General features: G+C 63.1%; 51 protein-coding genes (2 of these 51 cut by a window edge). 22 read left to right on the top strand and 29 right to left on the bottom strand.

Annotated elements, in window-relative coordinates; genetic code table 11:
- Positions 1–1,815, bottom strand: partial view of an LPS-assembly protein LptD gene (locus tag GTP69_RS09120; RefSeq protein WP_229260864.1) — the 5' portion only. Its footprint begins 432 nt before the window's first position; the window shows 1,815 of its 2,247 coding nt (coding positions 1–1,815); it begins with the start codon at positions 1,813–1,815; its stop codon lies beyond the left edge, outside the window.
- Between the two features lie 108 nt (positions 1,816–1,923).
- Here GTP69_RS09120 and GTP69_RS09125 point away from each other — a divergent pair, with 108 nt between their 5' ends.
- Genes GTP69_RS09125 through GTP69_RS09140 form a run of 4 tightly spaced genes read left to right on the top strand, consistent with a single transcriptional unit; the run spans position 1,924 to position 6,170 of the window.
- Positions 1,924–2,967: an aminoglycoside phosphotransferase family protein gene (locus GTP69_RS09125; protein ID WP_161054580.1), complete on the top strand. Its 1,044-nt coding sequence runs from the start codon at positions 1,924–1,926 to the stop codon at positions 2,965–2,967.
- A 10-nt stretch (positions 2,968–2,977) separates the two neighbouring features.
- Positions 2,978–3,712: an N-acetylmuramate alpha-1-phosphate uridylyltransferase MurU gene (gene murU / locus GTP69_RS09130; RefSeq protein ID WP_161054581.1), complete on the top strand. Its 735-nt coding sequence runs from the start codon at positions 2,978–2,980 to the stop codon at positions 3,710–3,712.
- Positions 3,712–5,034 carry a Xaa-Pro aminopeptidase gene (gene pepP, locus GTP69_RS09135; RefSeq protein ID WP_161054582.1) on the top strand — a complete coding sequence of 441 codons (1,323 nt, stop codon included), beginning with the start codon at positions 3,712–3,714 and terminating at the stop codon, positions 5,032–5,034. Before murU ends, pepP begins: the two co-directional genes overlap by 1 nt.
- The gene (locus GTP69_RS09140) at positions 5,031–6,170 is read left to right on the top strand and encodes an FAD-dependent monooxygenase (protein ID WP_161054583.1); all 1,140 of its coding nucleotides are present in this window, start codon (positions 5,031–5,033) and stop codon (positions 6,168–6,170) included. The genes pepP and GTP69_RS09140 overlap by 4 nt, the downstream gene beginning before the upstream one ends.
- Here the strand turns inward: GTP69_RS09140 and GTP69_RS09145 are convergent, their stop codons facing one another.
- The 3 genes from GTP69_RS09145 to GTP69_RS09155 are packed head-to-tail and all read right to left on the bottom strand — an operon-like array spanning position 6,171 to position 9,087.
- The gene (locus GTP69_RS09145) at positions 6,171–7,649 is read right to left on the bottom strand and encodes an NAD(P)(+) transhydrogenase (Re/Si-specific) subunit beta (protein ID WP_161054584.1); all 1,479 of its coding nucleotides are present in this window, start codon (positions 7,647–7,649) and stop codon (positions 6,171–6,173) included.
- Entirely contained in the window at positions 7,646–7,960 is a 315-nt protein-coding gene (locus GTP69_RS09150; RefSeq protein WP_161054585.1) for an NAD(P) transhydrogenase subunit alpha part 2, read from the bottom strand. The genes GTP69_RS09145 and GTP69_RS09150 overlap by 4 nt, the downstream gene beginning before the upstream one ends.
- A gap of 14 nt (positions 7,961–7,974) precedes the next feature.
- Complete coding sequence (locus GTP69_RS09155; protein WP_161054586.1) at positions 7,975–9,087, bottom strand: Re/Si-specific NAD(P)(+) transhydrogenase subunit alpha; 1,113 nt, start codon at positions 9,085–9,087, stop codon at positions 7,975–7,977.
- A 221-nt stretch (positions 9,088–9,308) separates the two neighbouring features.
- On the opposite strand from GTP69_RS09155, the gene GTP69_RS09160 reads away from it, so the two are divergent.
- Positions 9,309–9,806, top strand: a complete 498-nt coding sequence (locus tag GTP69_RS09160; protein WP_161054587.1) for an NUDIX hydrolase — start codon at positions 9,309–9,311, stop codon at positions 9,804–9,806.
- A 3-nt stretch (positions 9,807–9,809) separates the two neighbouring features.
- The gene (gene mnmA, locus GTP69_RS09165) at positions 9,810–10,898 is read left to right on the top strand and encodes a tRNA 2-thiouridine(34) synthase MnmA (RefSeq protein ID WP_161054588.1); all 1,089 of its coding nucleotides are present in this window, start codon (positions 9,810–9,812) and stop codon (positions 10,896–10,898) included.
- Positions 10,899–10,903: 5 nt separating this feature from the next.
- Here the strand turns inward: mnmA and GTP69_RS09170 are convergent, their stop codons facing one another.
- Positions 10,904–11,344 carry a response regulator gene (locus GTP69_RS09170; protein WP_161054589.1) on the bottom strand — a complete coding sequence of 147 codons (441 nt, stop codon included), beginning with the start codon at positions 11,342–11,344 and terminating at the stop codon, positions 10,904–10,906.
- 13 nt (positions 11,345–11,357) lie between these two features.
- Complete coding sequence (locus GTP69_RS09175) at positions 11,358–12,134, bottom strand: 5'-3' exonuclease (RefSeq protein ID WP_161054590.1); 777 nt, start codon at positions 12,132–12,134, stop codon at positions 11,358–11,360.
- A gap of 150 nt (positions 12,135–12,284) precedes the next feature.
- Here GTP69_RS09175 and GTP69_RS09180 point away from each other — a divergent pair, with 150 nt between their 5' ends.
- The gene (locus GTP69_RS09180) at positions 12,285–12,497 is read left to right on the top strand and encodes a hypothetical protein (RefSeq protein ID WP_161054591.1); all 213 of its coding nucleotides are present in this window, start codon (positions 12,285–12,287) and stop codon (positions 12,495–12,497) included.
- Positions 12,466–12,714, top strand: a complete 249-nt coding sequence (locus tag GTP69_RS31820) for a PIN domain-containing protein (protein WP_371867867.1) — start codon at positions 12,466–12,468, stop codon at positions 12,712–12,714. The genes GTP69_RS09180 and GTP69_RS31820 overlap by 32 nt, the downstream gene beginning before the upstream one ends.
- 5 nt (positions 12,715–12,719) lie before the next feature.
- On the opposite strand, the gene GTP69_RS09185 is transcribed toward GTP69_RS31820, so the two are convergent.
- Complete coding sequence (locus GTP69_RS09185; RefSeq protein ID WP_161054592.1) at positions 12,720–13,391, bottom strand: glutathione S-transferase; 672 nt, start codon at positions 13,389–13,391, stop codon at positions 12,720–12,722.
- 157 nt (positions 13,392–13,548) lie between these two features.
- Between GTP69_RS09185 and GTP69_RS09190 the strand changes: the two genes are divergently transcribed.
- On the top strand, positions 13,549–15,156 hold the full coding sequence (locus GTP69_RS09190; protein WP_371867873.1) for an FMN-binding glutamate synthase family protein: 1,608 nt from the start codon (positions 13,549–13,551) through the stop codon (positions 15,154–15,156).
- A 42-nt stretch (positions 15,157–15,198) separates the two neighbouring features.
- Here the strand turns inward: GTP69_RS09190 and GTP69_RS09195 are convergent, their stop codons facing one another.
- The 3 genes from GTP69_RS09195 to GTP69_RS09205 are packed head-to-tail and all read right to left on the bottom strand — an operon-like array spanning position 15,199 to position 17,666.
- Complete coding sequence (locus GTP69_RS09195; protein ID WP_161054594.1) at positions 15,199–15,489, bottom strand: DUF6587 family protein; 291 nt, start codon at positions 15,487–15,489, stop codon at positions 15,199–15,201.
- A gap of 1 nt (position 15,490) precedes the next feature.
- Positions 15,491–17,395 carry a ferrous iron transporter B gene (gene feoB, locus GTP69_RS09200; RefSeq protein ID WP_161054595.1) on the bottom strand — a complete coding sequence of 635 codons (1,905 nt, stop codon included), beginning with the start codon at positions 17,393–17,395 and terminating at the stop codon, positions 15,491–15,493.
- Between the two features lie 4 nt (positions 17,396–17,399).
- Positions 17,400–17,666 carry a FeoA family protein gene (locus GTP69_RS09205; RefSeq protein WP_161054596.1) on the bottom strand — a complete coding sequence of 89 codons (267 nt, stop codon included), beginning with the start codon at positions 17,664–17,666 and terminating at the stop codon, positions 17,400–17,402.
- Positions 17,667–17,926: 260 nt separating this feature from the next.
- Here GTP69_RS09205 and GTP69_RS09210 point away from each other — a divergent pair, with 260 nt between their 5' ends.
- Together GTP69_RS09210 and GTP69_RS09215 are read left to right on the top strand one after the other, a co-directional pair.
- Positions 17,927–18,151 carry a (2Fe-2S)-binding protein gene (locus GTP69_RS09210; RefSeq protein WP_161054597.1) on the top strand — a complete coding sequence of 75 codons (225 nt, stop codon included), beginning with the start codon at positions 17,927–17,929 and terminating at the stop codon, positions 18,149–18,151.
- 2 nt (positions 18,152–18,153) lie between these two features.
- Complete coding sequence (locus GTP69_RS09215) at positions 18,154–18,864, top strand: energy transducer TonB (protein WP_161054598.1); 711 nt, start codon at positions 18,154–18,156, stop codon at positions 18,862–18,864.
- Between the two features lie 3 nt (positions 18,865–18,867).
- On the opposite strand, the gene GTP69_RS09220 is transcribed toward GTP69_RS09215, so the two are convergent.
- Positions 18,868–19,404: a pyridoxamine 5'-phosphate oxidase family protein gene (locus GTP69_RS09220; protein WP_161054599.1), complete on the bottom strand. Its 537-nt coding sequence runs from the start codon at positions 19,402–19,404 to the stop codon at positions 18,868–18,870.
- Positions 19,405–19,633: 229 nt separating this feature from the next.
- Here GTP69_RS09220 and bfr point away from each other — a divergent pair, with 229 nt between their 5' ends.
- The gene (gene bfr, locus GTP69_RS09225; protein WP_110845527.1) at positions 19,634–20,110 is read left to right on the top strand and encodes a bacterioferritin; all 477 of its coding nucleotides are present in this window, start codon (positions 19,634–19,636) and stop codon (positions 20,108–20,110) included.
- On the opposite strand, the gene GTP69_RS09230 is transcribed toward bfr, so the two are convergent.
- From GTP69_RS09230 to GTP69_RS09255, 6 genes are all read right to left on the bottom strand, one after another.
- Entirely contained in the window at positions 20,111–21,442 is a 1,332-nt protein-coding gene (locus GTP69_RS09230) for an MFS transporter (protein ID WP_161054600.1), read from the bottom strand.
- On the bottom strand, positions 21,439–22,395 hold the full coding sequence (locus GTP69_RS09235) for a PfkB family carbohydrate kinase (protein WP_161054601.1): 957 nt from the start codon (positions 22,393–22,395) through the stop codon (positions 21,439–21,441). Before GTP69_RS09235 ends, GTP69_RS09230 begins: the two co-directional genes overlap by 4 nt.
- Entirely contained in the window at positions 22,392–24,233 is a 1,842-nt protein-coding gene (locus GTP69_RS09240; RefSeq protein WP_229260865.1) for an alpha-amylase family glycosyl hydrolase, read from the bottom strand. Before GTP69_RS09240 ends, GTP69_RS09235 begins: the two co-directional genes overlap by 4 nt.
- Positions 24,234–24,249: 16 nt before the next feature.
- Positions 24,250–26,550, bottom strand: a complete 2,301-nt coding sequence (locus GTP69_RS09245) for a TonB-dependent receptor (RefSeq protein ID WP_161054603.1) — start codon at positions 26,548–26,550, stop codon at positions 24,250–24,252.
- A gap of 129 nt (positions 26,551–26,679) precedes the next feature.
- Positions 26,680–27,714: a LacI family DNA-binding transcriptional regulator gene (locus GTP69_RS09250; RefSeq protein WP_161054604.1), complete on the bottom strand. Its 1,035-nt coding sequence runs from the start codon at positions 27,712–27,714 to the stop codon at positions 26,680–26,682.
- Between the two features lie 3 nt (positions 27,715–27,717).
- A complete protein-coding gene (locus GTP69_RS09255) occupies positions 27,718–28,326 on the bottom strand; it encodes a glutathione S-transferase N-terminal domain-containing protein (protein ID WP_161054605.1) in 609 nt (202 codons plus the stop codon).
- Between the two features lie 105 nt (positions 28,327–28,431).
- Here GTP69_RS09255 and purB point away from each other — a divergent pair, with 105 nt between their 5' ends.
- The 6 genes from purB (at position 28,432) to GTP69_RS09285 (ending at position 34,545) form a co-directional block, all read left to right on the top strand.
- Entirely contained in the window at positions 28,432–29,808 is a 1,377-nt protein-coding gene (purB, locus tag GTP69_RS09260; RefSeq protein WP_161054606.1) for an adenylosuccinate lyase, read from the top strand.
- A gap of 135 nt (positions 29,809–29,943) precedes the next feature.
- Positions 29,944–30,471, top strand: coding sequence for a cytochrome b (locus tag GTP69_RS09265; RefSeq protein WP_161054607.1), 528 nt, complete (start codon positions 29,944–29,946; stop codon positions 30,469–30,471).
- 25 nt (positions 30,472–30,496) lie between these two features.
- Positions 30,497–31,051, top strand: a complete 555-nt coding sequence (locus GTP69_RS09270; protein WP_161054608.1) for a YceI family protein — start codon at positions 30,497–30,499, stop codon at positions 31,049–31,051.
- A 24-nt stretch (positions 31,052–31,075) separates the two neighbouring features.
- Entirely contained in the window at positions 31,076–31,642 is a 567-nt protein-coding gene (locus tag GTP69_RS09275; RefSeq protein ID WP_161054609.1) for a YceI family protein, read from the top strand.
- A 71-nt stretch (positions 31,643–31,713) separates the two neighbouring features.
- A complete protein-coding gene (locus tag GTP69_RS09280) occupies positions 31,714–33,867 on the top strand; it encodes a S46 family peptidase (protein ID WP_161054610.1) in 2,154 nt (717 codons plus the stop codon).
- 108 nt (positions 33,868–33,975) lie between these two features.
- Positions 33,976–34,545 carry an NADPH-dependent FMN reductase gene (locus GTP69_RS09285; RefSeq protein WP_161054611.1) on the top strand — a complete coding sequence of 190 codons (570 nt, stop codon included), beginning with the start codon at positions 33,976–33,978 and terminating at the stop codon, positions 34,543–34,545.
- Here GTP69_RS09285 and GTP69_RS09290 read toward each other — a convergent pair whose 3' ends face one another.
- The gene (locus GTP69_RS09290) at positions 34,546–35,283 is read right to left on the bottom strand and encodes a hypothetical protein (RefSeq protein ID WP_161054612.1); all 738 of its coding nucleotides are present in this window, start codon (positions 35,281–35,283) and stop codon (positions 34,546–34,548) included. It lies immediately after the preceding gene.
- A gap of 184 nt (positions 35,284–35,467) precedes the next feature.
- On the opposite strand from GTP69_RS09290, the gene GTP69_RS09295 reads away from it, so the two are divergent.
- From GTP69_RS09295 to GTP69_RS09305, 3 genes are all read left to right on the top strand, one after another.
- Positions 35,468–37,156 (top strand): M14 family zinc carboxypeptidase, encoded by a 1,689-nt coding sequence (locus tag GTP69_RS09295; protein WP_161054613.1) that lies wholly within the window; start codon positions 35,468–35,470, stop codon positions 37,154–37,156.
- A gap of 78 nt (positions 37,157–37,234) precedes the next feature.
- Positions 37,235–39,379 (top strand): FUSC family protein, encoded by a 2,145-nt coding sequence (locus GTP69_RS09300; RefSeq protein WP_161054614.1) that lies wholly within the window; start codon positions 37,235–37,237, stop codon positions 39,377–39,379.
- A gap of 21 nt (positions 39,380–39,400) precedes the next feature.
- Entirely contained in the window at positions 39,401–40,312 is a 912-nt protein-coding gene (locus tag GTP69_RS09305) for an EamA family transporter (protein WP_161054615.1), read from the top strand.
- Here the strand turns inward: GTP69_RS09305 and GTP69_RS09310 are convergent, their stop codons facing one another.
- Complete coding sequence (locus tag GTP69_RS09310) at positions 40,313–41,605, bottom strand: GGDEF domain-containing protein (RefSeq protein ID WP_161054616.1); 1,293 nt, start codon at positions 41,603–41,605, stop codon at positions 40,313–40,315. It lies immediately after the preceding gene.
- Positions 41,606–41,830: 225 nt separating this feature from the next.
- Between GTP69_RS09310 and GTP69_RS09315 the strand changes: the two genes are divergently transcribed.
- On the top strand, positions 41,831–42,052 hold the full coding sequence (locus tag GTP69_RS09315) for a hypothetical protein (RefSeq protein WP_110845543.1): 222 nt from the start codon (positions 41,831–41,833) through the stop codon (positions 42,050–42,052).
- Positions 42,053–42,248: 196 nt separating this feature from the next.
- On the opposite strand, the gene GTP69_RS09320 is transcribed toward GTP69_RS09315, so the two are convergent.
- The 10 genes from GTP69_RS09320 to GTP69_RS09365 form a co-directional block, all read right to left on the bottom strand.
- Positions 42,249–43,712: an APC family permease gene (locus GTP69_RS09320; protein WP_161054617.1), complete on the bottom strand. Its 1,464-nt coding sequence runs from the start codon at positions 43,710–43,712 to the stop codon at positions 42,249–42,251.
- A 344-nt stretch (positions 43,713–44,056) separates the two neighbouring features.
- Complete coding sequence (locus tag GTP69_RS09325) at positions 44,057–44,563, bottom strand: DUF1993 domain-containing protein (RefSeq protein WP_161054618.1); 507 nt, start codon at positions 44,561–44,563, stop codon at positions 44,057–44,059.
- A 59-nt stretch (positions 44,564–44,622) separates the two neighbouring features.
- Positions 44,623–45,180, bottom strand: coding sequence for an EF-hand domain-containing protein (locus GTP69_RS09330; RefSeq protein WP_161054619.1), 558 nt, complete (start codon positions 45,178–45,180; stop codon positions 44,623–44,625).
- 88 nt (positions 45,181–45,268) lie between these two features.
- Positions 45,269–46,291 carry a succinylglutamate desuccinylase gene (locus GTP69_RS09335; RefSeq protein ID WP_161054620.1) on the bottom strand — a complete coding sequence of 341 codons (1,023 nt, stop codon included), beginning with the start codon at positions 46,289–46,291 and terminating at the stop codon, positions 45,269–45,271.
- 4 nt (positions 46,292–46,295) lie between these two features.
- Positions 46,296–51,014, bottom strand: coding sequence for an NAD-glutamate dehydrogenase domain-containing protein (locus tag GTP69_RS09340; protein ID WP_161054621.1), 4,719 nt, complete (start codon positions 51,012–51,014; stop codon positions 46,296–46,298).
- A gap of 77 nt (positions 51,015–51,091) precedes the next feature.
- Positions 51,092–52,429: an N-succinylarginine dihydrolase gene (astB, locus tag GTP69_RS09345; RefSeq protein ID WP_161054622.1), complete on the bottom strand. Its 1,338-nt coding sequence runs from the start codon at positions 52,427–52,429 to the stop codon at positions 51,092–51,094.
- 12 nt (positions 52,430–52,441) lie between these two features.
- On the bottom strand, positions 52,442–53,923 hold the full coding sequence (astD, locus tag GTP69_RS09350) for a succinylglutamate-semialdehyde dehydrogenase (protein ID WP_202424350.1): 1,482 nt from the start codon (positions 53,921–53,923) through the stop codon (positions 52,442–52,444).
- A complete protein-coding gene (astA, locus tag GTP69_RS09355) occupies positions 53,916–54,971 on the bottom strand; it encodes an arginine N-succinyltransferase (RefSeq protein ID WP_161054623.1) in 1,056 nt (351 codons plus the stop codon). The genes astD and astA overlap by 8 nt, the downstream gene beginning before the upstream one ends.
- Positions 54,972–54,985: 14 nt before the next feature.
- Positions 54,986–56,023, bottom strand: coding sequence for an arginine N-succinyltransferase (locus GTP69_RS09360; RefSeq protein ID WP_161054624.1), 1,038 nt, complete (start codon positions 56,021–56,023; stop codon positions 54,986–54,988).
- 119 nt (positions 56,024–56,142) lie between these two features.
- Positions 56,143–56,768: the 3' portion of an acetylornithine/succinyldiaminopimelate transaminase gene (locus tag GTP69_RS09365; RefSeq protein WP_161054625.1), read on the bottom strand. It continues 616 nt past the right edge of the window; 626 of the gene's 1,242 nt are visible here — the last part of the coding sequence; the start codon falls outside the window, past its right edge — the gene reads right to left on this strand; its stop codon occupies positions 56,143–56,145.

Below are 56,768 nucleotides of genomic sequence, written 5' to 3' on the forward strand. Positions count from 1 at the left end.
GGCCCAGGTGTCCGAGATGCGGCCGGTGGCGGCCAGCAGGATATCGGAACGGCTGTCGCCCACCGGCGTCGAGGCATCGAGCTGCACGCGCTGGTCGCGGAAGTAGAAACGCTGGCCGAACGCCAGGCGCAGCGCCTCGGCGCCGTTGGCGTCGAGGAAGCGCGAGGTCAGCGCGGCGGTCAGCTGGTTGGCGTCGCCGATCCGGTCCGAACCGACGAAGCGGTTTTCGCTGAAGATCTGGCTGAAGTTAAAGGTGGCCGCATCGGTGTCGAAGGTCGGGAACTTGCTCTGGTCGCGGTACGGCGTGTTGACGTAGAACAGGCGCGGCTCCAGCGTCTGCGTCATGCTCTTGCCGCCCCACTTGATGTCGCGCTCGAACACCAGGCCGGAGTCCAGCGAGAAGGTCGGCACCGCGCGCGACAGGTTCTCGGCGCCGGCCCCCTGGTAGGAATCGAGCTGGTAGGTGGCGGCGTTGAGCATCACCTTCGGCGTGATGAAATAGCTCGGTCCGATGATCGGGTAGCTCAGCTGCGGAATCGCCACCAGCCGGGTGCCGTTGATCAGCGTCGGATGGTAGAAGCGGGTCAGCTCGGCATTGAAGGCCCAGTCGAAGCCGCCAAACACATCGTACTGGGCGGCGCTGAAGTTGATCGCCGGCAGGCGGTCATACGGGCGCGACACGAACAGCGACGGGTCGACCACCGATTCCGGATCTTGCAGCACCTGGTACTTCTGCACGCGCGCGGTCACGGTCCAGAAATCGCCGTGGTAGTCGGTACGCAGTTCGCGCAGCAGCTGACGGTCGGTCGAGCTCGATACGTTTTTCGAAAAGTCATTCGGATAGTTATCGTCCGACGCCGCGTTCAGGTTCCAGCTGAAGTCCCACTGCTTGGTCAGGTCCTGGCTATGGCTGGAGCGCACCATCCAGCGGTCGGCCTTGTCCGTCGGGTTGGCCTGCGCATACTCGCGGTCATGCGGCATGAACTCGAGATACGTTTCGCCGCGGTAGAAGCCGCCGTCGGTCTCGCCCAGGTAGCGGCCCAGCGCGCCGAACTGGATGCCGCGGTTGGCGATGACTTTCGGGTACAGCGTCAGGTCGCGGTTAGGCGCGATGTTGACGTAGTACGGCACCACCAGCTCGGCGCCGTTCTTGGAGCCGAAGCCGGGGGTCGGCGACAGCCAGCCGGAGCGGCGCGCGCCCGACAGCGAGAACGACATCGCCGGCGTGCCCAGGATCGGCACGTCCTTGAAATAAATCAGCGTCTTGCCGGCGGTGCCGACGTCGCGGCCGGAATCGAGGTTCAGCGTGTCCGACTTCAGGTACCAGTCCGGGTCGAAGCCCTGGCAGGTGCTGTAGGTGCCGTTGATCACCACCGCCTCGTCTTCGTTGATGAAGTTGAGACGTTCAGCCTTGCCCTGCGCATGGTTGGCTTCCAGCTTGTAGGTCGGGTTGAGCATATAGCCCTTGCCGGTGTCCATGTTCAGCTTCAGCTCGTCGCCGGTGAAATAATCGCCAAATCGCCAGATCTTGACGTTGCTGTTGGCCTCGACCTCGTTCTCGACTTGCCGGTAGCAGGCGGTATCGGCCGTGACCTTGGTCTTGTCCTTGATGATCTCGGCATCGCGTTCCAGGTTGATTTCCCGCTCTGGACGGCCGCTGATGTCCTCGGCCTTGACGATGGTGACGGCGTTCTTGTCTTCCACGCGCGGCGCACGCTGCTTCGGCGGCGCGCTCTGGGCATAGGCGACCGAAGGCAGCGCCGATACAGTGAAGATAGCGGACAAGGCATACGCCAAGCGCTGCAATTTGGGCATGCGTGTCATGAAAAGAAGGGACCAAGCACCATGAAAGGCGATTTTTTAATTTGAATCCCTTATTATATGGGAATCTTCACCTGACGCCGGTTTCCTCGGCATGCTTCAATGTCTTTATTACAGAATTTAACTTCCGATACACGTCTGGAACTGCTGGTAACGTGGCTGCGCGGCCTGAATGTGGTCGATGTCGACAGTATTCGTCCCGCTTCGGCCGACGCCAGCTTCCGCCGTTACTTCCGTGTCAACGTCTTGTCTGAACAACAAGCGGCGCTGGGCCTGACCCTGATCGTCATGGACGCCCCGCCCGAACGCGAAAACGTGCTGGGCTTCGTCAAAGTTGACGAAATGCTCACGCATGCCGGCGTCAGCGTGCCGCGCATCGTCGCCACCGACTACGAAGCCGGCTTCATGCTGCTGTCCGACCTGGGCAACACCACCTATCTGTCGGCGCTGACCCACGACAACGCCTCGACCATGTACGCCGAGGCGCTGGAAGCGCTGGTCAAGTTCCAGATCACCAGCCGTCCCGACGTGCTGCCGGAATACGACCGCGCCTTCCTGCAACGCGAAATGAGCCTGTTCCCCGAGTGGTACATCGGCCACCACCTGAAAGCCACACTGACCGACAAGCAGGCCGCCGAGCTGCAAGCCGTGTTCGACGCCATCCTGGCCAACGTCACCGCCCAGGCGCAAGTGTTCGTGCACCGCGACTTCCACTCGCGCAACCTGATGGTGGTGGACGCCAATAATCCCGGCGTGCTGGACTTCCAGGACGCGCTGTACGGCCCGATGACCTACGACCTGGCCTCGCTGCTGCGCGACGCCTACGTGCAGTGGGACGAAGAACTGGTGCTGGACTGGGCGATCCGCTACTGGCAGCACGCCCGCTCGCTGGGCCTGCCGGTCAACCAGGACATCGACGCCTTCTACAAGGACTTCGAGTACATGGGCCTGCAACGCCACCTGAAGATCCTCGGCCTGTTCTGCCGCCTCAACTACCGCGACGGCAAGGCGCAATACCTGGACGACCTGCCGACCGTGATGGACTACGTGCGCAAGACGGCCGGCCGCTACAAGGATCTGCGTCCGCTGGTCAGGCTGCTCGACCTGCTGGAAGACAGCCAGCCGCAAGTCGGCTACACCTTCTGAGGCGGCGCGCATGAAAGCGATGATCTTCGCCGCCGGACGCGGCGAACGCATGCGTCCACTGACCGACAGTACCCCCAAGCCGCTGCTGAAAGTGCGCGGGCGGCCGCTGATCGTCTGGCACATCCTCAACCTGGTCAAGGCCGGCATCACCGAAATCGTCATCAACCACGCCCACCTGGGCGAGCAGATTGAACAGACCCTCGGCGACGGCAGCCAGTTCGGCGCCAAACTGCTGTACTCGCGCGAAGAGAAAGCGCTGGAAACCGCCGGCGGCATCGCCAAGGCGCGCGCGTTGCTGGGCGAGGAGCCGTTCGTCGCCATCTCGGGCGACATCTACGTGCCCTACTTCGACTTCGAGCAGGTCAAGGACGTCTTGCACGACAAGGATATGTGGGGCAATCCGTACCCGGCCGACAAGCGCGACATCTGCTGGCTGTACATGGTGCCCAATCCAGATTGGCATCCGGACGGCGACTTCGGCATGACCATGTACTCGCTGACCAACGACGGCACGCCGAAGTGGACCTTCGGGAACATCGGCGTCTACCGCATGGAAATGTTCGACCGCATCGCCGCCGGCGAGCACGCCAAGCTTGGCCCGCTGCTGCGCGAATACGCCGACAAGAAGCAAGTCGGCGGCGAAGTGTACGAAGGCGAATGGCATAACGTCGGCACCGTGCAGCAACTCGATTTGCTGAACGCGCCGCGCGCCGCGCTGGCAGCCGCCGGCAAGGGCGTGCAGTGATGCACGACGTCGGCCGCTATAGTGAACGGCGCGCGCGCCTGCTGGCGCAACTGCCGGCCGGCGCAGTGGCTGTGCTGCACACCGCACCTGAAGTCACGCGCAACGCCGACAGCGAATACCTGTATCGCCACGACAGCTACTTCTATTACCTGACCGGCTTCACCGAGCCGGAAGCGGCCGTGGTGCTGGTGGCAGCGCACGGCGACGCGCCGGCACGCGCCATCCTGTTCTGCCGCGAGAAAAACCTCGAACGCGAAATCTGGGAAGGCTTCCGCTACGGCCCGGAAGCCGCGCGCGCGGCCTTCGGCTTTGACGAAGCCCACACCATCGACTCGCTGGACGAGCGCATGGCCGGACTGCTGTCGAATACGCCGGCGCTGTACTACGCGCTTGGCGGCACGCTCGATGCGCGCGTGGCCGGCTGGCTGTCCGCAGTACGCGCCAAGGCCCGCACCGGGGTCACCGCGCCGGCCGTCGCCGCCGACCTGCTGCCACTGCTGGACGACATGCGCCTGCTGAAGGACGCACACGAGCAGACCATCATGCAGCGCGCCGCCGACATTTCGGCGCAAGCACATATCCGCGCCATGCGCGCCGCCCGCGCCGGCGTCCACGAATACGAACTGGAAGCGGAACTGCTGTACGAATTTCGCCGCAATGGCGCACAAGCGCCAGCCTACAACTCCATCGTGGCGGCCGGCGCCAACGCCTGCGTGCTGCACTACAGCGCCAACAACGCGCAGTCGCGCGACGGCGACCTGGTGCTGATCGACGCCGGCTGCGAACTGGATGGCTATGCCTCCGACATCACCCGCACCTTCCCCGTCAACGGCCGTTTCAGCGCGCCGCAAAAGCGCCTGTATGAACTGGTGCTGGCCGCGCAAAGCGCCGCGCTGAAGGCCATCGGTCCCGGCCTGCCCTACGCCGGCGCGCACGAAGCGGCGGTGCAGGTGCTGGCGCAAGGCATGCTGGATCTGGGCCTGTTGAGCGGCACGCTGGACGACGTCATCGCCGGCAAGCGCTACACGCAGTTCTACATGCACGGCACCGGCCACTGGCTGGGCATGGACGTGCACGACGTCGGCCAGTACCGCGACGTCACGCAGGCCGACAAGCCATCGCGCACGCTGCAAGCGGGCATGGTGGTGACGGTGGAACCGGGCATCTACGTGCGGCCGGCCGCCGGCGTGCCGGAAGAATACTGGAACATCGGCATCCGCATCGAAGACGACGTGCTGGTGACCGCCGACGGCTACACCATCCTGAGCGCCGCCGCGCCCAAGACCGTGGACGAGATAGAACAACTGATGCAGCAACCATGACAGACATCACCTACGACATCGCCATCTGCGGCGCGGGGCCGGCCGGCATGGCGCTGGCGGCGCTGCTGGTCAAGCGCGGCGTCGCCGCCCACCGCATCGCCCTGATCGACGCCAAGACGCTGGCGCAAGCCAGCACCGACCCGCGCTCCCTGGCGCTGTCCTGGGGCAGCCGGCAGATACTGGAAGAAATCAGCGCCTGGCCGACCGCCGCCACCGCCATTGAACAAATCCACGTCTCGCGCCGCGGCCAATTCGGCCGCAGCCTGATCGACCGCAAGGACTATGACCTGCCGGCGCTAGGCTACGTCACCCGCTACGGCGACATCGTCACCGCGCTGGGCGCCGAGTGCGAACGCGCCGGCATCATCTCGCTGCGTCCCGCACGCGTGCTGACACTGGATGAAGAAGGCGACGCCGTCACCCTGATCCTGGACGCCAACGGCGCGCCGCAAACCCTGCGCGCCGCCATCGTGGTGCAAGCCGAAGGTGGCCTGTTCAACGAACAGCTGGTGCGCGCGGTCAACCGCGACTACCAGCAAACCGCCATCATCGCGCAAGTGCGCAGCAGCACCCCGCCGCCGCACCGCGCCTACGAACGTTTTACGGAACAAGGCCCGCTGGCGCTGCTCCCGCAGAATGACGAATACTCGCTGGTGTGGTGCGTGCGCCCGGAGAATGCCGACGCGCTCATGGCGTTGAACGAAAAGGACTTCCTGTCCGCGCTGGGCCAGGCTTTCGGCGACCGGGTTGGCAGCTTCACCCACGCCACGCCGCGCCTCGGCTTCCCGCTGGGATTGAACGCCGCAGCGCACAGCACCGCGCGCACCGTCACCATCGGCAACGCCGCGCAGACGTTGCATCCGGTAGCAGGCCAGGGCCTGAACCTCGGCCTGCGCGACGTCACCGTGCTGGCGCGCCTGCTGGCACAAGGCGCCACGCCGGAGAAGCTGTCGCAATACACCGAACTGCGACAGCGCGACCGCAGCACCACCGTGCGCCTGACCGATACCATGGCCCGCGTCTTCGCCAACGAATCGCCGCTGCAAGGACTGCTCGGCCTCTCGCTGGCCGCCATCGACATGGTCGGCCCCGCGCGAGGCCTGCTGGCCGAACTGATGATGTACGGCCGCCGCTAACTACTCCACCGCCTTCACCATATCTTCGATGACCTTCTTGGCGTCGCCGAAGACCATCATGGTGTTGGGCTGGTAGAACAGCTCATTGTCCAGACCCGCATAGCCGGACGCCATCGAGCGCTTGTTGACGATGATGCTCTTAGCCTTGTACGCCTCCAGAATCGGCATGCCGGCAATCGGCGATTTCGGATCCTTGGCCGCCGGGTTGACCACGTCGTTGGCGCCCAGGATCAGCACCACGTCGGTCTGCCCGAACTCACCATTGATATCCTCCATCTCGAACACCTGATCGTACGGCACTTCGGCTTCCGCCAGCAGCACGTTCATATGCCCCGGCATGCGCCCGGCCACCGGGTGAATCGCATACTTCACGTTCACGCCGTTGTGGGTCAGCTTGGCCACCAGCTCCTTCAGTGCATGCTGTGCGCGCGCCACGGCCAGGCCGTAGCCCGGCACAATGATCACGCTCTCCGCATTCGCCAGAATGAACGCCGCATCATCCGCAGAACCCGACTTGACCGGGCGCTGCTCCTGCGCACCACCACCGCCTGCCTCCGCCGGCGCACCGCCAAAGCCGCCCAGAATCACATTGAAGAACGAACGGTTCATGGCCTTGCACATGATGTACGACAGAATGGCGCCCGACGATCCCACCAGCGAACCGGCGATGATCAGCATCGCGTTATTCAGCGAGAAGCCGATGCCCGCCGCAGCCCAGCCGGAATAGGAGTTCAGCATCGACACCACCACCGGCATATCGGCGCCGCCGATCGGGATGATGATCAACACACCCAGGGCAAACGCAATCGCCGTCATGATCAGGAACGGCACCCAGGCCGGCGCGCTGCCGCTATCGACTACGAACACCAACCCCAGGCCAACCATCAGCAGCGCCAGGATCAGATTCAGCCAATGCTGGCCCGCAAAGCTGACCGGCGCGCCCTGGAACAGGCGGAATTTGTATTTGCCCGACAGCTTGCCGAAGGCGATCACCGAACCGGAGAACGTAATCGCGCCGACAAAGGTGCCGATAAACAGCTCGATGCGATTGCCGAACGGCAGCGGCTCGCCTGCCGGCACAATGCCAAACGCATGCGGCTCCGACACCGCCGCCACCGCAATGCACACCGCCGCCAGACCAATCAGCGAGTGCATCGCCGCCACCAGCTCCGGCATCTTGGTCATCTCGACTTTCTTGGCCAGCACCGCGCCGATGCCGCCGCCGACGATCACGCCCAGCGCCACCAGCCCGAGGCCCATGCCGCTGCCGTGGCCCGCCGCCGCAGCGGCTGCAGCTTCCGATTGCAGCTTGAGGATCAGCGCAATCGTCGTCACAAACGCAATCGCCATACCGGACATGCCGAACGCATTGCCGGTGCGCGCCGTGGCCGGCGACGACAAACCTTTCAGCGCCTGGATAAAGCACACCGATGCGATCAGGTACAGCATCGTCACCAGATTCATGGAGATGAAATTCATGCTTTATCTCCTGGCTTGGCTTTCGGTTCCTTCTTCTTGAACATCTCCAGCATGCGCTGCGTGACCAAAAATCCGCCGAACACATTGACGGCGGCCAGCGCCACCGCCACCGTGCCGGCGATCTGCCCGACCAGTCCTTCGGTGAGCGAGGCCGCCAGCATGGCGCCAACGATGATGATGGCCGATACCGCATTGGTGACCGCCATCAGCGGCGTATGCAGCGCAGGCGTCACGGTCCAGACCACGTGGTAACCGACGTAAATGGCCAGGACAAAAATAATCAGATTAATAATGGTGTGGCTGACTTCCATGGTGTCTCCCCGGTTTATTTGCGCAGCAATTCGCCGCCGCTGCTCAGCAGCGTGGCCTTGATGATCTCGTCTTCACGGTCGATCACCAACTTGTCTTCCTTGTCGATAATCAGCTTAAGGAAGTCCAGCACATTGCGCGCGTACAGCGCCGAGGCATCAGCCGCCACCAGCGTCGCCAGATCCGGCTCGCCGACGATATGCACGCCGTGCTTGACCACCGTTTTGTTCAGCTCCGACAGCGGGCAGTTGCCGCCTTGCGACACCGCCAGGTCGACGATCACGGAACCCGGTTTCATCGCCCTCACCGTTTCTTCGGAAATCAGCACCGGCGCCGGGCGGCCCGGTATCAGCGCGGTGGTGATGATGATGTCGGCCAGCTTGGCGCGTTCGTGCACCAGTTCGGACTGGCGGCGCATCCAGTCGGCCGGCATCGGCCGCGCGTAGCCGCCCACACCCTGGGCGATTTGCTTTTCTTCGTCGGTCAGATACGGCACGTCGATGAACTTGGCGCCCAGGGACTCCACCTGCTCCTTGACCGGCGGCCGCACGTCGGATGCTTCGATCACGGCGCCGAGACGCTTGGCGGTGGCAATCGCCTGCAAGCCGGCCACGCCGACGCCCATGATCAGCACCCGCGCCGCCTTCACCGTGCCGGCCGCCGTCATCAGCATCGGCATGAAGCGCTGGTACAGATTGGCTGCCACCATCACCGCCTTGTAGCCGGCGATGTTGGCCTGCGACGACAGCACGTCCATCGACTGCGCGCGCGTGATGCGCGGCACGGCTTCCAGCGCAAACGCCTGCAGCCCGGCCGCCGCCATGGCGGCGTTGTTGTCTGCATCAAAGGGATTGAGCATGCCGATCACCACCGTGCCCGGCTTGATCTGCGCCCGTTCCTCGGCATTCGGGGCACGCACCTTGAGGATCACCTCGGCCGACCAGACCTCGCTGGCAGGCACGATTTGTGCACCAGCTGCAACATAGGCGTCATCGGTGACGGAGGCGGCCAAGCCGGCGCCGGCCTGCACCAGGATCTGGTGCTTCGCGGCAAGTTTTTTAACGGTCTCCGGGGTGGCTGCTACCCGGGTCTCCCCCGGCCGTGTTTCGGCCGGTATGCTTATTCTCATGGTGCCTCCATTCGATTAATAAACTGACTACAATCTAACATGGAACTTTGGGCGGAGTGCCCCTCATTTGGGCACAATCATAAGGAACAAGTCGTTCCTTATACATAATGGTTTCGTCAATTCAAGTATAACTATTTGTCATTAATTACCCTCTAAATTTGTTCCAGCGCAAACCAAAAGCCCGGAACACGCTAAAATGTCGGCTCTTTCAAGGATGACTCATGCCGCGTATCTGGAAACCCTCTGTTACTGTTGCCGCAATTGTCGAAAAAGATGGCAAGTTCTTGCTGATCGAAGAAGAGACCAGCGATGGCATCCGCATCAACCAGCCTGCCGGTCATCTCGACCCGTATGAGTCGCTACAGCAGGCCGTGGTCCGCGAAACGCTGGAGGAAACCGCCTACGACTTCACGCCGACCGCGCTGGTGGGTATGTATATGTCGCGCTACACCTCCAACCGCACCGGCGAAGAAGTGACGTATCTGCGCTTCACCTTCTGCGGCTATCCGGGCGAGAAGCATGACCGTCCGCTGGACGAAGGCATCCTGCGCACCATGTGGCTGACGCGCGACGAACTGGCCGCCTGCGCCGACCGTCACCGCAGCCCGACGGTGCTGCAATGCGTCGACGAATATCTGGAGGGCCGCCGCGCTCCCCTGGAACTGGTACAAACACATGCTTCCGTCTACAAGGAAGCGATTAGCACTGCGAATGGATAAGTAATGAGCAAGAAACGGGTCGTTATCGGCATGTCGGGCGGGGTGGATTCCTCGGTCTCGGCGTGGCTGCTGAAGGAACAGGGTTACGACGTGGTCGGCCTGTTCATGAAGAACTGGGAAGACGATGACGACTCCGAATACTGCTCGACGCGCCAGGACTGGATCGACGCCGCCTCGGTGGCCGATGTGGTGGGCGTGGATATCGAAGCGGTCAACTTCGCCAGCGAATACAAGGACCGCGTGTTCGCCGACTTCCTGCGCGAATACCAGGCCGGCCGCACGCCGAATCCGGATGTGCTGTGCAACGCCGAAATCAAATTCAAGGCCTTCCTCGACCACGCGATGACGCTGGGCGCGGACCTGATCGCCACCGGCCACTATGCGCGCGTGCGCCACGACGGCGGCAAGAGCGAGCTGCTGAAGGCAATCGATCACACCAAGGACCAGAGCTACTTCCTGCACCGTTTAAACCAGGCGCAGTTGTCGAAGACGCTGTTCCCGCTGGGCGAAATCCCGAAAACCGAAGTGCGCAAGATCGCCGAGAAACTCAAACTGCCGAATGCGGCCAAGAAGGATTCGACCGGCATCTGCTTCATCGGCGAGCGGCCGTTCCGCGAGTTTTTGAACCGCTACCTGTCGTACAAACCGGGCCCGATGATGACGCCGGAAGGCAAGGTGGTGGGCGAGCACGTGGGCCTGTCGTTCTACACGCTGGGCCAGCGCAAGGGCATCGGCGTCGGCGGCATGAAGGAGTACAAGAATCCGGACGGCAGCAGCGACGCCTGGTATGTGGCGAAGAAGGATATCGTCAACAACGTGCTGTACATCGTGCAGGGCCATGACCATCCGTGGCTGCTGTCGCCGGCGTTGCGCGCCGACCAGGCCAGCTGGGTGGCCGGCGAAGCGCCGGAGGCGCGCGCGCTGTCGGCCAAGACCCGTTATCGCCAGGCCGATGTGGCGTGCGAAATCGCGCCGGAAGGCGCATCGGATTTCGCGTTGAAATTTATGGAAGCCCAGTGGGCCGTCACGCCCGGCCAGTCGGCCGTGCTGTATGACGGCGACGTCTGCCTGGGCGGCGGCATCATCGCCTGAACGGCTTAAGAAGCTGCCGGCTCTGCGCCCTCTGCCGGCGGGGCGTCGCCGGCAGCTTTTTCCATCGCCGCGCGCTGGCGCTTGACCATCGCAATCACCACATTCCGTATCGTATTCAGCACCGTATCGGCCTTGAACGGCTTGACGATAAAGCCGCTCACGCCCATCGCGTGCGCCGCCTGAATGGTGGCCGCATCCAGCTCGCTGGACACCATGAAGATCAAGGTCTTCGGCCAATTGCTGCGGATTTCGCGGATCGCCTCATCCTCTTTTTCAATCTGCTCGCGGGCCACGCACACAATGTGCGGGTGGTGCTTAATCAGTTGCACCATGGCGCTGGCGCAGGTGTGGGTCGCGCCGACCACGTCGTAGCCGCCGTCCAGCAGCACCGTGTTGAGCAGGCCGCGCGCCACGGCGCTAGGGTCGATAATGACTGCTTTTAACATCTTGCAAACCTTGTTATAAGTGGGACCAGGCCAGCATGTTCCACGTAACGCCAACCCGCACGTCCGTTTTCAACGCCACCAGTTGTCGAGAAAGATACAGCATTTCACGTTCTTTTCGTAGCGTTTCCCCCAAGGAATCTTTAAGAATCCCCGCACCGGCCATGATGGCGTCCAGAGTGCCGTATGTACGCAACAGTTTGGCGGCGGTTTTGACGCCCACCTTGGACACGCCGGGGATCGAATCGGTGACATCGCCCATCAGCGCCAGCAGGTCCGGCAGCTGTTCGGCGGGAACGCCCCACTTCTTCTCGACCCAGGCGTGGTCGTGCCATTCGCTCTTGAAATGGTCCCACACGCGGGCGCCGTGGGCGATCAGGCCGTGCAGGTCTTTGTCGGTGGAGGCGATGGTGGCTTCGCCGCGGCCCTCGGCCAGCCAGCGCAGCACCACGGTGCCGATCACATCGTCGGCCTCGACTTCGGGCACCGACACCACATGCATGCCGATGCCGCGCAGCTTGTCGTAGAAGGCCGGCAGCGCCTCGCGCAGCGGCGACGGCATCGGCGCGCGGCCTTCGCGGTAGCCGGCGTACAAATCGTGGCGCCAGGTGTTGCCGCCGAAATCGAAGGCCGGCAGCAAATGAGTGGGTTCGTGGTCGTTGACCAGCGTGCGCAGCGAGGACAGCGCGTGGCGCAGCGCGATGTCGGCCTTTTCGGGGCTATCAGGTTCGGGACTGGCTTCGTAGACGCGGCGCACAATATTGAGGCCGTCGATGGCAAGGAGTCTACCCATGTTCAACTTCATCCGGGCTTTGATCAAGCCGCCATTCTACCCGACTGGGCTGATGCGGCGGCATGAGCGGGCTCAAAGGCTTGGCGGACACCGGTTGCGCCGCGTAGCGGGAAGCGTAATATCAGTAGATCCTTCACCAAGGAGACTGCCATGTGGCCAACCATTTCTCTTGAAGAATTCCTGAAAAATCCACTGGCCGCAATCCGCGAAATTGCTGCCTCTGAAAAAGTATTTATCCTCACCGAAAACGGTGAGCCGATACTCGATATTCGGCCATACCGGACCGGCCCAGACGAAAGGCTAAGAGGCAGCGTACGCTACTACGGGGATATTGTCGCCCCAGTCGAAGACCCATTCCGATGAGATTCGAGCATGGCTAGCTGCGGTTGAAGCCATCAACCGGGTATGCTTTATCCCGGTTGATAGCAACATTGCCGTCACCTCGATTTATCTACCGGGTAGCCTGAATAACGATCCCGCAGACAGGATCATTGTAGCTACCGCCATGCTGCTCCATGCCCCCATCGTCACCACAGATGCACGGATCCGGGCCTACCCGCACGTGCAAACGATCTGGTAAGAAGCTTACTTCAGCAGTTCGTACGGGCCGCCGCGTTCGAGGGCGCGCTGGAAGGCGGGGCGGCTGTGGATGTTTTTCAGGAAGGCCGTCAGCTTGGGACGTGAACCGTCCAGGCCGCCGCGCGCGGAGGCGGCTTCCAGCGGGAAGCTCATCTGGATGTCGGCGGCCGTGAAGTCGTTGCCGGCGAACCAGGGCGCCTTGCCCAGCTCGGCTTCGAGATAATCCAGGTGGGTGGCGATCTGCGGCAGGATGTAGCTGCCCTTGACCTTCTGCGCAATGCCGCGCGCGATCGGCTTGACGAAGAACGGCGCCGGGCTGGTCTCGACCCGGTCGAAGATCAGCTTCATCAGCAGCGGCGCCATCGCCGAGCCTTCCGCATAGTGCAGGAAGTAAGTCCAGCGGCGGCGTTCCTCGGTGCCGGCCGGCGGGATCAGGCGGCCATTACCGTAGGTGTCGATCAGGTATTCGGCGATCGCGCCGGACTCGGCCACCACAATGCCGTTATCGCTGATCACCGGCGACTTGCCCAGCGGGTGGATCTTCTTCAGCTCCGGCGGCGCCAGCATGGTCTTGGGATCGCGCTGGTAGCGCACGATCTCGTACTCCAGGCCCAGTTCCTCCAGCAACCACAACACCCGCTGCGAGCGCGAATTATTCAAGTGATGAACGACGATCATGTGACTTATCCCGAGAAAAAAGAACGGCCGTGCGCCGTAACGCCGCTAGCTTAGCATTAACCGCGCCGACGCGTGCCTCCCCTGATCGGGATGGATTCCGGCAAGAAACAGCAGTACACTCGACAGTTCAACAGCCGCCGCCGGAGTATTCATGAATTTGCTGTCACCACGCTATCTCGTCTTCAATGCCTCGATCGTTACACTGCTGGCTTCGCTGGCATTAAAGGCGCCGTGGGAAATTACCGCCGTCGCAGCCGCCCTGACCATCGTCGGCATCAGCGACCTGCTGCAAACCAAGCGCGCCCTGCGCCGCAACTATCCGATCCTGGCGCACTTCCGCTTCTTCTTCGAATCGATCCGCCCCGAAATCCGCCAATACTTCCTGGAAGACGACACGGTGGCCGAGCCGTTCTCGCGCAACCAGCGCAGCATCGTCTACCAGCGCGCCAAGCAGGACAGCGACAAGCGCCCGTTCGGCACCCAGCTCGACGTCTACGCCCCCGGCTACGAATGGATCAACCACTCGATCGCGCCGGCGCCGGAGCAAGACCCCAACTTCCGCATCGAGATCGGCAACCACCCGGACTGCCCGCGCGCCCAGCCCTACTCGGCCAGCGTGTTCAACATCTCGGCCATGAGCTTTGGCGCGCTGTCGGCCAACGCCATCCTGGCGCTGAATGGCGGCGCCAAACAGGGCGGCTTCATGCACGACACCGGCGAAGGCAGCATCAGCCCCTACCACCGCCAGAACGGCGGCGACCTGGTGTGGGAAATCGGTTCCGGCTATTTCGGCTGCCGCGATGAAAACGGCGCCTTCTCGGAAGAGCGCTTCGTCGCCAACGCCACCGCGCCGCAGGTCAAGATGATCGAGCTGAAGATGTCGCAAGGCGCCAAGCCGGGCCACGGCGGCGTGCTGCCGGGCGCCAAGGTCACCATCGAGATTGCCCAGACGCGCGGCGTGCCGGTCGGCCGCGACTGCATCTCGCCGTCGCGCCACTCGGCCTTCAGCACGCCGATTGAAATGCTGGAATTCATCGACCGCCTGCGCACCCTGTCGGGCGGCAAGCCGACCGGCTTCAAGCTGGCGATTGGCCACCCGTGGGAATTCTTCGGCATCGTCAAGGCCATGCTGGCCACCGGCATCGTGCCGGACTTTATCGTGGTCGATGGCGGCGAAGGCGGCACCGGCGCCGCGCCGCTGGAATTTACCGACCACGTCGGCACGCCGCTGCAGGAAGGCCTGCTGCTGGTGCATAACACGCTGGTCGGCGCCAACCTGCGCGACAAGATCAAGATCGGCGCCTCGGGCAAGATCATCACCGCCTTCGACATCGCCCGCACCTTGGCGCTGGGCGCGGACTGGTGCAACTCGGCGCGCGGCTTCATGTTCTCGCTGGGCTGCATCCAGTCGCAAAGCTGCCATACCGACCGCTGCCCGACCGGCGTGGCGACGCAGGACCCTAGCCGTCAGCGCGCGCTGGTGGTGCCGGACAAGATCCAGCGCGTAGCCAATTTCCACGAAAACACCATGGAAGCGCTGGCGCAGCTGATCGCCGCCGCCGGCCTGACGCACCCGTCGCAACTGCGTCCGCGCCACCTGGTACGGCGGCTGTCGCACAACCAGGTCAAGCTGGCCTCGGCGCTGCTGCCCTACCTGGAAAAAGGCGAACTGCTGGACCCGAGCCAGCTGTCGCGCCTGCCGCCGGTGTTCGGCCAGTACTGGCCGATGGCGCAAGCCGAGTCGTTCGATCCCTACTGCGGCTGAGTGTGATGCGGGCGGCTTTGCGCCGCCGCAGGTGGGACGGGCTTAGCGCTGCACGTGCAGCTTGATCACGCGCTGTTGCGGTGCGCCGTTGGTGGTGTTGGTCTTGGTCGGCGTGGTGTCGCACGAGCCGCAACTGGAGCAGCCGCCGTCGCCGTCATCGCCGCAACCGCCGCCGCCCTGCGTCTTGAAGAACTTGGCCAGCCTGGTCTCGTTGAAACCGCGCTTGCCCAGCGTGTAGACAATCCGCCGGCGCCACGCCACCGGCAGATACTTGGTGCTGAAGTGCAGCAGCGCTGCCGCCACGATCAACGCCACAATCATCTCTTGCCACATATTAGCCTCCCAGGAGCGCCAGCGAAATCCGGTAAGTCAGGAACGATGCGATGTAGGCCAGCGCGAACATATAGCCGGCCATCAGCAGCGCGTAACGGGTGCTGCCGGTCTCGCGGCGCACCACCGACAGCGTCGACAGGCACTGCGGCGCAAACACATACCACGCCAGCAGCGACAAGGCGGTCGGCAAGGTCCACGACGCCGCGATGATCGGCTCCAGCGATTGCGCCAGCGCCTCGCCGCTTTGCGACAGCGCGTACACCGTGCCCAGCGCGCCAACCGCCACTTCACGCGCGGCCAGGCCCGGCACCAGCGCGATGCAGATCTGCCAGTTGAAGCCGATCGGCGCAAAAATGTATTCCAGGCCGCGGCCCAGCAGGCCGGCCAGGCTATAGTAGATCGGCGGATGCGTTGCGCCTTCCGGAGCGCCCGGGAAGGAGCTCAGGAACCACAGCAGCACCATCAGCGTCAGGATCACCGTACCGACGCGGGTCAGGAAGATCTTGGCGCGTTCCCACAGGCCCAGCGCCAGATTCTGCAAGTGCGGCCAGTGGTAGGCCGGCAGTTCCAGCATCAGCGGCTGCTGCTGGTTGGCGCCTAACGTGCGCTTGAAGAAGTAAGCCACCGCCATTGCCGAGAAGATGCCGGCGAAGTAAAGCACGAACAGCACCAGCCCTTGCAGGCTGAGGAAACCATACACTTCGCGCTCGGGAATGAAGGCGGCGATGATCAGCGCATACACCGGCAGCCGCGCCGAGCAGGTCATCAGCGGCGCGATCATGATGGTGACCAGGCGGTCGCGCGGATTCTGAATCGTCCGCGCCGCCATCACGCCCGGAATCGCACAGGCAAAGCTGGACAGCAGCGGAATGAAGGCGCGGCCCGACAGGCCCACGCCGCCCATCAGGCGATCCAGCAGGAAGGCCGCGCGCGGCAGGTAGCCGCAGTCTTCCAGCACAAGAATAAAGAAGAACAGGATCAGAATCTGCGGCAGGAACACCAGCACACTGCCGGCGCCACTTAATATGCCGTCCACCAGCAGGCCGCGCAGCACGCCGTCCGGCATCGCCTCGCGCACCATGGCGCCCAGCTGGTCGACGCTGTCCTTGATCAGGTCCATCACCGGCGTGGCCCAGGTGAACACCGCCTGGAACACCAGGAACATCAGCACCGCCAGGATGATCGGGCCGAGTACCGGATGCAGCACCACGTTGTCCAGCTTCTCGGACAGCGCATCGTCGGTGGCGGCCGGCGCCTTGACGGTCAGGTCGAGGATGCGGCGCACTTCGCGCTGCGTGTCTTCCACGCTGACGGCGTCGATGGCCGACAGCGGCTGCGGCGTGCCGACCGCCAGTGGCAGCATCTGGTCCAGCGCGCGCAGCAGCGACTTCTCGCCGCCGGCCTGAACCGCCACGGTTTCCACCACCGGCATGCCCAGCTCCTGCGCCAGGCGGTCGGCGTCGATGACGATGCCGCGCTTCTTGGCCACGTCCACCATATTCAGCGCCAGGATCATCGGCAGGCCGAGTCGTTTGATTTCCAGCACCAGGCGCAGGTTCAGGCGCAGGTTGGTGGCGTTGACCACGCACACCACCACGTCCGGCGCGGCGTCGCCCTTGCGCAGGCCGGCCACCACGTCACGGGTGATTTCCTCGTCCGGCGTGTGGGCGCTCAGGCTGTACGCGCCCGGCAGGTCCAGCACGCGGAAGGCGTTGCCGGCGGTGGTGGTGAACGCGCCTTCCTTGCGTTCGATGGTCACGCCGGCGTAGTTGGCCACTTTCTGGCGCGCGCCGGTCAGACGGTTGAACAAGGCGGTCTTGCCGCAATTCGGATTGCCCAGCAAGGCCACCATCGGCGTGCGCGCCGTAGTCGGCGCCTGCGACACCTGCTTATCTACTGCACCCATATATTTATTCCGGTTGAATCGAGACCAGCGCGGCTTCAAAGCGGCGCAATGCAAATGTGGAGTTGCCGACTTTGATCGCCAGCGGCTCGCCGCCCGGCATGCCACGCTTGAGCATGCGGATTTTTTCGCCGGGCACAAAGCCCAGCTCCATCAGGCGGCGCGACAAGGCGGCGCCGCCGTCGGCATCCGCGCCGGGAGAAACATGCACCACGGTGGCGGTGGCGCCGACCGTCAGGGCATCGAGGGTAGTCAGGGAAACAGCGTGCGTCATGGCAAAGTCCAGTCGAGAGGCCGCTGGCAAAGTTGGCTGCGGCGCTCCGGCAAGGCCGCAACGTTGCGTTCCTGCCGGAATTAGATACTAGCATTATAAACGGTAATGCGAATGACTTCTATTTAGCTTGCATACTGTTGAAAAATCGGGCAGTATACGATTAATGATAATGATTCGCATTAAGTTGCTAGCAATCATGTCAGAAAAGTCTTAATCAAGCCTTATTCAAGTCTTATATAGCCAAGCCAGAAGGTGCATCAATGATTGTTTGTGTCTGCAACAACATCTCCGATCGCGAAATCCGTCAAGCCATGGAATTGGGAATCACCTCTATGGATGAACTGCGCGATGCGCTGGGCGTAGCCACCTGCTGCGGCCAATGCTTCTCCTGCGCGGAAGAAATCCTCACCGAACAACTGGCCGCGCAAGCCGCTGCCGCCAACCTCCAGGAAACTGTGCTGAAACGCCCAGTCTTCACTAGCTAATCATGAATACAATGACCTACAGCCGGACGGCGTCGCCGCTGTCCGCGGATGTCGATGGGCGCGCGCAGGAATTCAAGCGCCGCACCCGCAAGCTCACCCCGCTCGCCGCGATTGTGCTGGGTCATGTAGTCGTGTTTTATCTGGCTTATTCCGGCATGCTGCGTTCCGTGACGCATGCGATCATGCCGCAGGTGGTGACGGTGACGTTCGTGGCCTCGCCAGAGCCGCTGAAAGCGCAGCCGCAGCCGAAGGAAGTGCCGCTGGTGCAGCCGAAACAAACCTTCGTGCCGCCGCTGCCGCTGGTGAATATCGTGCAAACCGAGCCGACCATCACGCTGCCGCCGCCGCAACCGCGTCCGACCGAACCGACCACGGCGCATGCCTCGCCAACCACCGCTCAAGTCGCGCCGCCGGCGCCGCCAGCACCATCGACGCCGAAGACCGTGTCGGGCGTGGAATACGTGCGCGCGCCGTCGCCGGTGTACCCGAGCATGTCACGCCGCATGGGCGAGACCGGTACCGTGATGCTGCGCGTGCTGATTGGGGAAAAAGGGAATGCGGAACAGGTGACGGTGCAGAAATCGTCCGGTTCCAGCAATCTGGACGAAGCCGGCCGCCAGGCCGTGCTGCGCGCCCTGTACAAGCCGTTCATCGAGGATGGCAAGGCCATCCCCGTGTACGTGCTGGTGCCGATTAACTTCCAGCTGGGTTAAGTCTTACAGGTCCAGCCGGCCCTCGATGGAGTCATCAAGGGTTTTGCCGATCACGGCGCCGATCAGCATCTTGACGCTGGCCACCGCCTTGCCGTGCTTGGTATCCCAGTAGTAGCCGTAGGTAGGCGCAAACTTGATCAGCGTCACACGCGGATCGTCCTCACCGCCGGTGAACCAGGTCTTCATCGTAAAACTCCACAGCTCCTTGATTTTCACCGGGTCGCGCGACACCGTGGCGATGCCCTCCAGGTGCATGAACTCGGAGTGGGCCGAGCCCTGGAAATACAGCGTGGCCGATGGATCGGCCGCCAGTTCCTGGTTCTTCAGGCTGTCGCTGGCCGAGATAAACCACAGATTCCCCAGCTCATCTACCTGCAGCGCCGTCATCGGCCGTGCGTCGCCGGGACCGCCATCGGCATCGCTGGTGCAGAAGAAGCAGCCGGGCGTGCTGTCGACGAAGTCGCGGATCTTGTGGACGGCGTCTTCGCCGACCAGGTCTTGATGATTATTTTCGGGTTGATTGGCGTTGATGGAATCCATGGCTTAGCTCCTGAAGGTTGAGCTTCCATGGTAGCGGCGACGGCGCGCCGGCACCGTGAGATGCCGCACACTGTCCCTACTACGAATGCTAATAGTTTTCATTTGCGCCAGTGCTCTCAATCACCGAACTTAGTGGGTATTTCGCCGAAATTATCAGACATTCGCCCCACATAAATCGAAAATTCGTGGCACAATGGCGCCATTCGCAATCATCACAGAAAGACATCCCATGAAGGGCGACCAAGAAGTTATCCGCTTGCTCAACGCACAGCTGACCAACGAACTCACCGCGATCAACCAGTACTTCCTGCACGCCAAGATGTACAAGCACTGGGGCCTGGAAAAGATCGGCAAGAAAGAGTACGAAGAATCGATCGGCGAGATGAAGCATGCCGATAAACTGATCGACCGCATCCTGATGCTGGATGGCCTGCCGAACCTGCAAGCCATGCACAAAGTGATGGTCGGCGAGAACACCGAAGAGATGCTGAACTGCGACCTGAAGCTGGAAAAAGGCGCACAGATCACCGTCAAGGAAGGCATCGCCGCCGCCGAGAAAGCCGCCGACTACGTGTCGCGCGACCTGCTGCTGATGATCCTGGAAGACACCGAAGAACACATCGACTGGCTGGAAACCCAGCTGGACCTGATCGGCAAAGTGGGCATCCAGAACTACCTGCAAAGCCAGATGAGCGTCGACGAGTAATTACGTCGCCGGTTCAGCCAGAGGCCGCAAGCTTGCTTGCGGCTTTTTTGTTTTCACGGCCAGTACCGCCACCGCGCCGCACAGCATCAGCACGCCGGCCAGGCGGATCACGTTTTCAGGATTGCCGCCCAACAGGCTGCGGTAATACAGCGGCAGCGTGAAGATCTGGATAATCATCGGTATCACGATGAACATATTGAAGATGCCCATGTAGACCCCGGTGCGCTCCGGCGGAATGCAGCCCGCCAGCATCACATACGGATTGCCCATGATGCTGGCCCACGCCAGGCCGATGCCCACCATCGGCACGAACAGCAGCGCCGGCGTATGGATCTGCGGGATGCTGAACATGGCCACACCGGCCAGCGCCAGGCAGATGCTGTGCGTGATCTTCGGCCCGTAGCGGCGCGTGAACGGCACCAGCGCCAGCGCGCCGATGAACGCGATGAAGTTGTAGAACGCTCCCACCTGCCCTGCCAGCAGGCCGGCGTCGCGGAAGCCCTGCGAAGCCTGGTCGGTGGTGCCATACAGTGTGGTCGACAGCGACAGCATGATGTACTGCCAATAGCAGAACATGGCGTACCACTGGAACAGCTTGACCCACGCCAGCTGGCGCATGGTCGGCGGCATTTCGCGCACCGCGCTGGCGATGTCGCCCAGCGTATGCCGCCAGCCCGCCGGCTTGGCGCGCAGGGCTTGCAGCTCATCTTCGCTGAGCGGATTTTCCTTGGTGGTCTTCAAGGTCCACAGCACCGACGTAATCGAAAACACCGCGCCGATCATGAAGGCGACGATGACGATCTGCGGAATATGGCTGCTGTTGACCGCATCCTTGTTCATACCCAGCCACACCAGCAGCGACGGCGTCAGGTACGCCAGCGTTTGCCCCAGGCCGGTGAAGGCGCTCTGCGTCAGGAAGCCGATCGAGTGCTGCTCCGGTTGCAGCTTGTCGCTGACGAAGGCGCGGTACGGCTCCATGGTGACGTTGTTGGCGGCATCGAGTATCCACAGCAGGCTGGCCGCCATCCACAGCGTGGGACTGAACGGCATCGCCAGCAGGCCAAGGCTGCACAGGATGGCGCCGATCAGGAAGTACGGCGTGCGCCGCCCCCAGCGCGTAACGGTGCGGTCGCTCATGGCGCCGATCAGCGGCTGCACCAGCAGGCCGGTCATCGGCCCCGCCAGCCACAGATACGGCAGGCTGGCTTCATCGGCGCCGAGGTATTTGTAGATGGGACTCATGCTGCTCTGCTGCAGACCGAAACTGAACTGGATGCCGAAGAATCCAATGTTCATATTGACGATCTGCCAGAACGACAGCCGCGCTTTCATGACGCGGCTCCAGGCCGGATCGCGCCGCGCTGCCAGCTGGCGATCCACGGCGCGTAGAAGCCGATATCGGCCGGCACCGCGCCGGACACGCCGCAAATGGCGCCGGCAAACGCATTCGCGCGCGCCAGCGTCAGCGCCATCGGCCAGCCTTGCGCCTGGCCGAACAGGAACACGGCGGAGAAAGCGTCGCCGGCGCCGACCGTGTCGATGATGCGCGGTGGCGGATGGCATTCATCGTTGGCGGCGACCGCGCCATCGGCGCTGAAGTACAGCGCGCCGCGTTCGCCCAGCGTGACGATCAGACCTTGCAGGCCGAAGGTGCGCATCAGCGTCAGGCAGGCGTCGCGCAGTTCCGGACTGTCGGCCGCGCCGGTGCCGGGCTGCGTGTGGGTGTACCAGCGGAACAGATCCTTCAGCTCATCCTCGTTGACCTTGACGATGTCGGCCAGCTTCAGCGACTCGTGCGCAATCCGTTCGGTGACCTGGCCTTCGCGCACATTGAGATCCAGATAGCGTTGCGCCGAAGTCGCCTCCAGCATGGCGCGCAAGGCGGCGCGCGACTGTTCGTGGCGCTGCGCCATGGTGCCGAAGTAAATCACGTCCGGCTGGGCGACAGCCAGCGCCGCCAGTGCCGGCGCGGTGTCCACATAATCGTATGCTTGATCCGGCAGGATGATGAAGCGGTGGCCGTCCGCATTGCGCTCGACCACCACGCGCCCGGTGGCGCCGCGCTCATCGACCTGCAACGCCGCTTCGCTCATACCGAAGCGCGCAAATTCGTCGCAAATCAGCGCGCCGTTGTTGTCGGCGCCAATCCGTGTGACCATCAGCGTGGCGACGCCAAACGCCGCCAGATTGCGCGCCACATTGAATGGCGCGCCACCCACCACCTGCTCGGTGACGAAATCGTCCACCAGCGCTTCGCCGAAGACGGCAACGGTTTGTTTGCTCATGCTGTCGCTCCACGTTCCAGCCAGTGCATTGCGTACGGCGCCAGCGTCAGCGCGCCTTCCAGTATGCTCCCGTCCAGACAGTCGGTCCAGCGGCCTGGCAGCGCATAGGTCTGCGGCTGGCTGGAGAAATTCATCAGGGTCAGAAAACCTTCGCCGCGCGCCAGCGCCAGCATGCCGTCCGGCGCATCGTCCAGCAGCGTGCGCGGTGCGCTGGCGGCCAGTTCGTCATGCTGGCGGCGCACCCGCACCAGGCGGATCAACGACTGGTACATCTGGCCGGCGCTGGCGCCGGTGTAGTCCCGGCCTTTCCAGCGCGCGCGGTCGAATTGCGGGCGTTGCAGCCAGCGGCTGTCCATCGCGTGCTGCGGACGATCCAGATAGCTGTAGTCGTTTTCCATCGCCAGCTCGTCGCCCATGTACAGCACCGGCAGCGCGCCGAAGCTCAGCGCCAGTCCATGCAGCAGTTGCAGGCGGCGCATCGCCAGTTCGCGCGACTCTTCGTTGTCGGCGGTCTGCAGGCCCGCCAGCGAAGCGGCCATGCCGTTGCTGCCGTGCGCCGCGTTCGGATCGGTACTCTGGAACGCCGCACCGGAGGCGTAGCTGCCTTCAGCGCCGGCGAAGAAGCGCGCCGCGCGCGCCAGCCGCGCATTCGGTTCCTGGCCGTCGGCCGCCGCTTCGGCGCGCAGCACGTTCCAGCCGATATCGTCGTGGCAGCGCACGTAACTGAGCCATGTGGCGGCCGGCGGCAGTGCCGGCGTATTGCGGATCACTTCGCGCAGCATGCCGGTGCCCTGCTCCGACAAAGCCAGCCAGCCGGCTGCCATCAGGCTGCTGTGGTAGGCGATGTGGCATTCGCGCGCGTCGGCGCTGCCCAGGTAGGCCGGCAGTTCGCGCGTCGGCACGATCGCTTCCGCCTTCAGCAGCACGCCCGGCGCCACGATATCGACGATCGCGCGCAGCGCTTGCAGGATCTGGTGCGCCTCCGGCTGGTTCATGCTGTTGGTGCCTTCGCGCTTCCACAGGAAGGCGGTGGAATCGAGGCGGAATACTTCGATGCCGCGATTGGCAAGGCGCAGCAGCGTGGCCGCCATCGCCGCGAACACCGCCGGGTTGGCGTAGTTCAGATCCCACTGGTAAGGATAGAAGGTACTCCACACCCAGCCGCCCATCTCGTCCACCGGGACGAAATTGCCCGGCGCGACTTGCGGGAACACCTGGCCCAGCGTGCGCTCGTAACGGTCCGGCATCTCGCGGTCCGGATAGGCCAGGAACATGGCGCGCGCCTGTTGATCGCCGGCTTTGGCGGCAACCGCCCACGCATGGTCGTCCGCCACGTGATTCAGGATGAAGTCCGAACACAGGCTGATGCCGGCCTCGCGCAATTGCGTGGTCAGCGCCAGCAGGTCGGCATTGGTGCCGAGCGCCGGTTCCACCTCATCGAAATTGGATACCGCAAAACCGCCGTCGTTCTCCCCCTGACGCGCGCGCAGGAACGGCAGCAGATGCAGATAGCTGGCGCCCATCTCCTGCAGGTACGGGATGCGCTCCGCCACGCCTTTCAAGTCGCCGCCGAAGTTCTGCACATAGGCGCAGTAACCCAGCATGCGTTGGCTGAGGAACCACTCCGGCTGCGCCGCGCGCTGCTCATCCAGCGCGCGCAGCGCCGACGGACGCGCCGCATACAGCTCGCCCAGCGATGCCATCAAATCGCCCAGCCATGCGTCGAAGTGCGGCTGCTCGCCATATAGCCCGGCCAGCAGCCGGCGCAGCACCGGCTCGCAGGAGGCCAGGCGCGGCAAGGCTTGCAGGCGCAGTTGATCGGGCAAGACCGCGAGCATGCGGGACGACTGTACGTTAGAAGGCATAAGACAGGGAGACTTTCGCGGCGCGGCCGGAGATCGAACGGGCGGCATGGCCGTCGCTCTCTACTTCGGTGTAGCCGATCTTGTTGAACAAATTATTCACGCTCAGCGACAGCGTGGCTTTCTCCGTCACGCTGTAGTTGACGAAGGCGTTGACCACTTCATACGCCGGCAGGATGATGGTATGCGCATCGTCGCCCCACGACTTGCCGGTGCCGATCAAGCTGGCGCCGACGACGGCTTTGTCGAAGGTGTAGGTCGGCGCGATCTGGTAGATGTACTTGGCCTGGCGGCGCGGCGTGTTGCCGATGTTGGCCACGTCCGCCGCAGCGGTGCCGGTGATCTTGGCGTCGGTATAGGTCATGCCGCCGGTGATGCGGAAGCCGCCCAGGTTGTAAGCGCCTTCCAGTTCCACACCCTTGGCGTCGTACTTGTTGGAAGTGCTGCGCTGCGTGGTGGCTTCATAATTGCTCTCATCGGTCTTGGCCTGGAACAGCGTGACGAAGGTGCTGACGCCTCCACTCCGCCATTTCACGCCACCCTCGACCTGCTTGACGGTGTTGATGTTGATCGGCGCGCTGCCATCCAGCGGCGTGCCAAACAGGATGCGGTCGGCATTGAAGGCCACGCCGTCGCTGACGCGCGCAAACAGCGCCAGGCTTTTGGTGATGGCGTAGTTGCCGCCCACCGAATACGAGTTGTGGTTGATCTTGTAGTCGACCAGCTGCTCGGTGGCAGGATCGTAGCGCAGCGCGCCGCCATTGGCCGCGCTGGCGGTGGCGATGTTGGCGGTGCCGGTGGCGCGCTGACGATCCTGGCGCACGCTGGCGTCCAGGTTCAGCGGGCCGGCTTCATAGCCCACGTTCAGATACGGCGACGTCAGTTTGTATTCCATGTCGACCGCGCGCGAGCAGCAGGCGCCGAAGGCCGGTCCCACCAGGCCGGGCGTGGTGCTGGCGGTTTGCAGCAGCGCCGGTTTGTCGCCGGTTTCCTGCATCAGATATTCGTTGAAGTTCCAGGTCAGCGCCAGCTTTTGCGTCGACAGGTACAGGCCGGCGGTGGTGGTCAGCTTGGAACCGTCGGCCAGCTTGAAGGTCTTGGCCAGCTTGGTGTCGTTCAGCGTATTGCCGGCGTCGTCGATCGAGGTGTTGAACACCACGGCGGAGAAGGCGCGGCCATTGTAGGCCTGGCCTTTTTGCGGGCCGGTGGCGAACACGTAATTGCCCAGCGTGCCGCTGTTGCCGGCGAAGATGCCGCTGAAGCGGCCGCTGTTGCTGGCGGCGCGGAATTTGTCGCTCAGGTTCCAGCCATCGCCCAGATCGAACGAACCTTCCAGGCCCAGCGTATCGCTCTTGACGTGCAGGCCGTCGTTGACGTTGGTCGAGACCGGCGTGTTGTTCTTGCCCAGCGTGACATCGCGTACCCAGTACGGCGAGTAGAAGCTGACCGTGCGCGGATCGATGCCGGGAATTTCCTGGATCTGGTGATTGACCACGTTCACCGGCACCGGCAGCGCGGTCGGCGCCTTGTCGTCCAGGTGCTTGAACGACAGACGGATAAAGCCATTGTCCAGTTCATGCGTGATATTGCCGCGAATCTGGCCGCCGTCCTCGGTGCTCATGCCGGTGTTGCGCACGCCTTCGCCGGTGCGGTAGCTGCCGCCGATGAAGAAGCGGGTCTTGTCGGAGATCGGCGCGCCGTAGTCGAAGTCGTAGCGGGTTTCGTCGTAGCCCAGGCCGCGGCTGATGCCGATATGGCCGCCCTTCTCTTCGCCGGTCTTGGTGATGAAGTTGACGATGCCGCCCGGCGCATTGGTGGCCAGCGTGGAGGCCGAGCCGCCGCGCACCACTTCCAGGTGGTCCAGCGTGCCGTCGATGCGCACGAAGCTGTCCGGCGTGGCGAAATTGAAGTCGCCGAATTGCAGCACCGGCAGGCCGTCTTCCTGGATCTGCACATAGCGCGCGCCGCCGGCCGAAATCGGCACGCCGCGCACGGTGATGTTGGCGTTGCCCTCGCCGCCCGACGATTCCGAGCGCACGCCCGGCACCGAGCGCAGCACCTCGGCGGCGCTGAGCGGCGCGGCGTTCTTGATGGCGTCGCCTTCGAGGGTGGAGATGGAGACGCTGGTCTTCATCTTGGACGAAGCGCCGCTGGTGCCGGTGACCACCACCCGCTCCATGTTCAGGCCGTCGGCCGGCGGCGGGGTCTCTTGCGCGGTGGCGCCGTTCATGTGCAGCAGGGCAGTTGCGACAGCGGCAGCGATGCCGCCCAGTTTGAGGGTGCGGTGTTCCATGTGTCGTCTCCAGTATTTTTTAGCCTGCTACTTTATTGAGCAGGTGAACGCATTATGCAATCGATTGCATAAACTTGCAAAATAATTTTTTGTAACGGGTTTTAGTCCCATTGCAATCGGTTGCACAAATCAGACAGTGCTGGCGCGGACGATCAGTTGGGTAGGCAGTTGCAATGAAGGCGCGGGACGGCCTTCGGTGAGTTCCAGCAGCGACGCGACCAGCGCGCGGCCGGCCTCCTGGATCGGCTGCTGGACGGTGGTCAGCGGCGGGTGGAAGTAGCTGGACAGCGGAATATCGTCATAGCCGACCACCGCCACCCGGCCCGGCACGTCCAGCCCGTGCTGGCGGAAGGCGTTGATGGCGCTCATGGCCATCAGGTCGCTGCCGGCGAACACGGCGTCGAACGCCACGCCACGCCCCAGCAATTCTTCAGCCGCCAGGCGGCCGCCGTCCGGCACAAACGACGCCGGCACCAGCAAGGCCGGATCGGCAGCGAGGCCGGCCGCCGCCAGCGCCTGGCACAAGCCGGCGTAGCGCTGGCCGATTTCCGGCAGGTTGATGTCGCCGAAGAAAGCGATCCGCTGGCGGCCCTGCGCCAGCAAATGGGCGCCGGCCAGCTGGCCGCCGGCCAGGTTGTCGCCGCCGACGGTGCAATACAGCTGCTGCGGCAGTTGCGCGCCCCACACCACGATCGGCACATGGCGCGCGGCCAGCTGGTTCAATTGGTCATGGTGGCGCCACTGGCCGATCAGCACGATGCCGATCACGCGGCCGGTATCGAAAGGCGCGGCGGCCGCGTCCAGTTCGCTGGCATCGACGCGCGACACCAGCATGTCGAAGCCCTGTTCGGTCAGCGCATCGGCCAGGCTGCCCAGCATCGCCAGGAAAAACGGATCGGACAGATGCTGGCGCGTGGCCGGGTCGTACGGCACCACCACGCCGACGGTGCGGTTCTGCTTCATGCGCAGGTTCTGCGCGCCGATGTTGATGTTGTATTTGAGCGAACGCGCCAGCTCCATGACGCGGGTGCGCGTCTCTTCGCTGATCAGCTTGCTGCCGGCCAGCGCGCGCGACACGGTCGAGGTGGACACGCCGGCCAGCCGCGCAATGTCGGCCATCTGCAGGCGCCGGCTGTCTGCCTCTGGCGGCGTGGTCTTGGGCATGGCTTACGCCGGCAGCGTGTCCTTGAACGACTGGCGTTCGGACAGCTTATCGTACAGCTTGGCCAGGTTGGCGTAGTCGTCGCGCCAGGTGATTTCCGGGAAGCGGAACGACAGCCAGCCCAGCGTGCAACCGACCGCCACATCGGCCAGCGAGTAATGGATGCCGTTGCAATAGGCCTGCTCACCCAGCTTGTCGGACAGCGTCTTCAGGCCCAGTTCGACCTTGCGCATCTGGCGCGCCATCCACTCTTCGCTTTGCTTCTCCGGCGGCCGCATGGTGCGCTCCAGGCGCACGCTGACGGCGGCGTCCAGCATGCCATCGGCCAGCGCTTCCCAGCACTTGACGTCGGCGCGGTCGCGGCCGTTCGGCGGCAGCAGCTTGCAGACCGGCGTCAGCGTATCGAGATACTCGACCATCACGCGCGAATCGATCATCACCGTGCCATCTTCCATGATCAGGCTCGGCACTTTGCCCAGCGGATTAAACTGGTTGATGATGGTGTCGGCCGCCCACACATTCTCCAGTTCAAACTGGCAATCGAGCTTTTTTTCCGCGAGCACGACACGAACCTTGCGGACATAAGGGCTGGCGAGGGAACCGATGAGTTTCATAGACACTTATAGAGGAAGAACAGGCTTCAGTATAACATCGGCGGCTTGGGCGGCCGCCAATGGTAAAATCACGGTCTCTGCTTTTTCAACTTCGCTCCTTCCATCATGACCACTACTCCTTACTCCACGCTGTCGGCGCTGTCGCCGCTGGACGGCCGCTACGCCGGTAAAACCGATCTGCTGCGCCCGATCCTGTCCGAATCCGGCTTCATGCACCACCGCGTCAAAGTAGAAATCTCCTGGCTGCAAGCGCTGTCGCTGGCCGGTTTCGACGAAATCAAGCCGTTCTCGGCCGCAGGCACCGCGCTGCTGGACAAGATCGCCGCCGACTTCACCGAAAACGATGCCGCCCGCATCAAGGAAATCGAAGCCGTCACCAACCACGACGTCAAGGCCGTGGAGTACTGGCTGAAGGAGCAAGTCAAGGATGTGCCGGAACTGGTGGCCGCGTCGGAGTTCATCCACTTCGCCTGCACCTCGGAAGACATCAACAACACCTCGCACGGCATGATGCTGAAAGCCGCGCGCGACAACGTCATGCTGCCGTCGCTGCGCAAAGTGATCGCCCGCCTGACTGAGATCGCCCACGCCAACGCCGAGCTGCCGATGCTGTCGCGCACCCACGGCCAGACCGCCAGCCCGACCACCCTGGGCAAGGAAATGGCCAACGTCGTGGCCCGCCTGCAACGCGCCATCGTGCGCATCGAGCAGGTCGAGATCCTCGGCAAAATGAACGGCGCGGTCGGCAACTACAACGCCCACCTGTCGGCCTATCCATCGTTCGACTGGCCGGCCTTCTCCAAGGCCGTGATCGAGCAGCGCCTGGGCCTGGTGTTCAATCCGTACACCATCCAGATCGAACCGCACGACTACATGGCCGAACTGTTCGACGCCTTCGCCCGCGCCAACACCATCCTGCTGGACCTGAACCGCGACATCTGGAGCTACGTCTCGCTGGGCTACTTCAAGCAGAAGCTGAAAGCCGGCGAAATCGGTTCGTCGACCATGCCGCACAAGGTCAATCCGATCGACTTCGAAAACTCGGAAGGCAACCTGGGCCTGGCCAACGCCGTGCTGAAACACTTGTCGGAAAAACTGCCGGTATCGCGCCTGCAACGCGACCTGACCGATTCGACCGTGCTGCGCAACATCGGCGTCGGCTTCGGCTACACGCTGCTGGCCTACGACAGCTGCCTGCGCGGCCTGAACAAGCTGGAAGTCAATCCGGCCCGCCTGGAAGCCGACCTCGACGCCAACTGGGAAGTGCTGGCCGAGCCGGTGCAGACTGTGATGCGCCGCTACGGCATCGAGAACCCGTACGAGCAGCTGAAAGAGCTGACCCGCGGCAAAGGCATCTCGAAAGTGGCGCTGCAGGAGTTCATCAACGGCCTGGCCGTGCCGCAGGAAGCCAAGGATCTGATGCTGGCCATGACCCCGGCCAACTACACCGGTATCGCCGCAGCTCTGGCCAAAGCCATCTGATGTAGATAAGAAATTTGTTCTACACTAGCCCCGCCGGCTTCCACGTCGCGGGGCTTTTTTTTGCCCTGGCAAGCGCACATCGGATTTCTTTGGTATATTTAGTCCTAACACGTACTATTTCCTCGGAGCCGCTTTATGCCACGCTATACCAAAACCGCAATGCTGCTGCACTGGCTGGTCGCCTTGCTCATCATCGCTACTTTCTTCCTCGGCCTGTCCATGGTCGCGATCCACGGCTTTTCGCCGACCAAGCTGAAATACTTCTCCTGGCACAAATGGATGGGTGTGACGGTGTTTGCGCTGGCCGTGCTGCGCGTGCTGTGGCGCGTCACGCACAAGCCGCCGGCCAAGCTGGCGTCCATTCCCGACTGGCAGCACATGATCGCCGAAGGCATGCATTACCTGCTGTACTTCCTGATCTTCGCGGTGCCGCTGTCGGGCTACTTCTACACCTATGCGGCCGGCGTGCCGGTGGTCTACCTGGGCCTGTGGCAGATGCCGGCCGTGATGGCGGCTAATCCTGAACTTAAGCCAATCTTACAAAATGTCCATTATATTTTGACCATGACCATGGCGGCCGCAGTGGTCGCTCATGCCCTGGCCGCACTGAAGCATCACTTCATCGACCGCGACGTGACGCTGAAACGCATGTTGCCGCTGTAATCCCACCCATCCACTGGAGCTTTATATGAACACCATTAAAAAAATCGCCCTCGTATCCATGCTGGGTATCGCCTTTGCCGCCAGCGCCGCCGCCCTGAAAACCGATCCGGCCAAGAGCACCGTCACCGCCACCTTCAAGCAAATGAACGTGCCGGTCGATGCCAAGTTCAAGAAATTCACCGCCAACATCGACTACGACGCCGCCAAGCCGGACGCCGCCAAAGCCACCGTGGAAGTCGAGACCGGCAGCATGGACCTGGGCGATCCGGAGTACAACAAGGAAGTGACCAAGAAAGAATGGTTCAACGCCGCCCAGTTCCCGAAAGCGACCTTCGTGTCGTCGTCGATCAAGAGCGCCGGCGCCGGCAAGCTGACCGTGACCGGCAAGCTGACCATCAAGGGCAAGGCCACCGACGTCAGCTTCCCGCTGACCGTCAAGGCCGATGGCAAGAACCAGGTGTTTGACGGCGTGCTGCCGATCAAACGCCTGGCCTACAACATCGGCGAAGGCGAATGGAAAGACACCAGCATGGTGGCCGATGATGTCGCCATCAAGTTCCACGTCGTCGCAGCACAATAACCCCACCAACGGAGACACCATAAGATGAAAGCACAGATCCTGATCGCCACGCTGCTGGCCGCCTCGGCCACGTCGGCCATCGCCGCCACCTATAACATCGACCCGACGCATACGTACCCGAGCTTCGAGGCCGATCACATGGGCCTGTCGGTATGGCGCGGCAAGTTCGACAAAACCAGCGGCACGGTGACCATGGATCGCGCGGCCAAGACCGGTGGTCTCGACATCAAGATCGCCCCGGCCTCGATCGACTTCGGCCTGGAAGCGATGAACAAGCACGCCAAGGGCGAGGACATGTTCAACGTGACCAAGTTCCCGACTATTAGCTACACCAGCAAGTCGTTCAAGTTTGAAGGCGACCAGCTGGTGGCGGTGGACGGCGAACTGACCATGCTGGGCGTGACCAAACCGGTGACGCTGAAGGTCAACAAGTTCAAGTGCATCATGCATCCGCGCTACAAGAAGGAAGCCTGCGGCGCCGACGCCAGCGCTGAATTCAAGCGCAGCGACTTCGGCCTCAACTACGGCCTCCCCAACTTTTCGCCGGAAGTCAAACTGGCGATCCAGATCGAAGCCATCAAGGCTGACTAAAAAAACCGGGGGCAACCCCGGTTTTTTTATTGCTATACTCCTGAGCGCCGTTCAACCACTTCCTAAGAGACATGAAAAAAACTTTGATCGCGCTCGCCATCCTGAGCACCTCCGCCTATGCGGACGAAGGCATGTGGATGCCACAACAGCTGCCACAAGTAGCCAAAGAACTGAAAGCCGCCGGCCTCAAGCTGGATCCGGCCACCCTGACCAAGCTGACCGAGTTCCCGATGGGCGCCATCGTCAGCCTGGGCGGCTGCTCGGCGTCCTTCGTGTCGCCGCAAGGCCTGGTCGCCACCAACCACCACTGCGTGTACGGCAGCGTCGCCCATAACTCGACGCCGGAACGCAATCTGCTGGCCAACGGCTTCCTGGCCCACAACCTGGGCGAAGAACTGCCGGCCTCGCCGGGCAGCCGCATCTGGGTGACCAAGGCCGTGACCGACGTCAGCAAGCAGGTGGTGACGCCGGAAGTGGCCAAGCTGAGCGGCAAGGCGCGCGTCGACGCGATCGAGAAGAACCAGAAATCCATCCAGGCCGAGTGCGAAAAAGACGCCGGCCACCGCTGCACCGTGTCCTCCTACTACGGCGGCCTGGAGTACTACCTGATCAAGCAGCTGGAAATCCGCGACGTCCGCCTGGTGCACGCACCGCCGGAAGGCGTGGGCAAGTTCGGCGGCGATACCGACAACTGGATGTGGCCGCGCCACACCGGCGACTACGGCTTCTACCGCGCCTACGTCAGCAAGGACGGCAAGGCTGCCGACTACAGCAAGGACAACGTGCCTTACGTGCCGCAGCACTACCTGAAGCTGGCCAAGGAAGGCGTCAAGGAAGGCGATTTCATCATGGTGCTGGGCTACCCAGGCCGCACCAACCGCCACCGCCTGCCGTCGGAAGTCGGTTTCACCTTCGACTGGAACTATCCGGCGTTTGTGAAGCAATCGGCCGAAAGCCTGGCCATCATTGCCGACACCACCAAGGACAACAAGGACACCGCGCTGAAGTATGCGTCGCAAGTGGCCGGCATCAACAACTACTACAAGAACCGTCAGGGCATGCTGGACTCCTACGCCGGCAGCGATATGCTGCAGCGTAAGACCGCCGAGCACGAAGCGCTGAAACAGTGGATCAACGCCGACGACAAGCGCAAGGCCGAGTACGCCAGCGACATCGAGCAGGTGGAAAAACTGATCGCCCAGCGCGATGCGGAAATCAAGCGCGACTACTACTTCGGTTCGTCCAAACCGCGCCTGCTGAACACCGCGCGCATGCTGTACCGCCTGGCCAACGAAAACACCAAGCCGGACGCCGACCGCAAAGCCGGCTACCAGGTGCGCGACGTGCCGCGCCTGAAATCGTCGGTGGACGCGCTGGTGCGCAACTACGACGAGAAGGTCGACAAGGCGCTGGTGCTGAACAGCCTGATCAAGTACGCCGCGCAGCCGGCGGCCGAACGCAACGCTGCGTTTGACTCGGTGGTCGGCATCAAGGACGGCATGAGCAAGGCCGACCTGCAAGCCGCGCTGGACAAGCTGTACGCCGGCAGCAAGCTGGGCGACCTGGCCGAGCGTAAAGCCTGGCTGGACCGCAAGCCGGCCGACTTCAAGGCCAGCGACGACGCCTTCATCAAGGCCGCCGTGGCGCTGTACGAGCCTGACCTGAAAGACGAAGCGCAAGAGGAAGAGCTGGGCGGCAAGCTGCAGCAAGCCTACGCCAACTACATGAAGGCCAAGATCGCCTACATGCACAGCAAGGGCCAGGCGGTTTATCCTGACGCCAACAGCACCCTGCGCGTCACCTTCGGCAAGATCGCCGGCCGCGATCCGGGCGCCGATGGCACCACCTGGAAGGCCTTCACCACGGTTGAAGGCGTAGCCGCCAAAGCCACCGGCCAGGGCGAGTTCAACGCCCCAGCCGCGCAGCTGAAAGCCATCAAGGCCAAGGAATACGGCAAATACATGGATCCGAAGCTGAAATCGGTGCCGGTCGCCTACCTGGCCACGCTGGACATCACCGGTGGCAACTCCGGTTCGGCTGCGCTGAACGCCAAGGGCGAGTGGATCGGCCTGGCGTTTGACGGCACGCTCGATTCCATCATCTCCGATTGGGACTTCAACAAGAAGATGACCCGCGACATCCAGGTCGACCTGCGCTACATCCTGTGGAACATGAAATACGTCGACCACGCCGACAACCTGCTGAAAGAAATGAACGCCGAATAAGCGCCTCATCCTTAAGCCGGAAGCCACGCCCCTGTAAAGCGGCGTGGCTTTTTTGTTGGATCGGTTACATTATGCTTTCCCCGCCACTCACCACTGTAAGGAGATTCCATGTCCGCGAAGAAAATCGCCGTTATCATCGGCAGCCTGCGCAAGGATTCGCTCAACCGTAAGTTTGCCCACGCCGTGATTGAACTGGCGCCAGCCTCGCTGGCATTGGATATCGTCGAGATCGGCGAACTGCCGGTCTATAACGAGGATCTGGACGCCAAGGACGCGACGCCGCCGCAGGCGTGGACGCAGTTCCGCGACCGCCTCAAGGAATACGAAGGCGTGCTGCTCTTCACACCGGAATACAACCGTTCGACCACCGCCGCGCTGAAGAATGCGCTGGACGTCGGTTCGCGCCCTTACGGCAGCAGCGTGTGGAGCGGCAAGCCGGCCGGCATCGTCAGCGTGTCGCCGGGCGCCACCGGCGGTTTCGGCGCCAACCACCATCTGCGCCAGTCGCTGGTGTTCCTCGATATGCCGACGCTGTTGCAGCCGGAAGCCTACATCGGCGGCGCCGCCAAGCTGCTGGGTGACGACGGCAAACTCAATAACGACAGCACCAAGGAATTCCTGAAGAAGTTCATCGACACCTACGCCACCTGGGTCGAAACCAACGCCAAGAAAAAGTAATCAGCGCCGGATCGCCTTGAAGGGATAGCCGGCCGCAGTCAACGCGGCCGGCTGCTTCGGCGGCGGCGCACCGCGATTCAACGCCAGCAGCTGCGGACCGTCGCGTCCCGGCAGCAAGGCAACATCGGCGCCGGGCAGACGCTGCGCCAGCGTCGCAGCCTCATCGTCCGCCGCGCCCGCATACAGCCGGTAGGACGCGCGACTGTTGCCAACCTCCAGCAGATAGCCCGCCACCGCCACCGTGCCCGGCAGCCCCGGCATGGCGGTCACCCGCAGCCGCGCGGCGTGCTTGCGCAAGTCCAGCGTATTCCATGGCTGCATCGGGTACAGGCGTGGCCCGCCCACCGCCGCCACGGCATCCGCAGCATGGGCCGCGCCCGCCGTCTCCGCCACAATCACCGGCACGCCATCCCGCAGCGCGTTCAGCGGCGCCAATCCATCGTAGCGACCGCTGCTGGCCGGCAGCAACAGCAACAGGTCCGCCGCCGGCCAGCTGTGCACCGCATCCTGGCTGTAGGCCTCTGCATCCGCATCCACCGCCAGAATCGTCAGATCCTGAAACCGGATCAGCACCAGCCCTCTGCCGGCCAACTGCACGCGTCCCTGCGACACCACCGCAGTATCAGCAGCGCCGCCGGGCAACTCGATCACATAGCGCGGCCCCACCTGCGCCACGCCCCATCGGCATACCAGCGCCAGCAACAGCACCACCAGCACTGCCCGCAAGCCATATCCCATGCTGTTCTCCCGGCGGATGAATCGGAAAACCAGTACATCACGGCCAGCGCAAATTTACCTTGAAGCAACTCAAGCCTGCGCCTGTGGGCGCTCAAAAAACGGGCACGATGATACAATTCTGCCCTCGACCGGCAGGCTTACCCAGCCCGCCCCACTCCTAATTCCCGCTGAGATCCAGACGACCATGCACGCTGACATGCCTACGCCTTATGAAAAAGGCAATCAAAACCAAACCACCACGTGGAGCGAATGCATCGCTTTCTACGAAGAGCTAGCCCAGCGCTTCCCGCAGGTGCTGCGCTTTGAGCAGATCGGCCTGTCGGACGGCGGCATTCCGGTGCACGCCGGCGTGGTCAGCGCCGACGGCGTGCACGACCGCAGCCAGATCAAGGCCGAAGGCCGTCCGGTCTTCTTCAACAACAACGGCATCCACCCCGGCGAACCCGAGGGCGTGGATGCCTGCATGGCCATCGTGCGCGACCTGTGCTTCGATCCGGCCAAGCTGGCCGCACTGGGCAAGACCGTGCTGCTGTTTGTCCCGCTGTACAACGTCGACGGCGCGCTGAACCGCGCCAACACCTCGCGCGTCAACCAGGACGGACCGGAGCTGTTCGGCTTCCGCGGCAACAGCCGCCACCTCGACCTGAACCGCGACTTCATCAAATGCGACACGTATAACGCGCAACTGTTCAACCAGCTGCTGACCAGTTGGGACCCGGACGTGATGGTGGACACCCACACCTCCAACGGCGCCGACTATCCATACACCATGACGCTGATCCACACGCAAGCGGACAAGCTGGGCTACGGCCTCGGTCCCTTCCTGCGCGAGACCATGCTGCCGCACATCTACAAAGAGATGGACGCCAAAGGCTGGCCGACCTGCCCGTACGTCAATCCGGTCAAGGACACGCCGGACGACGGCCTGGCCGAATTCCTCGAAGTGCCGCGCTTCTCGACCGGCTTCGCCGCCCTGCACCACGTGATCGGCTTCATGCCGGAGACGCACATGCTCAAGCCCTTCAAGGACCGCTACGATTCGATGCGCGCCCTGCTGGACGTGACCATGGCCTTCACCGTGTCACATGGCGAGCAAATCCAGCAACTGCGCGCCGACGCCAAAGAGCAGGCGGCCAACGCGAAAGAATGGACCGTCAACTGGAAGATGGACGAAACCAATCCCTCCACCTTCCGCTTTAAGGGCTACGAAGCGCAACGCAGCGCCAGCCTGCTGGGCGACTACCAGCGCCTGTCGTATGACCGCAGCAAGCCATGGGAAAAGGATATCCCTTACTACAACAGCTTCGTGCCGTCGGCCACGGTGCGCGCGCCGAAAGGCTACATCGTGCCGCAAGCCTGGCGCGAAGCGATCGAACGCCTGCAATGGAACGGCGTGGAGATGGCGCGCTTCGACGAAGCACAGACGGTGGAAGCGCAGTACTATCACATCGCCTCCGTGACCTCGCGCACCAACGCCTATGAAGGCCATATGTACCATGACGATGTGCAGCTGGAAGCGCGCACCGCCAGCTTTACCGTGCAACCGGGCGACTGGTTCATCCCGCTCAAGCAGGGCAACGCCCGCTACGCCGTCGAGACGCTGGAACCGCAAGGCCACGACTCCTTTTTCCGCTGGGGCTTCTTCAACAGCGTGCTGGAAAAGAAAGAGGCTTACTCGGACTACGTGTTCGAAGACCTGGCGCTGGAAATGCTGGAAACCGAGCCGGAACTGAAAGCTAAATTTGAAGCATGGAAGGCGGCCAATCCGGCGCTGCTGTCGGATCAGGATGCGGTGCTGGGCTTCATCTTCGCCAACGGCAAGCGCCATGCGGAGCCGGAGTGGCGCCGCTACCCGGTGCTGTCCGTTTTCTAACATTTAAACCGCGTCATTCAACATGCGCACCGTGGCGATCCTGCGGTGCGCATGCAAGCTGCCCACAAGGCCATAGCCATGCATTACGCACTCAATCTGCGCACCTTCTTTTATAGCCATTACTTTTATCTTGGCCTGCGTTTTGCCGCCGGTCTGGTTGGCGTCACCCTGATCACATTGCAATTTGCCGACATGGCCACCGCCATGACGGTCTGCATCGGCGCGCTGTGCACCGCGCTGATGGACATGCCCAGCCCCCTGCGCCACAAGTTCAACGAGATGAGCGCCTCGGTGCTGCTGTGCAGCGCCGTGACCCTGTTAATCAGCCTGTGCGCGCCGCTGCATTGGCTGCTGATGATCATGCTGGTGGTGGTCAGCTTTGGCGCCTGCATGATGGTCGTCTACGGCAAGAAATCGATGCCGCTGCAACTGGCCACGCTGTTCATCATGACCATGTCGATGGAACACGACATGACGGTGCGCCAGTCCTTCATCCACACCGGCCTGTTCACGCTCGGCGCCGTGGCCTACCTGGCCTACGCCATGGGTATCTCGTGGATACTGCGTCACCGCATCAAGCAGCAGGTGCTGGCGGAGGCGCTGTTCGAACTGGCGGCCTACATCGACATCAAGGCCGATTTCTACGATGCGCGCCACAACCTCACCGAACAATTCAATAAACTGATCCGCCATCAAAGCCTGCTGGCCGACCGTCAGCAAGCCTCGCGTGACCTGATCCTGCGCGCGCATAACAATGCCCGCGACGCCATCGTGGTTCAGGTTCACGTCTGCATGCTGGACCTGTATGAACTGATCCTCTCCACCCATACCGACTACGCGCTGCTGCGCGCGCACCTGGCCGATTCGCCGGTGATGCAAACGCTGCACGACCTGGCCTACAAGGCTGCGCGCGATATCGAATCGGTGGCCTACGACGTCACGCGCAAGAAGTCGTCCTATCCGGAGATCAGCTACGAGCCGGAGATGAATGCGATCGAAGCCGAACTGGCCGCGATCCAGCAGCGCATCGACGACGGCAAGCCGCAGCAGGAAGCGCTGGCGGTGCTGCGCGCGCAGCGCAACAAGATCCGCGCCATCATCAAGATGATCGGCGAGCTGCATCAGGCCAGCCAGAAGGCCTACGACACCACACCGTTCTGGGTGGATGCCGACATGGGCCCGTTCCTGTCGCAGCAGAAGTACGAGTTCCGCATGATCCTGTCGCACCTGCGGCTCGATTCGCCGATCTTCCGTTTCTCGCTGCGGGTGGCGATGGCGATTGCGGTCGGCCTGGCGGTGGCGGCGCTGCTGCCGTATGCGGCGCACAGCTACTGGATCGTGCTGACGATTGTGATCATCCTCAAGCCGTCGTTCAGCATGACCAAGCAGCGCCGCAGCGACCGCATTATCGGCACCATCATCGGCTGCGTGGTGACGGCGCTGATCATCAAGTTCCTCAACTACCCGGCGCTGATCCTCGGCTGCCTGGTGCTGGCGACGGTGGCCACGCCGACCTTCATCTACCTGCGCTACCGCTATGCGGCGATTGCGGTGTCGATCATGATCCTGCTGCAAATGCACCTGATCGCGCCGGGCAACCATAACCTGATCATGGAGCGCCTGATTGACACCTTCATCGGCGCAGCGGTGGCGACGGTGTTCAGCTTCGTGCTGGCCAGCTGGGAGTACCAGACCTTGCCAAGACTGGTGCGCGAGGTGCTGTCAGTGAACCTGCGCTACATGCAGGCCAGCTTCGATCTGCTGCAAGGCAAAGGCAAGGACGATTTCGCCTACCGCATCGAACGCAAACGCCTGATGGACAGCCTGGCCATGCTCAGCTCCGCGCTGGTGCGCATGCTCGACGAGCCATCCAGCAAGCAGCGCGCGGTGGAGGATATCAACCTGTTCATCGTGCAGAATTACCTGCTGGTGGCGCACGTGGCGGCGCTGCGCGCGATCCTGCGCCGACATACCAAGGAGCTGCCGGCGGCAGCGGTCAACGCCATGCTGACCGACAGCCATGACCAGGTGGTGGAGACGCTGACGCGCGCGCTCGATCCGCACAAGGCCGACCAGGCGCCGTTGATGACGCCCATGGCTGCCGACACCAGCAGCGTGCCGTGGTCCGGCTGGCCGCTGGTCCAGCGCCGCATCCGGCTGCTGCAAGCGGACGCCGTCAAAATCATCGTCCACCGCGAAGCCATCCTGCGAGACATCGCCTAGCGCACCTGCTAGTATGGGCGGATGAACACCTCCGCCCTCACCACCCGCGACCTGCTGTCCGCCCTGTTGGTCGTCATCATCTGGGGCACCAACTTCGTCGCGATGAAGGTCGGCCTGCGCGACCTGACGCCGTTCCAGCTGGGCGCCGCGCGCTATGTCTTCGCCATCCTGCCGCTGATCTTCTTCGTGCGCCCGCCCAAGCTGGCGCCCAAGTGGGTGATCGCCTACGGTTTAAGCCAGGGCGTGGGCCAATTCGGTCTGCTGTTCCTGTCGCTCAAGGTCGGCATGTCGGCCTCGCTGGCCTCGGTGATTTTGCAGACACAGGTCTTCTTCACCGCCATCTTCAGCTTCATGCTGCTGAAGGAACACACCAGCCGCGCGCTAATGGCCGGGCTGCTGCTGGCGGCCGTGGGCCTGGGTTGCTTCGCCACCAGCGCCATGCAATCGGGCCACGCCATCGACATCACGCCGGGCGGCTTCGTGCTATGCCTGGCCGGTGCCGCTATGTGGGCCGTGTCGAATATCGTCGTCCGCCGCGCGCAGAAGGAAACGCCCAACTTTGACGTCATCAGCTTCATCGTCTGGTGCGGCGCGGTGCCGATTATTCCCTTCGTGCTGCTGTCGCTGGCGTTTGACGATCCAGCCACCCGCTGGACGTGGATGGCTGCGCCGCCGGTCACCTGGGTGGCGGTCGCGTATATCGGCTGGATTTCCACCATCGCCGGCTATGCGATGTGGACACGTCTGTTGAAGCGCCATCCGGTCAACCGCGTGGCGCCATTCAGCCTGGGCGTACCGGTGGTCGGCATCGCCTCCGGCATGCTGATGCTCGGCGATACCATCGGCGCGTGGCAGTGGGCCGGCACCGCGCTGATTGTCGCGGCGCTGATCTGCACCATGTTCGGCGGCCGCTGGCTGGACCGCAAGGCCTGATCAGGCGGCGAAGCAGACGCGGTTGCGGCCCGTCTCCTTGGCGCGGTACAGCAGCGCATCGGCCTTTTGCAGCATCGCTTCCGCCGTGCCGGCCGCCAGGTCGGCGTACACGCCCATGCTCATGGTCACCTTCAGTTCCGGATGCACCTGATGCCATGGGAAGGCCTCGATCATCGCGCGCAGCTTGTCGCACAGCGCAGCGGCCTGCGGCAGTTCGGTCTCCGGAAACGCGATGACGAATTCCTCGCCGCCGTAGCGCGCTACCAGATCGCTCAGGCGCATGTGGCCGCGCAGGATTTCGCCCACCTGGCGCAGCACCACATCGCCGGTGGCGTGCGAGAACTGGTCGTTGATCTTCTTGAAGAAATCGATATCGCCGATCACCACGCTGAGTGGCCGCTTGTGGCGCACCGCGTGGCTGAACAAGCTGCTGGCCTGTTCGTCGAAGTGGCGGCGGTTATGCAGCTTGGTCAGCGCATCGCGCACGCTCAGCTCACGCATCTGCTCCGCCTGCGTCAGAATGGTGTGGTGCGACTCGCTCAACTCCTCGTGCGTGCGCGCCAGCTTTTCGCTCATGGCGTTGAAGGCGGCGGCCAGTTCGGCCACTTCATCCTTGCCCTCGACCGGCACCCGCTGCAACAGCGAACCGCCATGCATGGCGCGCACCGCGCCGGTCAGATGACCCAGCGTGCGGCCCAGTCCCCGGCTTAACAACACGCCGAGTACCAGCGCCAGCACCGCCGCGCCGCTGACGCCAAACCACAACGCGTCGCGCATCGCCGCCAGGTATTGCAGTTCCTGCTTGCTCGGCGTGATCACGCCTTCCGGCGACACATAGGCGACCACGCGGCCTTGCACCTCGACCGCCCGCGCATCCTTGCGCGCCGCTTCCGGCAGCAGTTCGCCGTGCTCGTAGACGCCGGCGCCCAGCAGCACGCGGTAGTCCTGGTCGGCCAGGATGAAATGGTATGGCGGCTCGCCGCGACGCTCCGGGCGGCCCTCGCCGGGCGGCGGCGGACGGCGGCGCTCACCATCCGGCGGCGGCGGACGATCGCCGGCCAGCGGCCCGCGACTCAGCATGAAGTCATCGAAACCCTCCTTGCCGTGATTGGCCTTCCAGTCGTACTGCGCCAGATAGGCGGTGACGGCGGCATGGAAATGTTCGGCAGCGCGCTCGCGCCGCAGGCTGTCCACCTTCTTGGTCATGCCGGCATAAGCCAACCCGCCCACCATTGCCACGGCAGCCAGTCCGGTGAGCAGCAACGCCAGCATGAATTTCGTGCGCAGAGACATTCCCACCCCATCAGATTATTGCCAAAAGGACAGTAATCATACCCGAAGGCAGCGGCTGCGCGAAAAAATTACACTACTTTAACTTGCCCCAAAGCAGCACCTCTTCATAGGGGAAATCCCAAGTTATATACATTACTTATGGCTCGTATCATAAATCGAAAGTTTTCTTATTACTGAAATTCGCGCATACTGCAACGCAACAAACGAATATTGATGGAGTTTCCGATGAGCGCAATGACCTACACCACCACCAACGACACTGGCTACTTCGCCAATGTTGCCACCGCAGTACGCCAGCTGTTCGCAGCCGTATTTGCCGTACAGCCGGGTATGTCGCAGCGCAACAAAGAAGAAACCATCTGGTGGCTCACTCGCATGGCGAATGACTGCGAGCGCCACTCCCCTAGCCTGTCCGCCGAGCTGCGTTTCTTCGCATCGCGCGGTTAATCGAATTCACTCAAGGAGAAATACTATGCTGACCATTATCGAAAACCTGCCTGCTGCAATCGCTCTGTCCGGCCTGGTGCTGCGCCTGTACCTGGGCAACAAGCCAGAGAACAACAGCGCAGAATAAGCTACACCGTCAAAATGGCAAAAGCCCCGGCACGCGCAAGCGGCCGGGGCTTTTTAATTGGCTACCGTATTACTGACGGTTGAGGCGCGAGTTGCGCATGCCGTACAGGAAGTACGTCAGCACCGTGGCGGTGATCCAGATACCGAAAATGGTGTAGGTCGTCATCGACAGGCCAAACATCAGGTACAGGCAGGCCGCGATGCTCAGGCCCGGCACCAGGTAAGGACCACCCGGGACGCGGAAGCCTTTGACGGCCGACGGGCCTTCCTTGCGGCGCATCACCGGCACCGCTACCGACACCACGCTGAACGCCGTCAGCGTACCCATGCTGACCATATCCCACAGGAAGGTCGCATCGACAAAACCGGCCACCAGGCCCACCACGATGCAGACGATCAGCGTGTTGTGCACCGGCGAACCGGTGCGAGGGCTGACTTTCTGGAACGCCGGCGAAATCAGGCCGTCCTTGGAAATCGCGTACAGGATGCGGGTCTGGCCGTAGATGGTCACCAGCGTCACGCTGAATACCGAAATCACGGCGCCCGCCGCCAGCACCAGCGCCGGCCAGGTCTTGCCGGTGACGTTTTGCAGGATCACGGCCAGGCCGGCTTCCTGCCCGGCGAACTTGGCCGCCGGCTGCGCGCCCATGGCGGCCACCGCCACCAGCATATAGAACACGGTGACGATGACCAGCGCGGACAGGATGCCGATCGGCACATTGCGGGTGGGATTGCGCACTTCTTCGCCGGCCGTGGCCACGGTGTCCAGGCCGATGAAGGAGAAGAACACGGTCGCCGCCGCCGCCGTCACGCCGGCCATGCCGGTGGTATGCACGCCGCCGTCCGGGCTGAAGAACGGATGGAAATTGTTGATGTCGAAACCGCTGAAGGCGATCACCACGAAGAAGATCAGGATCGCCAGCTTGATCATCACCATGATGGCGTTGGTGGTGGCCGATTCCTTGGCGCCGCGGATCAGCAGCAGGCAGCACAGGCACACCAGGATGATCGGCGGCAGATTGATGTGGCCGCCATGCACCTCGATCCCGTGCGCGGTCGAGACAATCGTCGGCGAGCGCAGCATCTCGGGAATATGCCATCCGACCGCGTTATTCAGGAAGTTGTTCAGATAATCCGACCAGCCGATCGCCACCGCGCTGGCGGCCAGGCCATATTCCAGCAGCAAACAGGCGGCCATGATGAAGGCCAGGAACTCGCCCACGGTGGCGTAAGCGAACGAATACGACGAGCCGGAGGCCGGAATGCGGAACGACAGCTCGGCATAGCACAGCGCGGTCAGGCCGGCGGTGATGGCGGCGATCAGGAATGACAGGATGACGGATGGGCCAGCCTTGGGTACGGCTTCAACCATCGTAAAGAAGATGCCGGTGCCGATCGTGGCGCCGACACCGATCATCGTCAGGGGGAACAGGCCTACAGAGCGGTGCAAACTGTTGCTGCTGCTTGGGTCTTCTGTTTTTTGATGGTTGACCAGCTTGGTACGGGTCAGTTTCTGGACCAGCGTTTGGTTCACAGGCAATCCTTGTGGGAGATGATGTTCGGGCAAAAACACAGCGATTATAGGGCTTTCCGTCCGGCTCCCCTAAAGGTATTTTGTGCCACAAATACAACTTTGCCCCTTATTCCATATGGCCTGCGTTACAAGTGCTTACTTTTGATACAGCGGCATGTATAGATTGCAAACAGGCGATGGCTTACTCTTGGGGCAAGTATTACTCAAAGCCAAGAAGGAGAGCCAGCCATGCCGATTCAAAAGATCCCTACCGTATCCCGCCGCATCCATCCAGCCGCCGTGACCGGCGCCGCCATGGTCCTGCTTGGCCTGGCTATTACCCTGACGGCGCTGATCGTCCACCACTAAGCGTAAGCGCCCAAATAGTCGAGCTTGCCGATCTTGACGCCCTGGTTGCGCAGGATGTCATGGGCGGTGGTGACGTGGAAGTAGAAATTGGGCAGCGCGAAGGTCAGCAAGTAGCTGGCGCCGGTAAAGTCCGGGAAGCCGCCGAAGTTGAGGCGGATGGTGCGTTCTTCGCTGTCGGCGAACTGCTCCGGCGTCACGCTTTCCAGGAAGGCGATGGTGTTGGCGATCCGCTGTTGCAGCTGATCGAATGACGTTTCGTTATCTTCAAACTTAGGCGCCGGCACGCCGGTCAGGCGCTCCACCGTCATCTTCGACGTATCGCTGGCGCGCTGTACTTGCCCCGTCAGCGGCAACATATCATCGGCCAGCCGCGCCGAGATCATCGCATCCGGCACCGAGCCATGCTGCTCGACGTGCGCTTCGGCCTTCTTCAACAACTCCGACACCACCTTCAACCCGCGCACGAACGCGGGCACCGTCAATTGATACATCGATAGCGCCATCATCATCTCCCCGAAAGAAAACTCTGAGTGTAGCGCAACGGGTTGAAGGCTGCCGGCGGTCAGGCCAGGGCGTCGATGTTGTTGCCGATCTGGCTGGTGTTGCTGGCGGCGGCGGCTTTGCTGGCTTGGGCGATGTCGTAGACCAGTTGCTCTTGCTGGGTCACGGTGCCGTCTTCGTTCTTGTCGGCTGCTTCGTAGGTTTTGGTGGCGCTGCTGCTGCCCCCCGCCGCGCTGGCGCCGCCTGCTCCGCCGGCGCCACGCGCACCACCGGCACCACCAGCGCCGCTGACGCCACTCGTGCCTTCCGAGCCGCCTTCACCGCCGCCTTGTGGACGTGGTGGTTTGAAGTCGCCGCTCTTGATGGCCGCTGTCAGGTCATCCTTGGTGATCGAACCGGTGCCTTGTTTGTCGATGGCGTCGAATTGCTTGGTCGCGTCGTCGGACGAGACTCCTTTGGATTCAAGGCCTTTGACGAATTCGTCTTTGCTGACCGAACCGTCGGTGTCGGCATCCATATCGTCAAACATCTTGGTCGCCAGACGCGCTGCGCCTTTGGCTGGGTCGAACGTCGGGGCGGTAGTGGTGCTGCTGGAAACGCTGCTGATTGCTGTGCTCATGGTTCTTACTCCGTGGTTAAGGACGCTATTCTATTAACGAACTAAACCATGTATCCATGACCCCGCAGAGTGTAAAGAGGGGTAAAGATCAGTCGACGCGCACCACCATCAGCCCTGCGCGCAAGCCCACCCGCACATCGGGATTGGGGAACACCACCAGTTCTTCCGCATGCTGCACGGTGTAGACGGTGTCGCCATCGCGTGCAATCTCTTCTCCTTGTTTCATGGCGGTGAAGTTATGCGTCTCTTTGCCGAACGCCATCTGGAACTGGTCGCTCAACTTGATGATCTGGCGCGCGGTGTTGAAGATGTGCGGCCGCTGCGTGCCTTCGCACTTGTCCGCGCCGCGCAGCAGGTCGTCCAGCGCCTGCGAGGCGTCCTTGAATTGCGCCAGGTCGTTCTGACCCAGCGTGCCGATGCGGCCCAGTTCTATGGTGGTGCCGGCCGCCGCGTGGTGCTCGGCCGAGTAGTAGCTGTAAGTACCCACCGATGCCGGATTCATAATGATGGCCCCGATGCCGGCGAGGCCCAGCCAGTCGATCAACTGCGCGCGCGGTTGATCGGCAATCAGTTCCGGCACGATGGCGAAGGTGGGATAGACCGATGGCCGGATCGCCGTGTGCAGGTCGAGATGCCAGCGCGCCGGGCCCGCATCTTTGAAGAACGCGGTGGTGGCGGCGATCATCACGTCCGCGCGCGCGGCTTCCGCAGTACCTTCCAGCGTGCCGCGTTGGGCGCGGAACATGCGGTTCAGATCCGCATCGATGAAGCGCTTGCCGGCGCGGATGGCGCCGATATTGCCGACGCAGAGCATCAGGTCCACCGCCAGCGCGGAGGGCTGATGCGACAAGGCGTCCAGCAACCAGGCGACAACTTCGATCGGGCCGGTCTCGTCGCCGTGAACGCCGACGGAGATCAGTACCGCCGGACGGGTGGTACTGCCATCGGCAGCGCGGATCGTGATGATGCCGTCGGCCGGCTCGGCGACCGCGAAACCGGCCGCCGTGAAGCGCGGCGCGATGGCGCTGAAATCCGCCTCCGCCAGCGCGCGCACCGCAGCAGGCAACTGCTGCGGCAACGCTGCCGACGAATCTCCTTGCGAAACGCTCATCGTATTACGCCGCCTGTGCCGTGATGCTGGCGTTGACCGCCTCGGACAAGGCCCACACATCCAGCATCGCCTGTTCCAGATCCGTCGCCACAGAATAGCCGGACAAGCCCAGCGTGTTGGCGACTACCTCCACCGCCTCCAGCGCCGAATGGCCGCCGGTGGCATGCTTCAGCACCTGCGACAGCAAGCGTTGCTGCGTGCGGCGCAGCGCGTTCTGCGCGTAGCTGCGCAGCTGTTCCTGCGAACGGCTGGTGGCCGGCAGCTTCAAGCCGCGCTCCAGCGTGTCGATGCCAACCTGCGCGCGCAGCGCCAGGCCCACATGCAGGAAGGCCGGCAAGTCCATGCCCGCCGGACGCTGTACCGACAACGCCGCAAACACAAACGCCGCCACCGCTTCCAGCGCATCCACCGCCATCCAGGCGCGCACAAACTCTGCGCGCAGGCCGGCGGTCAGTTCCGCTTCCGACTGGCCGCTAACAGGCGTCAGCTGCGCCAGCGTTTCCGGATTGGCGAACAGGCGGGTCAACTCGGCGGCGCCTCCCTGTGCATGCAGCTGCTCGGCAGGCACCGACAGCGCGCCTTCAATCACAGCCTTCTGCAGCACGCGGGTATGCGCATCAACCTTGATCGATACTGCGCGCGGAATCTTCAGCGCATCTTCATCCAGCGTATCGAAGATCGGCGCCAGGTTCAGCGCGGACCATGCCTGGCCCCACGCCAGTATCACATCCGCTTCATCCACGCCATGTTCACCGGCCAGTTGACGCAGCATCAGCGGGCCGCAGCGGTTGACCGACTCATTCGCCAGCACGGTCGCCAGGATGGCGTTGGCCAGCGGGTGCGCCAATGCTGGACGCGTAGCCACCAGCAGATCCGGGAAGTACGGCTTGAGCACCGACTCGGCCCAGCTGCTCTCGGTCAGCGGCAGCGCCGACAGGATGCGCTTGTAGCGGTTTTTGACGTTGGCGATGACCACCGCCAGTTCCGGCGTGGTCAGGCCGCGGCCATCGGCCTTGCGGCGCGCCAGTTCAGCCACCGACGGCAGCTGCTCCAGCTCACGCGACAACGCGCCTTCTTCTTCCAGCGATGCGATCAGCGCGGCATAACCGTCCTGCACTTCCGGATCGACCTGCGCCTGCAACTCGCGCACCAGCAACTGCGTTTGCAGCGTGTTGTCGCGCAGGACCAGGCGTTCGATGTCGTCGGTCATCTCGTTCAGCGTGCGGTTGCGGTCCGCTTCGCTCAACTGGCCGGCGTTCATTTCCACGTCCAGCCACATCTTCGCGTTCACTTCATGGTCGGAGCAATCCACGCCGGCCGAGTTGTCGATCGCATCGGTGAAGATGCGGCCACCCGACAGCGCAAACTCAATACGGCCAGCCTGCGTCGCACCCAGGTTGCCGCCTTCGGTGACGACCTTGCAGCGCAGCTGATTGCCGTCCACGCGGATATTGTCGTTGGCGCGGTCCTTGACCTGTGCGTGCGATTCGGTCGACGCTTTGATGTAAGTGCCGATACCGCCGTTGTAGAACAGGTCCACCGGCGCCAGCAGGATGCGGTGCATCAGCTCTTCCGGCGCCAGCGCGGTTTCTTCGATATCCAGCACGGCGCGGATTTCCGGCGACAGCTCGATCGAACGCGCATTACGCGGGAATACGCCGCCGCCTTTCGAAATCAGTTCCTTGTTGTAGTCTTCCCACGAGGAGCGCGGCAGCGCGAACATGCGCTCACGCTCAACGAACGACACTTCCATGTCCGGATTCGGATCGAGGAAGATATGACGGTGATCGAACGCCGCCACGATCTTCAGCTTGCGCGACAACAGCGCGCCGTTGCCGAACACGTCGCCCGACATATCGCCCACGCCGACCATGGTCACCGGCGACACGTGAATGTCGTGGTCCATTTCGTAGAAGTGGCGCTTGACCGCTTCAAACGCGCCCTTGGCGGTAATGCCCATCTTCTTGTGGTCGTAGCCGTTGGAACCGCCCGACGCAAATGCGTCGCCCAGCCAGAAGCCGCGCTGCACGGCGATGCCGTTGGCGATGTCGGAGAAGGTGGCGGTGCCCTTGTCGGCCGCCACCACCAGGTAAGGATCGTTAGGATCGTAGACCACGGTATCGGACGGCGGCACGATGTTACCCAGCACGCGGTTGTCGGTCACTTCCAGCAGGCTGGCGATGAACAGGCGATACACTGCCTCGCCTTCCGCCGCGATGGTTTCGCGCACGGCGTCTTTCGGCATCTGCTTGCAGACAAAGCCGCCCTTGGCGCCGGCCGGCACGATGACGGCGTTCTTCACCATCTGCGCCTTCACCAGGCCGAGGACTTCGGTGCGGTAGTCTTCCATGCGGTCCGACCAGCGCAGGCCACCACGGGCGACAGGACCGCCGCGCAGGTGCACGCCTTCAAAGCGGCGCGAGAACACGAAGATCTCGCGGAACGGACGCGGCTCCGGCACCAGCGCCAGGTTGCTGGTATCGAGCTTGAAGATGATTTTGTCGCCCTGCTGATCGTTCTGGAAGTAGTTGGTGCGCAGCGTGGCGCTGATCAGCGTGGCCATCGCGCCCAGCACTTCTTCGCTGTCGGCGTGGTTGATGGCCGGCAGGCGGCTCTTGATATCGGCAACCTTGTCCAGCGCTGCGGCGCGCGTGGCTTCGTCATTGGCCGGGTTGAAGCGTTGCAGGAAGGCGTCCACCAGTTCCTTGACGATGGCCGGCTGCTTGCGCAGCGTCTCGGCCATGTAGCGCACCGAGAAGCGCGGGCTGGCCTGACGCCAGTAGCTCATGTAGGCGCGCACCAGCTGCACTTCGCGCACGCTCAGGCCACCTTCGACCACCAGGCCATTCAGACGGCCATCTTCCGCCGCATCGTTGAACAGCGCGGCGAACAGTTCTTCCGCCACTGGCACGATTTCCGGCTTGGACAGTTTGGCGGCGCTGTCGGCATCCACTGACAGGCTGGTGACGAAATGACGCTCGCCGTTCACGCGCAGCGAGTGCGCCTGTTCGCGGTCGATGGTCACGCCGGCGTTATGCAGCGCCGGCAGGATGGTCGACAGCGACGGCACGCGGTCCACCGAATACAGGCGAATGCTGGTGTGGCCGTTGTCGGCATCCACCCGCACGCTGACGCGCGACGGATCGGTGTTGCGCAGGATTGCGCCCAGATCGTGGAAGGCGGCGGACGGCGTGGTGGTGGCGACGTAATCGGTCGGTAGCGTGGCGCACATCTTGCGCAGGCTGGCGCGCAGCGGCACGTCGGTGACGGCATCGGCCAGCACGGAGAACTTGTCATGCCAGCCGTCCATCACGGCCAGCAGCGGTTGCTGGATGTCGGTTTCCAGATCCAGCGGATAGCGCGCACCATGCGCGATCAGGTAGACGCGGGCCAGCGGGCCATCAGCCACCAGCGTCTGCGAGCTGACATGGTTGGCGCCGGAACTGGCCTGCAAAGCCTTGGCCAACGCCGAACCGACGCTTGCGCTGTAACGCTCACGTGGCAGGTAGACCAGCACGTTCAGGTGACGCGCATAGACGTCGCGGCGGGCGAACACTTTCGCGCGCGGCTGCTTGTACAGCGAGACCACGGCGCCGCATACTTCGGCCAGCCATTCCGGATCGGCTTCCAGCGCTTCGGTGCGCGGCAGCGATTCGAGGATCTCGACGAACTTCTCGGCGCGGAAGCCTTCCTGGCGCACGCCGGCGATGCTCAGCACGCGCGCCACGCGGCCACGCGCGAACGGCAGGCGGTTCAGCGGCGTCGAGGTGGCGGCGCGGGTAAACAGGCCCACGAAGCAGTATTCACCGAGGATCGCGCCTTGCGCGTCGGTGCGGCGGATGCCGATGAAGTCCAGTTGCTGGTCGCGGTGCAGCGTGCCTTCCACGTCGGCTTTGACGATGGACAGCGTGTGGCCGCGCTTGGACAGCGTATCGAAATCGCCAGGGATATTGGCCAGGCAGGTGCCGTACACCGGATGCGAGGTGTCCTGCAGCACGCCGATGCGGCTAGGGATGTCACGCTCCAGTTCACGCACGCCCGGCTTGACGGCGTAGTAGGCGTAGCCGAACGGCTCGAAGCCTTCGGTCTTGGCCCATTCGAGGAAGGCGGCGACTTCCTTGCCTTCTTCACCATGCGATGCGGCTTCCGCGCCGATACGGCTGAATTGTTCCAGCATGGCGGCGCGGTCGCGGCGCACCACGGCGGCGTCGCGCGACACCATGACGATGCGTTCTTCCAGCATGCCGATTTCCGCTTCCGGCAAATCTTCCGACAGCAGCACCAGCACATACGATTCCAGCTTGGCGCCAGGCTCGCCAACCGCCGTCACCACGCCATCGGCGTTGCGCGTCACCGGCAGCACCGTATTGAGCACGTTGTTGGCGCTCACCCGCAGCTTGCGCATGGCCATGACGATCGAGTCCACCAGATACGGCATGTCATCGTTCAGGATCAGCAGCGCGGTCGCCATGCCGCCGCGGCCATCGTCGTAGCGCAAGCGGGCGATTTGCGCGCCGCTGGCGGTACGCTTGGCTGCCTGCACAAAACCGCCCCACAACACCATCGCCAGACTGGCTGGCGCAATGCCGGCCAGGTCTTCATCGTCCAGTGACTTCAGCCAGGCGGCGATCAGTTCCGCGACCTTGGCATCGTCGCCCGGCGACATGCTTGCCTTGACCTGATCCAGTGTTTGATTGCGCAAGTCTTGTGGGGTTGGTTTCATCTTTTGCTTCTCCAATACGTTATAGGTATCTTGTGTTGCAATCGCCGCGCCGGCTTGTGGCTGCACGGCGTTTATTATCAAAAATCGTAGAGTCCTGGCAGCCCCAGAATGCGGCTCAGCTCCTCCAACGCATTATGCACTTCTATCGCCAGTTGTGGGTCTGCCAGATCGGCAGGGGCCAGGCGGTCGCGGTAGTGTTTTTCCACCCACGCCACCAGCGTGTGATACAGCGCCTCGGTCATCACCACGCCTTGATGCATGGCGGCGGCTTCGGCGTCGGTCAACGCCACGCGCAAACGCAGGCACGCAGGCCCGCCGCCGTTACGCATCGACTGGCGCAGGTCGAAATGTATCAGTTCATCGATCGCGCTGCCGCCCGCCACAAGGCCATCCAGATACGCGGCCACGGAAGCGACTTCCTGGCACTCCTGCGGAATCACCAGTGCCATCTTGCCATCGGCCTTGCTCAGCAGCTGGCTGTTGAAAAGATAACTGGCCACGGCATCGGCCACCGGTACGCGCGCGGTATCGACGCGGATCGCGTTCAGGTCCGCGCCGACGCCGGCGAGCGCACGGCGCAGTTGATCGAGCGCGCCTGCCTCGTCGGCGAATGCCTGCTCGTGGTAGAACAGGGCATTGGCGTTACCTACCGCGATCACGTCGTTATGAAACACGCCTTGATCGATGACGTCGGGATTCTGCTGGATGTAGACGGTGCGCCCGGCCGACAGGCCATGCAGGCGCGCCACTGCTTGCGAAGCTTCCAGCGTCTGGCGCGCCGGGTACTTCTTCGGCGCCGGTGCGGAGGCGTCGAACTCGGTGCGGCCGTAGACGAACATCTCGACGCCGCTGCTGCCGTGGTCCTTGCACAAACGCGTGTGATTGGCCGCGCCTTCGTCGCCAAAGGCCGGCGTGCCAGGAAGCGCATCGTGCACGGCAAAGTGTTTTTCATCTTTGAAGATGGCGCGCAGCGAACGCGCAGACTGCGTGTGTTCAAACGCGCGATGCAGCTTGTTGTTCAGGTTTGCGGCGGTGAAGTGCGTGCGGCCATCGGCGCTGTCGGCCGACGGGCTGACGGTGGCGGCATTTGCGGTCCACATCGGCGAGGCCGAATACGCGCACGCCAAAATCACCGGTGATTCTTTCGCCGCCTTGGCCAGCACCTCGGCGTCCGTGCCGCTAAAGCCGATGCTGCGCAGCAGGCGGAAGTTCGGACGGTCCTGCGGCGGCAGCAGCGCCTGGCCGAAGCCGCGTGCCGCCAGTGCGCGCATCTTGGCCAGGCCTTGCAGCGCGGCCAGCTTGGGATTGGAGGCGCTCTTGACGTTGCTGAACGAGGCGACGTTACCGAACGACAGGCCGGCGTAGTTGTGCGATGGGCCTACCAGGCCGTCGAAGTTGAATTCGCGTGCGGACATGAGGTGCTGCCTTTAGAAGTGCATGCCCGGCGAAAGCTTCGCTGGCATTTCAAGTACGTTGTTCTCAATCGATGCGACCGGATAGGCGCAGTAGTCCGCCGCGTAGTAGGCGCTTGGACGGTGATTGCCCGACTGGCCCACGCCGCCGAACGGCGCGCTGCTGGCGGCGCCGGTGGTTGGACGGTTCCAGTTGACGATGCCGGCGCGCGCGCGCACCTGGAAAATCTTCCACAGCTTTTCGTCGTTGGAGATCAGCGCCGCGGCCAGGCCGAAGGCGGTGTTGTTGGCGGCGTCGATGGCGCTTTCAAAATCCGCCACGCGGATGATTTGCAGAAGAGGACCGAACCACTCCTCGTCGGGAATGCCTTTGGCATCGGTGACATCGACGATGCCGGCCGAAACGAAGCCGCTGTTGACGTCCAGGTGTTTCATCTCCAGCAGCAGCTTGCCGCCGCGCGCGACCAAATCGGCCTGCGCCTGCACCAAACGCTTGGCGACAGCGGCCGACACCACTGGTCCCATGAACGGCGCCGGTTCGGCGTCGGACGCGCCGACGGTCAAACGGCTGGCCACATCGACCAGACGCGCGACGATGGCGTCACCAGCCGCGCCAGCCGGCAGGATCAGACGGCGCGCGCAGGTGCAGCGCTGGCCGGCCGAGATGAAGGCCGACGAAATCGCCATGAACACGGCGGCGTCGAGTTCCTTGGCATCCCAGATCACCAGCGGGTTGTTGCCGCCCATTTCCAGCGCCAGCATCTTGCCCGGCTGGCCGCCGAATTGTTTATGCAGCGCGGTGCCGGTCTGGCAGCTGCCGGTGAACAGCACGCCGTCCAGCAGTTTGCTCTGGCCCAGCGCGATGCCGGTTTCGCGGCCGCCGTTGACCAGATTCAGCACGCCGTACGGCAGGCCGGCCTTTTCCCACAGCTGCACCGTCTTGATGGCGGTGCGCGGCGCGTATTCGCTTGGCTTGAACACCAGCGTGTTACCAGCGATCAGCGCCGGCACGATGTGTCCATTCGGCAGGTGGCCGGGGAAGTTGTAAGGACCGAACACGCCGAACACGCCGTGCGGACGGTGACGCAGCACCGCTTCGCCATCGGCCACCTTGTTGTGCGATTCGCCGGTGCGGGCGCCGTAGGCCTGCACCGAGATATCGATCTTGTTGGCCATGGTGGCCACTTCGGTGCGCGACTCCCACAGCGGCTTGCCCACTTCTTCGGAGATCAGCAGCGCCAGCTCCTCGGCATCCTGCTTGAGCAAGTCGCGGAAGCGGGTGCAGACGGCGATGCGGTCTTCCAGCGGCGCCAGTGCCCACGCATCGAACGCGGCGCGCGCGGCGGTGGTGGCCTGCGCCACATCCACTGCGGTCGATTCGTTGCTGGACCAGGTCTGCTGGCCGGTGGCCGGATTGATGGTCACCAGTTCGGCGCCGCTGCCGGCGATCCATTCGCCGTTAATGAAGTTGCTGATGTTTGCCACGGAGTTAGCCATTGTTCTTCCTCGGATTGAGAGTCAAGGTGCGCACGGTGTCGCCGCTGCGGCAATGCAGGAGCTGCTGCTCCGCTTCCGGCAGGGCGACGACGCCGTTGACCGGCATCGCCTGCGACAAAATCATGCGGAAATCTTTAAGCGTGGTGTTGGAGACCAGCATAGGCTCGGCCGCAACGCTCTCCGGCGCGCAGGCGGAATCCCAGTCGGTCGCCGGGCCGATGTCGGCCAGCGTGCTGTCGCGCATGGCGCGCAGTTCGGACACGCGCGCCTGCAGCACCGGGCCGGCGTCGAAAATATCGACGTAGCCTTCGAAGTACATGCCTTCCTGCTCCAGCAGGCGGCGCGCCGGCGCGGTGGACGTATGCACCTTGCCGATGACTTCCTGCGCGTCGTCCGGCAGATAAGCCACGTACAGCGGCTGGCGCGGCATCAGTTCGGCGATGAAGGACTTCTTGCCGACGGCGGTCAGCGCATCGACGTGGTCGAAGTCCATCTTGAAGAAGTGGCGGCCCAGCCCTTCGTAGAACGGCGAACGGCCGCTCTCCTCCTGGTAGCCGCGCATTTCGGCGATCAGCTTTTCGGTGAACAGGTGCGGGAACTGGGCGATGAACAGGAAGCGGCACTTCGACAGCAGCTTGCCGTTGTTGCCGATGCGGTAGTCCGGATGCAGGAACAGCGAACACAGTTCGGTGCTGCCGGTCAGGTCATTCGACAGGTACAGCGTGTCCATGCGGGTGAACACATCCAGCTCGCGGCTGGAGTGCACCAGCGTGCCGATGCGGTAGTTGTAAAACGGTTCGGTCAAGCCCACCGAGCCCTTGATGGCGCACACGCCGGCCAGGCGGCCGCTGTCGGTATCCTCCATCACGAACATGTAGTCGCGCTCTTCGGGCGGGATGGTTTCGGCAAACGAGGCCACGGCGATGTTCAGGCGGTCGCCCATCATCTTCATGTCCGGCTTGAGCGTGGTCATGCCGCTGCCTACCTGGGTGGCCATCACATACAGGGCATCGAGGTCGGTGGCTTGGATTGCGCGTACAACTAGCATAGGGGTTCTCGTTTTTATATTCGGACGCAGATGACGGTATCGCCTTCGGCGATATGCAGCGCGTCCTGTACATCCAGGGACAGCGCCACGCTGAGTTGCGATTCCAGCGCCGGGCAATGCGTGATGACGACGCGGAAGTCATGTTCGGACCCGGACGACACGGCGTAGCGCAGCTGCGGCTCGCGGCCGCGGTCCGGCGTCTCGACCGACGTGGAGACGCGGCGTTGCAGCGCGCCGGTAAAGGTGCGCAGCGAATTCTTATGCGCCTGCAGGATCGGGCCGCCGTCGAAAATGTCGATGTAGTCGTCGGCTTCGAAGCCTTCGGCGGTCAGCAGGTTGAACGCCAGCTCGCCCGATGGATGGATCTGGCCCATGGCGGCTTGCGCGTCGCCCGGCAGCAGCGGCACGTAGACCGGATAGTGCGGCATCAGTTCGACGATCAGCGTGCGGTTGCGCGCGCCGCCGATGGTGCGTTCGGCGTCGAGGAAGTCCATCTGGAAGAATTTTCGGCCCAGCGCATCCCAGAACGGCGAGCCGCCTTCGCTGTCGGTCACGCCGGCCAGCGGCACGAAGAAGCGTTCCGAAAAACGGTGCGGCGCCAGCACCGCGAACATCAGGCGCGCGCGCGACAGCAGCGCGGCTTCCGGCGTGCCGTGTTCGCGCTCGCCGACGAAGAACGACGACAGCTGCGAGTAGCCGGTCAGCTCGGAGCACAAGGTCAACGCGTGCACGCTGTGGCTGATGTTGAGGTCACGCGAGACCTGCTGGATCACGTCGTTACGGAAGGAGAAATAGGTGCCGTTGGAGCCGGCGGCGGCAAACATGGCGGCGGTGCCGACGATCTGTTTTTCGGCCAGCGATTCCAGCACCATCAGGTAGCCCTCTTCGCTCGGGATGTCGACATGCGCGGCGAAGGAGGCGATCGACAGTTCGACCATGGCGCGGATCTTTTCGCGCGTCTTGGGCAAGGTATGCACTCCCGGCATAGGGACTGCGGACAGCGCCTCAAGCGCTGCAATATCCGCAAGTTCGACCGGACGGACTACATACATAAAAACTCCTTAGTGAACGTAAAAACGTCATTCCCGCGCAAGCGGGAATCCATACTGAGCCACAACGGCCGCGTTCTATGGATTCCCCGCCTGCGCGGGAATGACGGCAATAGTGGTACTTAAGCTTTCAGCAGGCCATCCAGCGACAGGCGCAGGATGCGGTCCGCTTCGGCGATCTGTTCGTCGGTGACGATCAGCGCCGGCGCCAGGCGCACCACGTCCATGCCGGCGATCAGCACCATCATACCGTTGGCTTCAGCGGCTTTCTGGATATCCTTCGAGCGGCCTTTCCATGCATCGGTCACTACGATACCCAGCAGCAGGCCGGCGCCGCGCACTTGCGTGAACACTTGCGGGTAGTCGCCGATCAGCTTCTCGATGGTCGCGCGCAGCTTGTTGCCGGCTTCCTTCACGCGCGCCAGGAAGGCTGGCTGGTTGATGGTTTCCAGCACGGTCAGCGCCACGGTGGCGGCCATCGGGTTGCCGCCGTAGGTGGTGCCGTGCGAACCGACGCTCAACGTGGCCGCCAGTTCGTGGGTGGTCAGCATGGCAGCGACCGGGAAGCCGTTGCCCAGCGCCTTGGCCGAGGTCAGGATGTCCGGCACGATGCCGTAGCTCATGTAGTGGAACAGCTCGCCGGTGCGGCCCATGCCGGACTGCACTTCGTCGAAGATCAGCAGTGCGCCGGTCTTGTTGCACAGGTCGCGCAGCTCTTGCAGGAATGCCTTGTCGCCCGGCACCACGC

This window comes from Duganella levis (assembly GCF_009857605.1).
Lineage (GTDB): Bacteria > Pseudomonadota > Gammaproteobacteria > Burkholderiales > Burkholderiaceae_D > Rugamonas > Rugamonas levis.

What these genes read in the sequence shown, in the direction of transcription:
- GTP69_RS09150 (WP_161054585.1), bottom strand. Translation starts at nt 7,960, where the DNA reads ATGGAAGTCAGCCACACCATTATTAATCTGATTATTTTTGTCCTGGCC.
- GTP69_RS09325 (WP_161054618.1), bottom strand. Translation starts at nt 44,563, where the DNA reads ATGGCGCTATCGATGTATCAATTGACGGTGCCCGCGTTCGTGCGCGGG.
- GTP69_RS09140 (WP_161054583.1), top strand. Translation starts at nt 5,031, where the DNA reads ATGACAGACATCACCTACGACATCGCCATCTGCGGCGCGGGGCCGGCC.
- GTP69_RS09215 (WP_161054598.1), top strand. Translation starts at nt 18,154, where the DNA reads ATGAATACAATGACCTACAGCCGGACGGCGTCGCCGCTGTCCGCGGAT.
- GTP69_RS09290 (WP_161054612.1), bottom strand. Translation starts at nt 35,283, where the DNA reads ATGGGATATGGCTTGCGGGCAGTGCTGGTGGTGCTGTTGCTGGCGCTG.
- GTP69_RS09305 (WP_161054615.1), top strand. Translation starts at nt 39,401, where the DNA reads ATGAACACCTCCGCCCTCACCACCCGCGACCTGCTGTCCGCCCTGTTG.
- GTP69_RS09255 (WP_161054605.1), bottom strand. Translation starts at nt 28,326, where the DNA reads ATGAAACTCATCGGTTCCCTCGCCAGCCCTTATGTCCGCAAGGTTCGT.
- pepP (WP_161054582.1), top strand. Translation starts at nt 3,712, where the DNA reads ATGCACGACGTCGGCCGCTATAGTGAACGGCGCGCGCGCCTGCTGGCG.
- GTP69_RS09240 (WP_229260865.1), bottom strand. Translation starts at nt 24,233, where the DNA reads ATGCTCGCGGTCTTGCCCGATCAACTGCGCCTGCAAGCCTTGCCGCGC.
- GTP69_RS09125 (WP_161054580.1), top strand. Translation starts at nt 1,924, where the DNA reads ATGTCTTTATTACAGAATTTAACTTCCGATACACGTCTGGAACTGCTG.
- GTP69_RS09235 (WP_161054601.1), bottom strand. Translation starts at nt 22,395, where the DNA reads ATGAGCAAACAAACCGTTGCCGTCTTCGGCGAAGCGCTGGTGGACGAT.
- astB (WP_161054622.1), bottom strand. Translation starts at nt 52,429, where the DNA reads ATGTCCGCACGCGAATTCAACTTCGACGGCCTGGTAGGCCCATCGCAC.
- GTP69_RS09180 (WP_161054591.1), top strand. Translation starts at nt 12,285, where the DNA reads ATGTGGCCAACCATTTCTCTTGAAGAATTCCTGAAAAATCCACTGGCC.
- bfr (WP_110845527.1), top strand. Translation starts at nt 19,634, where the DNA reads ATGAAGGGCGACCAAGAAGTTATCCGCTTGCTCAACGCACAGCTGACC.
- GTP69_RS09160 (WP_161054587.1), top strand. Translation starts at nt 9,309, where the DNA reads ATGCCGCGTATCTGGAAACCCTCTGTTACTGTTGCCGCAATTGTCGAA.
- murU (WP_161054581.1), top strand. Translation starts at nt 2,978, where the DNA reads ATGAAAGCGATGATCTTCGCCGCCGGACGCGGCGAACGCATGCGTCCA.
- GTP69_RS09275 (WP_161054609.1), top strand. Translation starts at nt 31,076, where the DNA reads ATGAAAGCACAGATCCTGATCGCCACGCTGCTGGCCGCCTCGGCCACG.
- GTP69_RS09185 (WP_161054592.1), bottom strand. Translation starts at nt 13,391, where the DNA reads ATGATCGTCGTTCATCACTTGAATAATTCGCGCTCGCAGCGGGTGTTG.
- GTP69_RS09360 (WP_161054624.1), bottom strand. Translation starts at nt 56,023, where the DNA reads ATGTATGTAGTCCGTCCGGTCGAACTTGCGGATATTGCAGCGCTTGAG.
- GTP69_RS09270 (WP_161054608.1), top strand. Translation starts at nt 30,497, where the DNA reads ATGAACACCATTAAAAAAATCGCCCTCGTATCCATGCTGGGTATCGCC.
- GTP69_RS09170 (WP_161054589.1), bottom strand. Translation starts at nt 11,344, where the DNA reads ATGTTAAAAGCAGTCATTATCGACCCTAGCGCCGTGGCGCGCGGCCTG.
- mnmA (WP_161054588.1), top strand. Translation starts at nt 9,810, where the DNA reads ATGAGCAAGAAACGGGTCGTTATCGGCATGTCGGGCGGGGTGGATTCC.
- GTP69_RS09145 (WP_161054584.1), bottom strand. Translation starts at nt 7,649, where the DNA reads ATGAATTTCATCTCCATGAATCTGGTGACGATGCTGTACCTGATCGCA.
- GTP69_RS09295 (WP_161054613.1), top strand. Translation starts at nt 35,468, where the DNA reads ATGCACGCTGACATGCCTACGCCTTATGAAAAAGGCAATCAAAACCAA.
- GTP69_RS09300 (WP_161054614.1), top strand. Translation starts at nt 37,235, where the DNA reads ATGCATTACGCACTCAATCTGCGCACCTTCTTTTATAGCCATTACTTT.
- GTP69_RS09230 (WP_161054600.1), bottom strand. Translation starts at nt 21,442, where the DNA reads ATGAAAGCGCGGCTGTCGTTCTGGCAGATCGTCAATATGAACATTGGA.
- GTP69_RS09310 (WP_161054616.1), bottom strand. Translation starts at nt 41,605, where the DNA reads ATGTCTCTGCGCACGAAATTCATGCTGGCGTTGCTGCTCACCGGACTG.
- feoB (WP_161054595.1), bottom strand. Translation starts at nt 17,395, where the DNA reads ATGGGTGCAGTAGATAAGCAGGTGTCGCAGGCGCCGACTACGGCGCGC.
- GTP69_RS09280 (WP_161054610.1), top strand. Translation starts at nt 31,714, where the DNA reads ATGAAAAAAACTTTGATCGCGCTCGCCATCCTGAGCACCTCCGCCTAT.
- GTP69_RS09155 (WP_161054586.1), bottom strand. Translation starts at nt 9,087, where the DNA reads ATGAGAATAAGCATACCGGCCGAAACACGGCCGGGGGAGACCCGGGTA.
- GTP69_RS09220 (WP_161054599.1), bottom strand. Translation starts at nt 19,404, where the DNA reads ATGGATTCCATCAACGCCAATCAACCCGAAAATAATCATCAAGACCTG.
- astD (WP_202424350.1), bottom strand. Translation starts at nt 53,923, where the DNA reads ATGGCTAACTCCGTGGCAAACATCAGCAACTTCATTAACGGCGAATGG.
- GTP69_RS09335 (WP_161054620.1), bottom strand. Translation starts at nt 46,291, where the DNA reads ATGAGCGTTTCGCAAGGAGATTCGTCGGCAGCGTTGCCGCAGCAGTTG.
- GTP69_RS09195 (WP_161054594.1), bottom strand. Translation starts at nt 15,489, where the DNA reads ATGTGGCAAGAGATGATTGTGGCGTTGATCGTGGCGGCAGCGCTGCTG.
- GTP69_RS09265 (WP_161054607.1), top strand. Translation starts at nt 29,944, where the DNA reads ATGCCACGCTATACCAAAACCGCAATGCTGCTGCACTGGCTGGTCGCC.
- purB (WP_161054606.1), top strand. Translation starts at nt 28,432, where the DNA reads ATGACCACTACTCCTTACTCCACGCTGTCGGCGCTGTCGCCGCTGGAC.
- GTP69_RS09245 (WP_161054603.1), bottom strand. Translation starts at nt 26,550, where the DNA reads ATGGAACACCGCACCCTCAAACTGGGCGGCATCGCTGCCGCTGTCGCA.
- astA (WP_161054623.1), bottom strand. Translation starts at nt 54,971, where the DNA reads ATGCTAGTTGTACGCGCAATCCAAGCCACCGACCTCGATGCCCTGTAT.
- GTP69_RS09210 (WP_161054597.1), top strand. Translation starts at nt 17,927, where the DNA reads ATGATTGTTTGTGTCTGCAACAACATCTCCGATCGCGAAATCCGTCAA.
- GTP69_RS09330 (WP_161054619.1), bottom strand. Translation starts at nt 45,180, where the DNA reads ATGAGCACAGCAATCAGCAGCGTTTCCAGCAGCACCACTACCGCCCCG.
- GTP69_RS09250 (WP_161054604.1), bottom strand. Translation starts at nt 27,714, where the DNA reads ATGCCCAAGACCACGCCGCCAGAGGCAGACAGCCGGCGCCTGCAGATG.
- GTP69_RS09285 (WP_161054611.1), top strand. Translation starts at nt 33,976, where the DNA reads ATGTCCGCGAAGAAAATCGCCGTTATCATCGGCAGCCTGCGCAAGGAT.
- GTP69_RS09205 (WP_161054596.1), bottom strand. Translation starts at nt 17,666, where the DNA reads ATGACGCACGCTGTTTCCCTGACTACCCTCGATGCCCTGACGGTCGGC.
- GTP69_RS09340 (WP_161054621.1), bottom strand. Translation starts at nt 51,014, where the DNA reads ATGAAACCAACCCCACAAGACTTGCGCAATCAAACACTGGATCAGGTC.
- GTP69_RS09315 (WP_110845543.1), top strand. Translation starts at nt 41,831, where the DNA reads ATGAGCGCAATGACCTACACCACCACCAACGACACTGGCTACTTCGCC.
- GTP69_RS09175 (WP_161054590.1), bottom strand. Translation starts at nt 12,134, where the DNA reads ATGGGTAGACTCCTTGCCATCGACGGCCTCAATATTGTGCGCCGCGTC.